Raw genomic sequence first — 57,240 nt, 5'->3', positions numbered from 1 at the left:
GCCGTCCTCGTACAGCGATTGGTTGATCTCCGCTAGCGACTGCTCGTCTGGTGATTGCTGGGACATGAGATATCTCGGGGTGGGGTTACTGCGCGACCGGGTCGGCGCGTTCCTTGTCGTTCAGGGGGCGGGTGAGCTCGTCGACGATGCCGTCGAGGACTTCGTCGGTGACCTCCTCGCGGACGCGTTCGAGGTCCGTCGTCTCGCAGCGGACCGGGGTCTTCTTGTAGCGCAGCGGGCGGCCGCGCTCGACGGCGTTCGACTGGTAGTCGAGCTCGAAGCCCTCGTCGATGAGGCCGACGCCGGGCGTCCCGGCGTCCTCGATGAACTCGATGCCCCACGTGAGGAACTTCGTGCAGGAGCCACAGTCGCCGATGGCGCCGATGGCGACGTCGACGTCCTCGGCCCACTCGGTGACCGCGGCCTGCTCCTCGTCGTTCTTGATCTGGTTGAGGTGCTCGACGTGGTACCACTCGAACGTCGCGTCCGGGTAGCGCTCGGCGAGCATCTCCTGTACCGCGGTGAGGAGGGGTTCAGCCGCCGGCTTCCCGTTGTCGTACAGCCCGATGTGCTTCCCGTCGAGGGAGTCGACACGCGGCGTGAGGGGCTTTTGTTCCGTGTCGTTGCCCGTCGAAGAGGGGGTTACGAGACCCATAGTATGGGTACTATACGCACGGATCATATAGTTTTTGGTGACAGATAATGATGATTCCGCGGCGTCACTCGGCGGCGCCGTACTCCTCGACGAGCGCCGGCCAGTCGTCGGGGTAGTCGACTCCCTCCGTGACCGGCCCGCCGATGGAGGGGCCGATAACGGCGTCGTACTGGCCAGTACGGCCGCCGCCGGCGACGACCCGGACGTACTCGGGGCCCCGGATCTGTGGGACCTGAGCGTTCTCGACGCGGCCGTGGTACCCCTCCAGTGCGCCCTCCCAGAGGACGCCCTTCTGGAACTCGTCGACCGGGATCGCGGAGTTGTCCGCGACGTACCGCTTGACGTCGCGCTTCGAGAGGCCGGCGTCCGCGAGGAGGTCGATGCTCTCGGGACAGAGGACGTACGTGATCGTCTGGTCGAAGTCCCCGCCCTGCTGTTCGCCGCCGACCATCGCCGGCGGCGTGTTGGCGAGCATCCCGCGGAGGACGGCCGCGGCCTCGCGCGCCGCGGGCTCCCACTGGACGAAGCTGTTCGGCCCGGCGAGCGAGATCGTGCTGTCCGCCTCGTCGTGACCGGCCGTGACGTGGAACGGCTCCCACGGGCTCGCTTCCTCGTGCTCCCCGAGGAGCAGGCTGAACTTGAAGGGGTTGCCCATGACGCCCATGTCCTTCTCGCCGGGGTGGATCTTCGCGGTGTTCCGGTAGGCGATCCCGAGCGCCCGGGCGATGGCCCGGTTCGCGCGGTAGTTCGGCCCGTACGCGCCCGTCCCGCCGGCGATCCCGACGTCGTCGCGGACGGGGCCGTTGACGACCCACTGGTACGCCCACCCGCCCGTGCTGACGGAGAACTGGATGGAGTTCGAGTCCGGGTCGGCGAGCGCGCGGACGCCGGCCTCCAGCACCGGCATGTGAGTGGGCAGACAGCCCGCCATCACGGCGTTCGACGCCAGCCCCGCGACCGTGATGGGGTTGTCGTCGTTCCCGAGGCGGCCGATGACCGCGTCGTCGGGCGTGTCGGTGCCGCGTAGCATCTCCGCGACGCGCGCCTCCGTCGGCGGGATCACGGGGAGGCCGTCGGTCATCCCCTGCCGGTAGAGGTCACGCGAAACCGCCGCTATGGACTCGTCGTCGGCGTCGTCTCGGGCCATGTGTCGGTGCCGGCTACTCCGCCGGCCGCCTTGGGCTTTGCGCCGGCGCGGGCGAATCGCACGAATCGGGGCGGTAGAAAGCTTTTTTGCGCTCTCTCGCGGACCTGCGCGTGGCGACAATGGTACACGACGTTCTCATCATCGGGACGGGACCCGCCGGGTTGGCCGCGGGCACGTACGCCGGCCGGGCCGCGCTCGACACGCTGTTCTTCGAGGCGGAGTCCATCGGCGGCGAACTGGTGAACCGACACGAGGTCGAGTCCTTCCCGGGGTTCCCGGACGGCGTCGCGGGCACGGAGCTCCGGTCGCGGCTCGTCGAGCAGGTCGAACAGTACGAGGTCGACGTCGAACTGGAGGCCGTCGAGGCCGTCGAACCCGGCGAGGGCGACGAGCCCCACGTCGTCCGCGCGGGCGGCGCGGCCCACGAGGCGGAGACGGTCATCGTGGCGACGGGGAGCCACTCGGAGCCGCTCGGCGTGCCCGGCGAGGAGGAGTACGAGGGGCGCGGCATCTTCCACTGCGCGACGTGCGACGGCCCGCTCTATCAGGGCGAGCGCCTCGCGGTCGTCGGCGGCGGGAACCACGCCGCCATCGACGCCGTCTTCCTCACGGAGTACGGCTCCGAGGTCCTCCTCCTCACGCCCGATGAGGAACTGTCGGCCGACGCGGCGTTCCGCGAGGAGGTCGCGGACGCGGACGGCCTCACGGTCCGAACGGGCGTCGAGGTCACGGAGGTCCTGGGGAGCGACGGCGTCGTGGACGGGCTCGCGGTCGTGAACGCCGAGGGCGAGGCGGAGACGCTCGACGTCGGCGGGTTGAACATCAACGTCGGCTCCGTTCCGAACACGGGCTTCCTCGACGGTGCGGTGGCCTTAGACGACGAGGGGGCCGTCGTCGTCGGCCCGAACATGGAGTCGAGCGTCGAGGGCATCTTCGCGGCCGGCGACGTCCGACAGGACAGCGTCTTCGAAATCGGCGCGGGCGTCGGCGACGGCATCACCGCCATCGAGTCTGCGAAGGAGTATCTGTAGGGCGCGGCGGTGAGCGGCAGCGAACCGCCGCGGGCAGAGCGAACGGGGAGCGAAGTGACCCGTGAGCCGCGCGAGCCTGAGCGGCAGCGAACCGCCGCGGGTAGCGCGACGGCACGGCGCGCACGCGAGGGGGCGTCCGCGCCGCCGAGAATAACCGGAAATTATTTGGTATCATTCGATGAATGAGTGTATCGTTAATCATGTACGATTACCTCATCGTCGGCGGTGGGAGCGCGGGCTGCGTGCTCGCCCACCGGCTGACGGAAGACGAGGACGTCGACGTGCTGTTGTTGGAGGCGGGGGAGCCGGCGGAGGACCGCGACATGGTCAAGGACCCCACGCGCATCTGGGACGTGCTCGGCTCCGACCTCGACTGGGAGTTCGAGACCGAGCCCCAACCCGGGCTCAACGGCCGGCGCATCGACTGGCCGCGCGGGAAGGCCCTCGGCGGGTCGAGCGTCATCAACGGCATGGCGTACGTCCGCGGTCACCCCTACGACTACGACAACTGGGAGGACCTCGGGAACGAGGGATGGGGGTACGACGCGATGCTCGACTACTTCAAGAGGTCCGAGACGCTGAACGCCGAGGGCGACGAGGCGTACCACGGCGACGACGGGCCGCTGAGCGTCTGGCGCGGGACGCCGGACGAGTTCAGCGAGACCCTCGTCGAGGCCGGCGAGGAGGCGGGCCTCGACGTGAACAGGGACTTCAACGGCGAACAGCAGTCGGGTATCGGCTACTACCACTCGACGATGGACAACGGGCATCGCCACAGCGCGGCGGCGGCGTTCATCAAGCCCGTCCTCGACCGCCCGAACCTCCACGTGGAGACGGGCGCGCACGTCACCGAACTTACCTTCGACGGCGACCGCGCGACGGGTGCGACCTACGAGCAGGACGGCGCGACGGAGACCGTGGAGGTCGCGGACGACGGCGAGGTCCTCCTCGCCGCGGGGGCGCTCCAGACGCCCCAGTTGCTGATGCTCTCGGGTATCGGCCCCGCGGACCACCTCGAAGCGCACGGCATCGACGTCCGCCACGACCTCCCGGGCGTCGGGCGAAACCTCCAGGACCACCTTCGGGTCCCCGTCGTCTACGAGAGCCCGAAACCCATCGAGGCCGCCCCGGAGCCCATCGAGACGGCGGACGGCGAGGAGCGGGGCACCCGCTACGACCGCTCGATGGTCGGTGCCTTCGAGCGCTCCGACCCGGACCTCCCCGCGCCCGACCTCCAGTACGGGCTCGCGCCCGGCGCGGAGAACGACCCGCAGGCCGGGTTCTCGATCATGGTGCTGCCGCTGCGCCCGAGCGCCCGCGGGCGCGTCACGCTCCGGTCCGCCGACCCCCACGACGACCCGGTGATGGACCCCCAGTACATGCTCGACGAGAAAGACGTCGACGACTTCGTCACGGGCATCCGCCGCGCGCGCCGTATCGGCGAGACGGACGCGCTCGCCGAGTACCGCGAACGCGAACTCTACCCCGGCGAGGACGCGCAGAGCGACGAGGAGATCGCGGAGTACATCCGGAACAACGCCGTCTCGGGCTACCACCCGACCTGCACGTGCAAGATGGGTGACGACGAGATGGCCGTCGTCGACGACGACCTCCGACTCCACGGCATCGACGGCCTCCGCGTCATCGACGCCTCCGTGATGCCCCGCGTCCCCAGCGGGAACACGAACGCGCCCACCATCGCCGTCGCGGAGAAGGGCGCGGACCTCGTTCGGAACGACTGAACCGACGCGACACCGCAGTCCCGACGGCGCCGCCGCGCGTGCCGTACGGACGAGCGTCGGCGCGGTACGGCACGCCACGCGCGAAACAAGGCAATCGTTCGTTATCTTTAACCCCGTCGGCCGAGAGGACGAGGTATGATAGACCTCGACGGTGAGACAGCTATCGTCACCGGCGGTGCGCAGGGGTTCGGCCGCGAGATCGCCGCGCGACTCGGCGAGGCCGGAAGCAACGTGGTACTCGCCGACGTACAGGTGGAGCTCGCGGAGGAGACGGCGGACGAGCTCCGCGCGGACGGAATCGACGTCGAGGTGGTCGAGTGCGACGTCACCGACCCGGCGTCCGCGGAGGCGCTCGTGGAGGCGACGGTCGAGCGCTTCGGGAGCCTCGAAATCCTCGTCAACAACGCCGGCGGAAGCAGTACGGACCACTTCACGGAACTCGACTACGACGAGTGGGCGAGCGGTATCTCGCTCAACCTCTCCGGGCCGTTCAACTGCTCGAAGGCGGCCTCGGCGGAGCTGCTGGAGCACGGGAACGGCCGCATCGTCAACATCTCCTCGATGGCGGGGACGAACGTCACCGTCCACGGGAACCCGAGTTACACCGCGGCGAAGTGGGGCGTCATCGGGCTGTCGAAGCACACCGCCCGCGACCTCGGCCCGGACGTCCGCGTGAACGCCATCTGTCCCGGCGGGTCGCCGAACGGCCCGCTGGACCGCGGCGTCACCTCCGAGGACGTCGCCGACACCGTCCTCTTTCTCGTCTCCGACCTCTCCGCGTACGTCAACGCAACCGCCATCGAACTCGACGGCGGCGGCAGCCTGAACGAACGACCGGACTACCTGAGCAAACCGCCGGAGGAGTGGCCGGAGTTCCTGCAGGACCAGTAATCGGCGACGCGCGGCATCGACGCGTCGCGGACGGCCGTCGCTCGGCGTCGTGGCGCGCGAAAACGTGCTGTCCGGTCCGGTTCGTTCGGTCCGGTTCGGTTCGACGGTCGAGCGGGCGGCCGAGCCGCGTTCAGCGCTCGGTGAGGTTGACGCAGATGTTCTTCGTCTGGAGGTAGGAGTCGAAGGCCTCCATCCCCATCTCGCGGCCGATACCGCTCTTCTTGAAGCCGCCGAAGGGCGCGCCGATGGGGCCGCCGAACCACTGATTGACGTAGATGCTCCCCGCCTCTATCTGCTCGGCGGTGTTGAGCGCGGCGCGGACGTCGTTCGAGAAGACGCCGCCGGTGAGGCCCATCTCGACGTCGTTGGCGATGTCGATGGCCTCGCGGCGCTCCGAGAACGGGATGACGCAGAGCACCGGTCCGAATATCTCCTCCTGGGCGATTCGCATGTCGGTCTCGACGTCCGAGAAGACCGTGGGCTCGACGAAGTAGCCCTCGCGGTCGAGGGCCTCGCCGCCGGTCTCGATGGTCGCGCCCTCCTCGACGCCGAGGTCGATGTAGTCCATCACCTTCTCGAAGTGCGCCTCGTAGTTGAGCGGGCCCATGTCGGGGTCGTCGATGCCGTCGCCGAGTTCGTACGCCTCGGCGCGTTCGACGATGAGGTCGAGGAACTCGTCGTAGACGTCCTCGTGGACGATGGCGCGGTCCGCGGCGGCGCATATCTGCCCGGTGTTCATGAAGATACCGAGCGCGATGGCGTCGGCGGCCTCCTCGAGGTCCGCGTCGGGGAGGACGACGGCGGGGTTCTTCCCGCCGAGTTCGAGCGTGACGGGCGTAATGTTGGCCGCGGCGGACTCCATGACGGCCGCGCCGGTCTGGACGCTCCCCGTGAAGGAGACGGTGTCGACGTCCTCGTGGCCGGAGAGCGCCGCGCCCGGCTCCGTCCCGCCGGTGACGACGTTGACGACGCCGTCGGGGACGCCGGCGTCCTCGAAGAGCTCCGCGAGGTGGACGGCGGAGAGCGGCGTGGTCGGTGCGGGCTTGATGACGACGGTGTTACCCGCGACGAGCGCCGGCGCGGTCCCCTGTCCCATCAGGTTGAGCGGGGCGTTCCACGGGATTATCTGTGCGCTCACGCCGTAGGGCTCGCGAACGGTGAAGTCGACCTCCTCGCCGCCCGTGGGGATGCTCTTCCCCTCAAGTTTGCCCGCCGCGCCCGCGTAGTACTCGAGGGTCTGCGCGAGGCCTTCGACGGCACCGCGGGAGTCGGAGAGTGGTTTACCCTGGTCGCGCGTCTCGACCTCCGCGAGGCTCTCGGCGTTCTCGCGGACGACGTCGGCGAGTCGCTGGACGACCTCGCCGCGCTCCGTGGGCGTCTTCGCCTGCCACTCGGGCAGGGCGTCGCGGGCGGCCGCGACCGCCCGGTCGACGTCCTCGCTCGTCCCGGCCGCGAACTCCGCGATGGGTTCCTCCGTCGCGGGGTCTATCGTCTCGCGGTACTCCCCGCTCGTCGATTCGACGAGCTCGCCGCCGATGAACATCCGGTATCGCTCGTTGGTTGCAAGTGACATGATTTGTGGACAACGGCCGACCGTCTCCGCGCTGGTGGGTCCGCTGTTGTCCTCGCGTACGGACGCGACCCAAATAGTTCTATCCATAACGGTTCTTACGGTTCGGTCGGCGATGCCGCGGACGGCACGTGTCCAGGACGGGCAGAGGGGATGACCGGCCTCGGCGGGGCCGCGGGCGACCGCCGATACGCCATCGTCGTCCCATCAGGACGCATATACGACGATTTATGTGCATAGACGCGCGTGTATCGGACCGTCATGCGAGCAGCCAGATACCACGCCAACCGCGACGTCCGCGTGGAGGACGTCGCCGCGCCCGCGCCCGAACCGGACGAAGTCGTCGTCGACGTCGCGGCCTGCGGCATCTGCGGGTCCGACCTCGCCGAGTACAGCCACGGCCCGCGCGCTGGCGAGGAGTCGCTCCCCTACGTCATGGGCCACGAGTTCGGTGGCACCGTCGCCGAGACCGGGGCCGACGCGGACGTCGCCGTCGGGACCGAGGTGGTGGTGAACCCCCTCGTCGCCTGCGAGGACTGCTGGTGTTGCGACGCCGGACAGTACAACCTCTGTCGGAACCTCGTCGTGGTCGGCGCACAGCGCCCCGGCGCGTACGCGGAGCGGGTGCGCGTCCCCGCGACGAACGTCGTCCCCCTCCCCGACGGCGTCTCGCCGGAGACGGCCGCCGTCGCCGAACCGTTCACGGTCGCCTACCACGGCCTGCTGCAGTCGCCCATCCGGTCGGGCGACGACGTCGCCGTCGTCGGGATGGGGCCCATCGGGCTCGCAACCGTCCAGTTGGCCCGCGACGTGGGTGCCGGAACGGTGTACGCCTCCGGCCACCGCGAGGCCCGGCGCGCGCTCGCCGCCGAGTGTGGGGCCGACGTCGTCGTCGACCCGCGCGAGACGGACTTCGTCGAGACCGTCCGTGAGAACACGCGGGGCGGGGCCGACGTCGCCTTCGACGTCACGGGGACCGAATCGGGCTACGCGGACGCGGTCGGGGCCACCCGGCCGGACGGGCACACGACGCTCGTCGGCGTCTTCGAGGACGCAATCGAGGCCGACATCATGGAGTACGTGAGCGCACAGCGGAGCGCGACCGGCTCCGCCGCCTACCAGACCGGGCCGCGCGCCGGCGAGGAGTTCGGCACCGTCCTCCGGAAGTTCGCGGCCGGCGACCTCGACCCCGAGCCGCTCGTGACCTCGCGTATCGCCCTCGACGACATCGAGTCCGAGGGCTTCGAGGCGCTCGCGGACAGCGACTCGGGCGAGGTGAAGGTCCTCGTGCGCCCGTAGGAGAGGCGGGAATCGCCCCGCGCCCTCGTTCCGCGTCGACTACGCGTCCGCGCCCGCCTCCGCGTCCGTGTCCGTGGGGACGAAGCGGTAGAAGACGCGTTCGAGGTCGTCCGGGCCCTCGATGTCGACGACCTTCAGTTCGACCGGGTCGCCGATGGTGAGGTCGTCGTACTCGGCGTCGTCGATGCGCGCGGAGAGGCGCACGTCGACGCCGTCGAGGTCGACGATGCCGACGACGAACGGGAGGTCGTCGACCTTCCCGATGGGCGCACCGGCGCGCATCACGGAGAACGCGTGGAGCGTCCCCGTGTGCGGGAGCGACGTGTAGGAGAGGTCGTCGCTGGTGCACTCGGGGCAGACGACGCGCGGCGGGAAGTGGAGTTCGCCGCAGTCCTCACACTCCGTGGTCGTGAGCGACCCCGCGTCGAGGTTCTCGTAGAACTCGTGGATGCGCGTCTCGTCCTCGCTCTGTATCTCGTAGAAGTCGAAGAGTCGCGGGAAGTCCACGGCGTCCGGCACGCTCGTCGACCCGCGGGGCGGCTCGTCGCTCATTGCGGGTCCCTCCCGAGCGTCATGACGCTGTGTACCGACGCGCTCCCGCTGAGGTTGTGGATGAGGCCCGTCTCGGGGCTGTCCGGCACCTGGCGGGCGGACTCGACCTGCCCCGTGAACTGCTTGTGGACTTCGAGGGCCTGCGAGACGCCGGTCGCGCCCAGCGGGTGCCCGCAGCCGAGCAGGCCACCGCGGGGGTTGACGGCGATATCGCCGTCGAGTTCGCTGCGGCCGTCCTCGATGAACTGCCCGCCCTCGCCCTTCTCGACCCACCCGAGGTCCTCGTACTCGATTATCTCGCTGATGGAGAAGCAGTCGTGTATCTCGGCGACGTCGAGGTCCCTCACGGGGTCCTCGATGCCGGCCTGCTCGTAGGCCTGCTCGGCGGCGACGGTCGCCTGCGGCCACGCGGAGAACGACGGGATGTTGTTGACGGAGTTGCCGGCCATGGTGGACTGACCGCTCCCGGTGATGTACGTCGCCTCGTCGGTGACCTCGCGGGCCTTCTCCTCGCTCATGAGTATGAGGCCCGCCGCGCCGTCCGTGACGCCGCTACAGTCGAAGAGGTGTAGGGGCGGCGCGATGGGGTAGGAGTCGAGGACGTCGTCGACGTCGATGTCCATCTGGAACTGCGCGTAGGGGTTGTTCGCGGCGTGGCTCTTGTTCTTCACCGCGACCTTCGCCAGCTGTTCTTGGGTCGTCCCGTACTCGTGCATGTGTCGCTGGCCGAGGAAGGAGAAGTACGTCGGGGCGTTGAGCCCGTTGACGCCGTCGAACTCGCGATCAACGACGTTCGACATGCTCGTCTGCATCTCCTCGCCGTGGCCGTCGGGGAGGTGCATCTTCTCGACGCCGACGACGAGCGCGGTGTCGAGTTGGCCGGCGGCGATGGCGAGCCACGCGTAGCGCAGCGCGGCCTGCCCGCTCGCGCACGCGAGTTCGGTCCGGGCGATCATCGAGTCCGCCTCGACGCCGAGGAGTTCGGCGACGAGCGGCGCAACGTGCGACTGGAACGCGAAGCGCTCCGGCTGCACGGCGCCGACGAACAGCCCCTCGATGTCCTTCGGGCCGACGTCCGGCACGTCGTCGAACGTCGCCTTCCCGGCCTCCTGCGCGAGGTCCTTCCACGTCGCGTCCCGCTCGCCCCAGTCGGTGTGGCCGCCACCGACGATTGCGGCGTTCCGCGTCACGGCGCGGCCTCCGGCGCGTCGCCGCCGCCGACCACGTCGTGGCGCTCGTTATCACTCTGCATCACGTGTGGCAAGGGAGAGTGACACAATTAATGTTGCGGTCCGTGCACGCGACGGCCGACGCGCCCGGCACGGGCCGAATCCCGCGTCCCGTCGGGGCCGACGGCGCGCAAGTAGGTATGCTTGAGTGGGCGACCAGCGGGCGCGCGTCGTCGCCGCGTCGAACGACTTCCCGAGTATCCGTTTGGTAATGAGAAACGTCTCGGCGCCAGCCGGGAGGGACCCGCTCTCACTTTACGACGATACCGCTGTAAGGAACGGGGGCGACGGGCGGACGCATTCGCGGGCGTTCGCGTGACGAGTCACGCCGTCCAGCGGCGCGGCACGCGGGGGTTCGCCCGTGACGGCGTGCCACGGTCGAGCCGGCGTCGCCGTACCTCGTCTGATATACCCAAACGAATTTGGTGGTGCGCGACGAACTGCGAGACGATGACGACGCCCACGATGCAATCGGTCGAACGGGTCTTCGAGGTGGTGGACGTGCTCTGGCGCGAGGACGGGGCGGGGCCGGCGGCGGTCGCCGAGGCCCTCGACATCCACCGGAGCACCGCGCACGGCTACCTGCGCTCGCTCGAAGCCGTCGGCTACGCGGTCAACGACGGCGGGACGTACGAGCTGAGCTACCGGTTTTTAGATATGGGGACGCGCCTACAGTACCGCAATCGGGTCTTCCAGGCCGCGCGCGAGGAGATATCGCGCTTGTCGCGCGAGACGGGGGAGCTCCCGACGCTCGCCGTCGAGGAGGCGGGGGGCGCGGTCATCCTCCACCAGCGCCCGGGGGAGAACGCCCTCGAACTCGGGACGTACTCGGGGATGCGGACCCCGCTCCACACGACCGCGTCCGGGAAGACCATCCTCGCGCACATGCCCGCGGAGCGCGTCGACGCGGTCCTCGACGGCGGCCTCGAACGCGTGACCGACCGGACCGTGACAGACCCCGAGCGCCTCCGGGAGCGCCTGGCGAGCATCCGCGAGGACGGCCACGCCGTCGACGTCGACCAGCAGGTCGTCGGGATGGGGACCGTCGCCGTCCCGCTCCACCCGGACGACGACCACGTCGCCAGCCTCGCCATCGCCTGTCCCTCGGAGCGCATCCGGAACGAGTCGTACCAGGACGAACTGGTCGGCGCGCTCAAGGAGTCGCGCAACCGCATCTCCATCAAGTATCAGTACGGGCGGTAGGCACCGTCACCTTGATTACCGATTGCGCGAATGGATGGCACGATGGGACGCGAGATCGACACCGTCGCAGTGCTCGGAGCGGGAAGCATGGGTCACGGAATCGCCGAGGTCTCGGCGATTGCGGGCTACGACGTCTTCCTCCGGGACATCGAGGAGTCGTACGTCGAGGACGGCTACGAGCAACTGAAGTGGAGCGTCGGGAAGCTGGCCGAGAAGGGCCAACTCGACGAGGACCCCGAGGACGTCCTCGAGCGCGTGCGGACGACGACGGACCTCGCCGAGGCCGTCGGGGACGCCGACCTCGTCGTCGAGGCCATCCCCGAGGACCTGGAGATGAAGCGCGGCCTCTTCGCGGACGTCGAGGCGGCGACCGACGAGGGGACGATTCTCGCCACGAACACCTCGAGCCTGCGCGTGACGGACATCGCGGCGGAGACGGACCACCCCGAGCGCCTCTGCGGGATGCACTTCTTCAACCCGCCGGTGAAGATGGACCTCGTCGAGGTCGTCTCCGGCGAGGAGACCGACGAGGAGGTCGTCGATACGGCCTACGCGTTCGTCGAGTCCCTCGACAAGACGCCGGTACTCGTCCGCAAGGACATCCCCGAGTTCGTCGTGAACAACGTCCTCGTGCCGTTCATGGAGGAGCCGGGCTGGATGCTCGACGCGGGCGACGCCGACGGCGTCCGGCAGGCCGACGCGGCGATGGTCTACCGGCGCGGCTACCCGATGGGCCCGTTCGAGCTCGCGGACTTCGGCGGCCTCGACATCTTCGTCCACACGCGCGACCAGTGGGACGAACCCGTCCCCGAGTGTTATCGCTCGCTCGTCGACGCCGACGACCTCGGGCGCAAGACCGGCGAGGGCTTCTACGACTACGAGGACGGCGCGGGCGTGAACTACGAGCCGGGTGACGGCGAGGGGTTCGACACGCTCCGCGTCGAGGCACGGATGGTCAACGAGGCGGCGCGGCTCGTCGGGCAGGGCGTCGCGGACCCCGAGGACATCGACATCGCCATGCGCCTCGGCGGCGGCCTCCCCGAGGGGACGTGTCGAACCGGCGATAAGCTCGGCCTCGACCGCGTGCTGGAGAAAGTCGAGTCGCTCTACGAGGAGACCGGCGCGGAACGCTACGAGCCCGCGGACTACCTCGTCGAACTCGTCGAGAACGGCCACACGGGCGAGGACGCCGGACGGGGCTTCTACGACTACGCGGACGGCGGCCCGTACCACTACATCGAGCACGAGATCGACGAGGACGGCGTCCTGCGCGTCGTCTTCGACCGCGAGGAGCGCCTGAACGCGCTCTCGGACGACATGCTGAACGAGATCGACCGGCTGCTCAAGCGCGTCGACACGGACGAGGTCACCTGTGTCACCTTCGAGGGGGCGGGCGACCGCGCGTTCAGCGCGGGCGCGGACATCACGGGCTTCACGACCGCGGACGCGACCGACCTGATGGCGGTTGAGGACGCCGTCGAGACCATCTACGACTTCGAGCGCCCGACGATAGCCAAGATCGACGGCCTCTGTCTCGGCGGCGGCTTCGAGATCACGATGGCCTGCGACATCCGCCTCGCCACGGAGAGCTCGCGCCTCGGGAGCCCCGAGATAAACCTCGGACTCATCCCCGGCGGCGGCGGCACGCAGCGTCTCGTGCGCCTCGTCGGCGAGGCGCGCACGAAGGAACTCGTCTTCCGGGGCGAGCAGATAAGCGCCGAGAAAGCCGTCGACTGGGGCATCCTGAACCGCGCCGTCCCCGAGGAGGAGTTCGAGGAGACCGTCGAGGCGTTCGTCTCCGACATCGCCGACGGCCCGCAGACAGCGCTGAAGGTCGCAAAGCAGGTCATCAACGAGGGGCAGGACGCGAGCCTGAAGACCGCCATCGCCATGGAGAGCCAGGCGTTCGGCCTGCTGTCGACGACGGACGACATGCTGGAGGGCGTCGAGGCGTTCACCCACGACCGGGACCCCGACTTCGAGTAGGGATTTCCGGCGGCTGGTGTTGAACACCTTAGATAACGTTTATTGTAGTGTGACCGGAACAGGTCGAACTGAATGGACGAAAGAGACCGACTGGAGAGCTACTACTTCCACGAGCAGGGGTTCGATACGCTCGCGGAGGCCCGCGAGTGGTTCGAGTGGGAGGTGCCGGAGACGTTCAACATCGCGCACTACGTCTGCGACCGGTGGGCGGAGGAGAAGAAGAACAGCGTCGCGCTCTACGTCGCCGAGGACGGCGAGGAGCGGACGTACACCTTCCGACAGCTCCGGGGGTACGCGAACCGCTTTGCGAACTACCTCGACGAGCGCGGCGTGGCGGCGGGCGACCGCGTCGCGGTGAACGGGACCCAGCGCCTCCAATCGCTCGTCGCGCACCTCGCGGCGTTCAAACTCGGCGCGGTCACGGTCCCGCTCAGCGTGCTCCTCGGGACGGACGGCCTCCGCTACCGGCTCGACGACTCGGACTCCGTGGCGTTCGTCGTCGACGAGGGGGCAATCGAGACGTTCCGGCCGATCCGCGACGACCTCGACTCGCTCTCCGTCGTCGTGACGAACGAGGGGTTCGACGAGGGCGACGAGACGTGCTTCTGGGACGCCATCGAGGGTCGAAGCACCGAGTTCGAGACGCGCGCGACCGACCCGGAGGACCCGGCCTGCATCATCTACACGAGCGGGACGACGGGCCAACCGAAGGGCGCGGTCCACGCCCACCGCCACCTGCTCGGGCTCCTCCCGCAGTTCGTCAGCCTCCAGGGCCACGAGACGGGCGACGACCAGGTCGTGCGGACCATCTCGGAGTGGTCGTGGATCATGTCGCTGAACCAGATGGTGCTCCCGCCGCTGTTCTACGGCATCCCGGTCGTCGGCCGCCCGGAGGGGAAGTTCGACGCCGAGGCGGAGTTCGAACTCGTCGAGCGCTTCGAGGTGACGCAGCTGAACCTCCCGCCGACGGCCGTCCGGATGATGATGCAGGTCGAGGACGCGGGCGAGCGCTACGACCTCACGAGCCTCCAGTCGTTCTCGACGGGCGGGGAGTCCGCCGGCGAGAGCATCATCGAGTGGGCGACGACGACCTTCGAGAACGCCGCGTTCATCGAGGGGTACGGCTCCACGGAGGTCGGCGGCCTCATCTCCGACGACCCCGGCTTCGGCATCGACCACCGCATCGACCACTTCGGCGTCCCCTCGGTCGGCCACGAGGTGGCGATTCTCGACCCCGACACGCGCGAGGAGATCACGGAGCCGGGCGAAATCGGCGAGCTCGCCGTGACGTACGATGGCGACCCGATGCTGTTCGTCGAGTACCTCGGGAAGCCGGAGGCGACCGCGGAGAAGGTCCAGGACGGCTGGCTGCTCTCGGAGGACCTCGTCTCGCGCGACGAGGACGGCTACTACCAGTTCCACGCCCGCGACAACGACCTCATCATCAGCTCCGGCTACCGCTTCGGCCCGGACGAGATCGAGGAGGCGCTCGTCACCCACGAGGCCGTCTCGGAGGCCGGCGTCATCGGCATCCCGCACGAGACGCGCGGCGAGATTCCGAAGGCCTTCATCGTCCTCGCGGACGGCTACGAGGCCTCCGAGGACCTCCGCGCCGACCTCCAGTCGCACGTCAAAGAGCGCCTGGCGAAGTACGAGTACCCGCGCGAACTGGAGTTCGTGCACACGCTCCCGCGGACGTCGACCGGAAAGATTCGGCGGACCGAGCTCCGCGAGGAGGAGGGCATCGAGGAGTCGTAGCGCGACGGCGACGGTACCGGACGACGGCGGCGAAAGAGCTTTGCTGGCGTTGTGCGTCGGTCCCGCCATGGAGCTCTTGGACGAGTCCCTCGTCCCGGCGGCGGTCCGCGAAGCCAAACGCGACGCGCGGGCGTTCGCCCGTGAGCACGTCGAACCGAACGCGGCCCGGCACTTCGCGGACGGGACGTACCCCGACAAGGTCGTCGAGGCGGCGGTCGAGGCTGACCTCGTCGGGGTCGAGATACCGGCGTCGTACGGCGGCCGGGGGGCGTCGCTCGCGGAGAGCCTCGCCATCACGGAGGAACTCTTCCGCGCGGACGCCGGCATCGGGATGGCGATCCGCGGGCGGAGTTTCGGGACGAACATCCTCGAACGCTACGGCACGGAGGCGCAAAAGGAGCGCTACCTGCCGGGAGTTCCGAGCGGCGAGTCGTTCACGGGGATGGCTATCTCCGAGCCCGAGACGGGGAGCGACCTCGCGGGAATGGAGACGCGGGCGGAGCGCGACGGCGACGAGTGGGTCATCGACGGCGAGAAGTACTGGATCGGGAACGGCATCGACGCCGACTGGGTCCTGACGTACGTGAAGACGGAGGATACCGACGACCGGCACGCGAACCACTCGCTCGTGGTCGTCCCGACGGATGCGCCGGGGTACGCGGCCGAGCACATCCCCGAAAAGATCGGGATGCGGGCCTCCCAGCAGGCCCACATCGTCTTCGACGACTGTCGCGTCCCGGCGGCGAACCTCGTCGGCGAGCGCGGCGAGGGGTTCCGGATGGTCGCGGAGTTCTTCGACCACGGCCGCATCTCGGCCGCGGGTCACGGACTCGGTATCGCCGCCGCGGCCATCGAGGAGGCGTGGGCGTTCGTCGAGGAGCGCGAGGAGTTCGGCCGGCCCGTCGGCGAGTTCCAGTCCGTCCAACACGACCTCGCGGACATGCGCACGGAGTTCGAGAGCGCGCGCGCCCTGACGTGGCGGGCGGCGGAGCGCGTCGAGACGAACGACTCGGCGAGCGACTGGAGCGCGATGGCGAAGACGAAGGCGACGGAGACAGCCGTCGAGTGCGCCGAGACCGGGATGCGCCTCCACGGCGGCCGCGGCGTCCTCGACGAGCGGCGTATCTCGCGGCTCTACCGGGACGCGCGCCTCCCGCTCATCTACGAGGGCGTCAACGAGGTCCAGCGCGACATCGTCTACAAGCGCTCGTAGCGCGCGCACGCCGCCCGGGTGGGAGGGGGGACGGTGACGGTGTCGTACCCGGGGCGTACACTTATCACGGTACCAGAAGACACGAGAACGTATGCCAGAGTTCAGCGGCCGGACGGCAATCGTGACCGGCGCGGCGAAGGGAATCGGGCGGGGGGTCGCGGAGACGATGGGGGAGTACGGCGCGGAACTCGTCCTCGCGGACGTCGACACGGAGACGCTCGACTCGACCGCGGCGGACCTCCGCGCGGCGGGGCACGCGGTCGAGGCCGTCGAGTGCGACGTGACCGCGCAGGCGGAGGCCGCGGCGATGGTCGAGACCGCGTTGGACCGGTTCGGAAGCGTGGACGTCCTCGTCAACAACGCCGGCGTCGCCACCGGGGGGTCCATCGAGGACCTCTCGCTCGACGAGTGGCGACGAATCGTCGACGTCAACCTCACGGGCGCGTTCGTCTGCACGAGCGAGGCCATCCCGCCGATGGTCGAGCAGGGCGACGGGCGTATCGTGAACATATCGTCGATGGCAGGCCGGGGAATCAGTCACAACGGCGCGGCGAACTACACGGCCTCGAAGTGGGGGTTGATCGGATTGACGAAGCACACGGCGTTCGACCTCGGACCGAAGGGTGTCCGGGCGAACGCCGTCTGCCCGTCGGCGACGCTGACGCCGTTGGCCGAGCGCACGACGACCGAGGCGGAGCGCGAGGCGTTCACCGAGGACGTCCCGCTGGGCCGGTGGGCGCGCCCGGAGGACCAGGCGGAGGCGGCGGCGTTTCTCGCCTCGGACGAGGCCGAGTACATCACGGGGACGGTCCTCGAAGTCGACGGCGGCGGCCAACTCCGCTCGAAGCGCGAGAACGAGTGAGCGCCGGTCGTTTCCGGTTCGTGTGCGCGTCGGGCTACGCTACTGTTCGATCAGCTCGACGCTGTACCCCTCGGGGTCGGTGACGAAGGCGGCGCGCGTCTCGTCGTCGATGGCGAACGGTCCCTGCTCGATTTCGGCGTTCCACTCCTCGGTCGCCGTCTCGACGGTCGCATCGAGGTCGGAGACACCCACGGAGAGGTGGTTGATGCCCGCGGGCTCGACGGGCGCGTCGACCTCACAGAACTGTATCTCGGCGGCGCTCTCGCCGCCGACGCAGTAGTTGTACGTCCCCTCGACGGTGAACTCGCGGGTGAAGTCGAGACCGAGGGCGTCCTCGTAGAAGCCGCTCGTCGTCTCGATGTCCGTGACGTCGACCGCGACGTGGAGCACGTCCATACGGCGTCTGCGGCGACCGGCCACAAGAGCGTTTCGCTGGTCGTGAACGTACCGCACGACAGTGGGGAGAGCGCGGCGTGCACCCGACGCCGGAGGGGCGGCGTCGCCGGGGTCCGACCCAACGACCCGAAAACACGATTATCGTTCGTCCGAGATAGTGAGTCGATGACCGACACCTCGATGACCGTGTTGGAGAAGCACGCCGCCGAACCCGGGATGCGTCTGGCCGAGCGACCGGTACCGACACCGGGGGCCGACGAGGTCCGAATCGCCGTCCGGTCCGTCGGCATCGACGGCGGCGTCGAGGCCCCGTTCTACCGCTGGGACGACTACTACCACCGCTACGAGCCACACCTCCCGCAGGTGTTCGGCCACGAGTTCGCGGGCGTCGTGGACGCCGTCGGGTCCGACGTCGTCGACTGGGCGGGCGGCGAGCGCGTCGCCGTCGAACCTCGCTACTCCTGCGGGCGCTGTCGGAACTGCCGCGAGGGCCGACAGAACCTCTGTACGGAGGAACCCGGCTTCTCGCCGCACGGCCGGAAGGCGGTGGGTATCGACGTCGACACGCCGGGCGCGCTCGCCGAGTACGTCGTCGTCCCCGCCCGGAACCTCTACGAGCTCCCCGCGGGCGTCACGTTCGACGAGGGGGTCTTCCTCGAACTGCTCGCCATCGGCGTCCACGCCATCGAGGCGTCGGCGTTCGAGGTGGGCGACCGCGTGGCGATCACGGGGCCGGGCTCGGCGGGACTGAGCGCGCTCCTCGCCGCCCGCGAGGCCGGCGCGAGCGAAATCGTGATCGTCGGTGCCGACGCCGACGAGGGGACGCGGCTCCCCATCGCCGCCGAGATGGGCGCGACGGCGACGCGGAACGCGAGCGAGGGGGCGCTCAACCGTCCCGTCGACGTGTTCGTGGAGGCTTCGGGCCACGAGTCCGCGCTCCGGCTCGCGGAGGCGAGCACCCGTCCGGGCGGCGAAATCGCGCAGGTCGGCGTCTTCCACGACGAGCGCGTCCCCGTCGGGCTCACGGGACTGCTCAACGAGGAGGTGTCGATCGAGACGGTGAACGGCCGCCGACAGTCGGACTGGCGGCGGACGCTCGCGCTGGCCGCGGACCTCGACCTCTCGCGCGTCGTCGGCCCCGCCTTCGACATGGCCGACTACGAGGCGGGGTTCGCGGCCGAGGCCGAGCGCGCGGGCGTCAAGGTCGTCCTCAATCCCTGAACGGGTTCTTGGGGTCCAGCCCGAAGGGACCGTAGAGGTTCGCGTCCGAGTCCGGGTCGGGCGCGTCGAGGTCGGTCCGCTCGACGACGTTCGGCGCGACATCGCGGTCGAGGGCGTCGACGTCGGGCGCGTCGACCTCGACCATGTTCCCGCTCGGGTCGCGGACGTACAACTGGAGGGTCCCGATTTCCGGCAGGGCGTAGACCGGCGGGTCGCCGTCCGCCCAGTCGCCGTCCTCCGTGACGCCGAGGTCGTCGAAGGTGGCGTCCGGGTGGGCCGCGACCGCCTCGTACACCGCCTCGACGTCGTCGACGTGGACGCCGAAGTGGTGGAACGCCGGTGCCTCCGCCTCGGTCTCCACGAGGTGTAACTGGAGACCGCCACAGGCGAGCCACTGCACGGGGAGGTCCCAGTCGGGCGTCGGGATGCGCCCCATCCCGAAGGCGTCGCCGTAGAAGGCGACGGACTCGTCGAGGTCGTCGACGGCGAGCGTGACGTGCGTGTACGTTGCGGTGGGCATGGCGGTACCACTCCCCAATACGTCATAAACGTTGGTGTGGGACTCGGCCGTCGCGGGGTCGAACGGAGCGCGTGGCGGGCCCTCAGAACCCGTAGTCGCGCTGTTCGTGCTGGACGCTCATCCACTTCGTCTGCGTGAACTCGTGGACGACCTCGTCGGCGTTGAACCGGCCGATGCCGGAGGCACCGACGCCGCCGAAGGGCATGTGGGGCTCCTCGTTGATCGGCTGGTCGTTGACGTGAATCATCCCCGTCTCGACGCGCTTTGCGATTTCGCGCCCGCGGCCGGTGTCGCCCGCGTAGACGCTCCCGGAGAGGCCGTAGTCGGTGTCGTTGGCGATTTCGACCGCCTCGTCGATGTCGCTCGCGCGGATGACGGGCGCGATGGGGCCGAAGTGTTCGTTGCACGCCGCCGCCATGTCGTTCGTGACGCCGGAGAGCACGGTCGGCTCGACGACGAGGGAGTCCTCGATGCCGTCGAGTTCGTGGACGCCGCCGCCGGCTTCGAGCGTCGCGCCCGCGTCGAGCGTGTCCTCGATGAAGCCGAGCACCGTCTCGCGCTGGCGCTCGTTGACGATGGGACCGACGATGGTCTCGGGGTCGTGGGCGCTCCCCGTGGGGACGTGCTCGGCCATCCCGGCGAGCTTCTCGACGTACTCGTCGTAGACGTCGTCGACGACCACGTGGCGGTTGATGGAGATACATATCTGCCCGGAGTGGATGAAGGAGCCGAACGCACCGGCCTCGACGGCGTCGTCGACGTCCGCGTCCGCGGCGACGATGTGCGCGTTGTTCCCGCCGAGCTCCATCGCGGGGAGCGCGAGGTTCCGCCCCGCGGTGGCCGCGACCTCGCGGCCGACTTCGGTGCTCCCCGTGAACGCGACGACGTCCGCGGCCGGGTGGCCCGCCATCCGGTCGCCGATGGCGGAGCCGCGTCCCGTGACGACGTTCAGAACGCCGTCGGGGAGGTCGGTCTCCGCGAACAGCGCCGCGACGAGCAGGCCGCCCGTGACCGGCGTCTCGGAGGCCGGCTTGAGCACGACGCTGTTCCCGGTGGCGATGGCGGGCGCGACCGCGCGCATCGTGAGCACGAGCGGGAAGTTCCACGGCGTGATGACGGAGACGACCCCCTCGGGTTTTCGCTCGACGATGTTCTCCTTCGCGGGGATGTTCGAGTCGGCGTGCTCGCCCTTCATCCGCGACGGGAACGTCGCGGCCTCACCCATCGAGGCGACCGTGTTCTGCGTCTCGATGTTCGCCTTCGCGGCCGAGGACCCGCCCTCGGCAGTGAGGAGGCCGACGACGTCGTCGAACGACTCCTCGAGGGCGTCCATCGCGTCGAGGACGATACGCTGTCGCTGGCCGGGGCTCGTCGCCTCCCACTCGGGCTGAGCGGCGACCGCCGCCTCGTACGCCGCGTCGACGTCCGCCTCCGTCGACGCCGGGACGTCGAAGCGGTGCTCCCGCGTCGATGGGTCCTCGACGGCGAGCGTCTCGCCGCTCTCGCTCGCCGTCCACTCGCCCCCGATGTACTGTCGTGACCACTCCCGCTCCGCGATGTCTCGGTCCATGCCGACGGCGATACGGCCAGCACGAGTATATAGGTTCGTGTCAACGAAGACCACGCGTACGGAGTCGGCGAGTCGGCCGACCACACCCGACACAGCGTGGCTTCCGGAGACAGTTCGGACAGACAGATATATTTTGAATACATATACGGAATCGTATTGTTCTGAGAAAATCTCTGATAGATGCCGAACGTAGTCCAAATCTCGAACGCAAAAGTCGACGGCGAGAGTGAATTTTATCCCCATTTAGAACCCGTATTGGCATAGTACACAAATATAATCCATCCGTTCGTCGAATTTATCGTGTCGACAGTCTCGGGCCGACGATATTCACACGGTCCGATAGTCAATAAGTTATTTTGATACATTCTAGATATAGTATATTACCTGTCTTTTTTCCCTGGTGGCGGCGGCGGGCGTCGAGAGGGGCGAGTCGAGGGCGACGCCGGACCCGAACCCGCGAGTGACGCGTATCGGTCAGCCCGTGCCCCGGCGACTGACGCGCGTCCGACGCCGACCGGGTGCTTAAGTCCCCGAACGTCGAAAGCGGGGTGAATGGAGACCCGCGGACACCTCGGTGTCGTGTTGACGGTGATCGCCAGCGCGGGAATCGTGCTCCTCGGGGCGGACCTGGTCGCGCCGACGCCGACGGTCGGCGCGGCGCTCGCCGGCTGTCTCGCGCTCGGGGCGTGTTGCGCGCCGCTCCCGAACGCGCTCGAATCGCTCACGGGGACGCGACGGCGGGGCTACCCCCACAGCGTCCTCGCGCCCGTCGCGTTCGCGCCGGTGTGCTACCTGCTCGTCCTCGGCGCGGGCACGCAGGTCCGGACGGTCGTCGGGTCGATGGCCGGGACGGCGACCTGGGGAGCAATCGCGCTCGGCGTCGCCGGGACCGTCGGCGGCTCGTGGCTCGTCCACATCGCCGTCGACGGCGGCGCGCGGGGCGACGGCCGATTCGTCCTCCGGCCGTTCGCGCCCGTCTCGGACCGCGCCGTCGCCGCCGGGCTCTACCGGAGCGACTCCCCCGTCGTCAACGCGAGCGCGTTGCTGGTCGGTCTCCTCACGACCGCGAACCTCGCCGTCGTCTTCTGCCTGCGCGCGCTCCTCGGCTGACGCGGCTCGCGTCGCGTGCGAGTCGGGAGAGTAATACCGTCCCCGGCGATACCTGCGGACGATGGGAACGTCACCGGACCTCCTCGCCGCGGTGAAAATCGACCTCGTGCGGCTGCTCGGCGCGTGGCTCGACCTCGCCTTCGACCGGCCGGCGGACGAGTACGCGGCCCGCGGGTGGCGACCCGACGGCGCGGCGACGCGGGTCGCCTTCTGGTGTTGGTACGCCCTCGGTGCGGTACTGGTCGCCGCGAGCTACCCCTTCGTCCTCCTCGGGTTCTGGGTCAGGTACGTCGCGCACCAACTCGACCGCATCGCCGCCGGGCTCGGCGTCCTCGTGGTCGTCGGCGTCGTCGCGCTCGTCTGGGGTGGGCTGACCGCGCTCGCGTGGGACCGCCTCCCGACCGCGGGGTTCCGCGCCGTCCTCGCCGCGAGCGTCGTCGCCACGGTCTCCGTCGGCTGCTGCTGGGCGTTCGCGCGCCACCGCTCGCGCGCCCTCACGCTCCTCCTCGCCTACCCCTTCGGCGTCGCCGCCGTCTTCCTCCCGCCCGTGACGGCCGCGCTCTTCTCGCCGACGCTCGGGAACGTCGTCCTCCCGGGGAGTACGTCGCTGGCCGCGTGGCTCCTCGACAACGTTCTCGGCGTCGCGGGACTCGCCGCGACCATCAGGGCGCGCTTCGACCTCGCCGGCTTCGCGTTCGTCGGCATGTGGTTCGGCTTCGCCATCCCGATTGGATGGGCGCTCGGCCTCCTCGTCACCGTCGCCGACGCCGTCCGGCCACAGGAACGCGGCCCGCGGCCGCGACGATAGGCGGCGCGGAGGACCGACGGTCGTTCGCTACTCGCTCCCGTCGTCCGCCACCGCCTCCGCGTCCTGAATCAGCGGGACGTCGTCGGCGGTGCCGGCGTCGGCAGCGTCGGCGTCGGCAGCGTCGGCGTCGGCAGCGTCGGCATCGGCGGCATCGGCGTCGGCTGCGTCTCCACCGTCTCCACCGTCGCCCTCGTCGCCCGCTTCCGAAGGGGCGGCGTCCGTCGCGGAGTCGTGGTCACGCGACTCGACCGCGTCGCTATCGGACGCGCGTCCACCCTCGCGGGCCGCCTGGGTGTCGAGCGCGCGCTGCTGCAGGGCGTCGATACGCGGGACGTCCGTGACGTTCGAGAAGATGACGACGGCCTCGAGGGTCGAGGAGCGCGGGCGCGGGTCGTCGCCCGCGAGGATTTCGACGGTGTCCGCCTCCGCCTCCAGCCACTGGCGCGCGCTCTCGAAGCCGCGCCGCGAGAGCTCGCTCGGGGGTCCCGAGAGGACGACGAGCGCGCGCTCCGCGCTCGATACCTCGCAGGGGACGGTGAGGCGGGTGTTCGCGGCGCGCTGGACGAGCGACTTCACCTTCGCGGCGTCCGTCGCCTCGTCGCCGTCGTCGCCGCCCCGGCTGAACCAGGCCACGAGACGCGCGAAGAGGCCGCGCTCGTCCGGCTCGACGTCCGTCGAGGCGTACCCGACGGAGGCGATTCCGCCGGGTTCGAGCGTGCGGATGAGGTCGCTCGAGTCCATCGCGTTCTCCGCGACGGCGTCCGAGTCGAGTTCGCCCGCGGCGAACAGCGTGGCGACGCGCGTCGCCAGCGCGCGGATTTCCGGGTCGTCGTCGCTCTCGGGGTCGCCCGGCCACGTCTCGCGGTCGAAGGCGAGCGTGCTGTCGGCCGTCGGGACGACGGAGCGAAGCGCGCGGGCGGCGTTCAGCGCCGCCACGCCGCCGTCGTCGTCGGCCGGGAGCGCGCCGAGGACGTAGAGCGGTTCGTCGTAGAGGCCCTGTAGCTCCTCCACGAGCACCGCCCCGGCACCGCTCCCGGTCGCGCTCCCGAGGTCCGCGACGACGAGCACGCCGTCGGACTCGTGGATGGCGAGCGAGTCGAGCGCGCGCCGGAACTCGGGGAGGTCGGTCCCCGCGACGTCCGCGGCGAGTTCGAGGTCGCCCTCGACGCCCTCCGCGGTGACGTCCTCGTGGGTGTCGCCGAGGAGGACGCGCTGGTCCTCGGGGACGGCGTCGAACCCGTCGGCGGGCGTCCGAGCGATGTCGCAGACGAGGGCGTTCCCGCGGGTGAACGCCCGCCCGGTGTCCGCCTCGACTTCGAGGATTCGGTCGACCATCCGACTCCCGACCGCGCCGACGCCGACGAGTGCGAGCTTCATCGACTAGACGACGGGGTCGAGGTCGTTGTTGTCGTCCGTGATGAGGTCGTTGATCTGCTCCTCGCGCACGGCCTCCTGTTCGGCGATCTTCTGTTGGGCGTCGACCGCCTGGTTCTGAATCTGGTCGATGCGCGGCGCTTCCGTGACGTTCGAGAGGAGGACCGCGGCGGAGAGGCGCGGCGAGTTCTCGCGGGGGTCGTCGCCCACGAGCACCTCGACGGTGTCCGCCTCCTGTTCGAGCCACTGGCGCGCGCTCTCGATGCCCTTCCGGGAGAACTCGCTCGGCGGCCCGGAGATGACGGCGAGCGCGCGGTCGGCGCTTGACACCTCGCCGGGGAGGGTCAGCCGGGAGTTGACGGCGCGCCGGACGAGCCCCTTTATCTTCGTCGCCTGGCTCCCGTCGTCGCGGTTGACGCGCTGGGAGTCCGAACTCCACCGATCGAGGAGGCCCTCGGAGGTCTCCTCGACCTGCGTCGCGGCGTAGCCGATGGAGGAGACGCCGCCCGTGTCGAGCGTGCGGATGATGTCGCTGGAGTCCATCGCGTTCTCGGCGACGTCCGAGTCGTCCGTCTCACCGGCCGCGAGGAGGGTGACGAGGCGCGCCGCGAGCTCGCGGTTCATCTGCTCGTACCCCTCCTCGATGGTCTGCTCGCGGGCCCGCCACGCGTCGTTGTCGAACCCGATGAAGTTGTCCACCTTCGAGACGAACGACTGGAGCGAGCGCGCGGCGTTCAGCGCCGGGCGGCCGCCCTCGTACTCGCCGGGGAGGACGCCGAGGGCGTACACCGGCTCGTCGTACATCTCCTGAAGGGCGTCGATGACGACGGGGCCGCCGCCGCTTCCTGAGCCGCCGCCGAGGCCGGCGACGACGAGGATGGCGTCCACCGTGTGAATCTCGACGTCGTCGAACGCGCGGCGAATCTCGTCGAGGTCCGCCTTCGCCACCTCGGCGCCGATCTCGACGTCGCCGCCGACGCCGTGGCCCTTCGCCTTCTGGTTCGTGTCGCCGATGAGGACGCGGCGCTCCTCGGGGATGTAGTCCGGCTTCGCCAGGTCCGTGCGCGCCGTGTTGATGGCGTGTACGTGTCGGCAGAGGTTCCGGTCGGTTCGGGACTCGAACTCGAGCATCCGGTCCACGATCTTGCTCCCGGCGTTCCCGACGCCGATGGTAGCGAGCTTCATAGCTGTCGTGTTACTCGGACTCGTCTCGAACGGATAAATCCGCCGTGTGTTTCGGTGACGCGACGGGTCGAGTCGGGGACGCGACGCCGGTCACCAGCGCCGGAGGACGCGCTCGCGTCGCCGGTGTTTCCCCCGCGAGATGTAGAAGACGACGGCGGCGAACGCCATCAGCGCGAAACTCGCGGTGACGATTATCGCCCCGGCGAGCGCGTTCCCGCCGCCGACGACCCGCACGCCGGTAGCGACGGCGAGCGGCGCGCCGAGGAACTCGCGGAGGAAGACGGTCGCGCCGATGCAGAGCCCGAGACAGCCGACGACGAGCAACAGCAGGGAGTACGAGCCGCTGCGCATCAGCGCACGCCTCCCACGCCCGACGGCCCCGACCGCGGGGCGGCCCATCGCCGACACATCGTGCGTTTCTGACGCGGGGGGTCGGCATAACGCTCCCGGTCGCTCAGACGTCGGCCGCGCGTTCGAGGGCGGCCGCGGTCGCCGTCGGCGCGGCGAGGAACGGCGAGTGGTCGGCGTCGACGGTCTCGACGCGCTCGGCCGGCGTCGCCTCGCGCATCGCGCGCTGGTGGGCGAGCGGAATCGTCGCGTCCGCCGTGCACTCGACGTACGCGCGGGGGACGCGGCCAAAGCCATCCGCGGTGAGCGAGACGCCGGTCGAGATGGGGGCCATGGGCTCCGGGCGGACGAGCGAGTGCGCGAGCGCGCGCTCGGCCGGGTCGCACTCCCCGTAGAACACGTCGTCAAGCGCCTCCTCGGGGACGGAGCCGAGCCCGCGCTCCTCGTCGACGACGAAGTTCCCGTCGAGCGCGGTGTCGGGCGCGCGCAGGTCGAGCATCGAGTCCCCGTCAGTCGGGAGGTAGGCCGTGAGGTAGATCGTCGCGGCGAGCGCGTTCGGGCGGCGCTCGGCCGCGCCCGCGGCGACGACCCCGGACATGCTGTGCCCGACGAGCACCGGGTCGCCCGCGGCGGCGTCGACGGCCTCGCAGGCCGCCTCGACGTAGTCGGCGAGCGAGATGTCGCCCGGCGGCGTCGTGTCGACCCCGTGTGCCGGGAGGTCGAACGTCTCGACGGTGTGGCCGCGTGCTTCGAGTTCGGCCCGGACCCGATACCAACACCACGCGCCGTGGTACGCCCCGTGGAGGAGAACGAACGTCGTCACGCCGTGACCGTCGCGGCCGGCCACCTTCAAACGCGGGGCCCGAAGGAGGTGAACACGGCCGGCTGACCACCCTTGAAGGCCGCGGGCCGAGAAGGCCACGTATGGCCATCGAGATGCCCCGCATCGGGCTCGGGACGTACACGGACGACGACCAGGAGGGACGCTACGACGCCGTCAAGACCGCCCTCGACGTCGGCTATCGCCACGTCGACACCGCGCAGGTCTACGAGAACGAGGAGTACGTCGGGCGCGGCATCGCGGACTCGCCGGTCGAGCGCGACGACGTCTTCCTCGCGACAAAGACCGTCCACAACACCGTCCCCGAATCCACCGACCTCGTCCGGGACGCCATCGAGGGCTGTCTGGAGCGCCTCGGCGTCGACAGCGTCGACCTCTGCTACGTCCACTGGCCGGTCGGCGTCTACGAGGCCGAACCCGTCCTCACGACCTATCAGGAGGCCTACGACGACGGCCTGATCGACAACATCGGCGTCTCGAACTTCACCCCCGAGCATCTGGAAGAGGCCCGCGAAATCCTCGACGCCCCCATCGCCGCCCACCAGTTCGAGATGCACCCCCTCCTCCCGCAGGAGGAACTCCGCGCGGACGCCCGCGAACACGACTACTGGGCGGTCGCGTACTCCCCGCTCGCGCAGGGGGCGGTCGCGGACGTCGACCCCGTCGTCGACGCCGCCGAGGCCCACGACGCGAGCCCGTATCAGGTGGCGCTCGCGTGGCTCCTCTCGAAGGAGAACGTCGCGGCCGTCCCGCGCGCGACCGGCCGCGACCACATCGCGGACAACTTCGCCGCCCGTGACCTCGAACTGAGCGACGACGAACTCGCCGCCATCGACGCCGTCGAGGAGCGCGAGCGCTGCATCGACTTCGACTGGGCGCCCTGGAACTAGGGACGAGCGCGGCGTCGCGGTGAGCGCGGTACAGCGACGAGCGCCCACGAGAGCGCGGCGTCGCGTCGGCCGCGCCGCGACCGGACGCGCGGCCGCGGCGAAGCGAAGCTTTATCGACCGCGTCGGCGGAACACGCCGACGTGCGGTCCCGCCAACGCCCGTCCGTCCTCACCCGTCTCCGAACCGGGTTCGCCGCGCGCTTCGGCGTCGACCGACGCGGACTCGCAGCCTTCCGAATCGCGCTCGGCGCGCTCCTCTGTCTCGACCTGCTCCTGCGCGCACGGAACCTCCGGGCGTTCTACACGGACGCCGGCGTCCTCCCCCGCGGGACCCTCCACGCCCTCTACCCGGCGCTGTCGCGCCTCTCGCTCCACGCGCTCTCCGGGGCGCTGTGGGTCGAAGTCGTCCTGTTCGCGCTCGCCGCCGCGTTCGCCCTCGCGGTGCTCCTCGGCTACCACACCCGCCTCGCGCTCCTCTGCTCGGTCGTCCTCCTCGTCTCCCTGCACGCGCGCAACCCCCTCGTATTGAACGGCGGCGACTCGCTCCTCCGCCGCCTGGCGTTCTGGGGGCTCCTCCTGCCGCTCGGCTCGCGCTGGTCGCTCGACGCCCTCGCTCGCGCCCGCGAACGGGCCCGCGACGCCCCGCTCGGCCCGACGCGCGTCGCCACGGCGGCGTCCGCGGCGCTCCTCCTCCAGGTCGTCCTCGTCTACGTCGTCACGGCGCTGTTCAAACACCAGGGGACGCTCTGGGGGCGCGGGCTCGCCGTCCGCTACGTCTTCGACCTCCGGGAGTTCACGGTGTTCTTCGGCCCCGTCCTCGCCGGCCACGCCCTCCCGCTCACCGCCGCGAACTACGCGTGGCTCGCGCTCCTCACCTGCGCGCCGCTCCTCGTCCTCACGACGGGGCGCGTTCGTGCCGCGCTCGTCGGCGCGTTCGCCCTCGCGCACCTCGGTCTGCTCTGCACCGTCGGCGTCGGAATCTTCCCGCTCGTCGACCTCGTCGCGCTCCTCCCCTTCCTCCCGTCGGTCGTCTGGGACGCGGGGGAGCGCCGCCTCGACGGGTCGCGGCTCGCAGAGGGTGTGAACGGAGTCGCGGCGCGCCTCCCGACGCCCCGGGACGTCACGCCGTCACTCCCCGCGGGGGCGGCGCGCGTCGCGGGCCGGGGGCTCGCCGTGGTCGTCTGCGTCCTCCTCGTCGCCATGTGCGCGTGGAACGCCGCGTCGCTCGGCTACGCCGACCTCGGAGGCGGAGAAGGCGTCGACCCGGCGCAGTACGGCTGGAACATGTTCGCGCCCGACCCCGTCACGACCGAGGTGTGGTACGTCGCGCCCGCCGAGACGGCGAGCGGCGAGCGCGTCGACGCGGTCACGGGCGGGGCGGTGTCGTGGGCCCCGCCGCCGTCGTTCGAGCGCCAGTACCCGACGGCGCGCTGGCGAAAGCTCCTCAGAAACGCGCACAAACGCGACCTCGTCGGCGTCCAGCGGGCGTACGCCGGCCACCTCTGTGCGCGCTGGAACGCGACACACGCGGACGACCTGGAACGTGTGTCGGTCGCCGTCGCCGTCCAGGAGGCGCGCCTTGAGGAGCCCGAGCCCGTGGCGCACGACGTCCGGTGGGCGGGGAGGTGTGCGGCCGCGCGCGGCGCGTCGGAGAGTGGCCGGTGAGGAAGCGGTGACGACGCGTTACTGCCCGTAGTCGAGACCCGCGTCGTTCGCGGCGTCGCGGAGGATGTCCGCACAGCGGTTCCAGTACTCGGGCGTGTGGCCGGCGTTGTGGGGCGTGACGAGGCAGTTCGAGAGCCCCCAGAGCGGGTGGTCGGCGGGGAGGGGTTCGGGGTCGGTGACGTCGAGGGCGGCGCTCCCGATGTCGTTGCCGCGCAGCGCCGCGACGAGCGCGTCCGTGTCGACGACGGGGCCGCGCGCGACGTTGACGACCATCGCGTCCGTCGGGAGCGTGAGGAAGACCTCCTCGTCGACGAGACCCTCGGTGGTGTCGGTCAGCGGGCAGGCGAGCACGAGGTAGTCGCTGCGCGCGACGGCGTCGAGCAGCGCCGTCTCCTCGAAGCCGATGACGTCGTCGGCGTTCCCACCCTTCTCGGGGGTGTAGCGGACGCCGATGGTCTCGACGTCGAACGCGCCGAAGCGGTCGATGATCGTCTCGCCGATGGGGCCCATCCCGACGACGGTCGCCGTCGACCCCGCGAGCTCGCCGCCCTGGTAGTGGTTCCACTCCCCGCGCTCGTTCTGCGTCCACCCCTGCCGGAGGTTCCGCACGTCCGCGAGGACGTACCCCAGCACCTGTTCGGCGATGTTCGGGCCGTGCACGCCGGAGGCGTTGGCGACCGTGACGCCCGCGTCCTCCAGGGCGTCGAGCGGGAGGTGGTCCGTGCCGGCGAACGTGCAGACGAAGAGGTCGAGGCTGTCGGAGGCCGCGACCGTCTCGGGGTCTATCCGGAAGCCCGTGGCGACCGTCGCCTCCATCAGCAGTTCGCGCTCCTCGCTCGGCGTGCGCGCGAGCGCGACCTCCGCTTCGGGGAGGCGCTCGCGGATCGCGTCGGCGTAATCCACCGGGTCGAGGCCGTGTATCTTCTGCCGGAGGACGACGACGTCCGTCATCGTCCCGCCCCCGTGGCCGTCGGTCGTCGCGCGCTCCGCCGCCGCGCCGTCGTGTCAGCCGTCGCTACCATGCGTATCGGCGCTGTTCTGTCGCGCACCCCTAAAACACGCCGATGCGCGGGCGCGACCTCAGCCCTCGAGGACGTGGACGTTCCCCATCATGCCCGCGGGGAGGTGGGGGATGCAGTAGTAGTGGTACCAGCCGGGGGTCTCGAAGCGGTGCTCGTAGCGCTCGCCGGGCGGGACGACGCCGCCGCCGTTGACCTCGTCGATGAACGACCGCGTCGCGGCGACCTCGCCGTCGAACGACCCCGAGGCGAAGAAGTCGGCCCCGGCCGGGAGGCGCGGGTCGTGTGAGTGCGCGGCGTCGCCGCTGACGCCGAGGAGTTCCTCGACGCGGTCGTGGTCGTACGTCGCGGCCGTCACGGTGTGGTTGCGCGCGCCCGTGTTCTCCCAGACGACGGTGTCGCCCGCGACGACCTCGACGGTCGGGAGGTCGCGGGGGACCCAACTCGGTGCGTCGTCGGGGACGCTCGCCGTCGAGCGCGGGACGTACGCGTCCGAGGTCATCGCCACGTCGTAGTCGCCCCCGGTGCCGCCGAGACAGCCGGCCGTCGCCGCGCCGAGCGCGACCGCCGCGCCGCGTGCGAGGAACGCGCGCCGATCCATGCCAGAGCGTTGGGGCGACGACGGACTAATACTCCCCGGTCCGGGCCGGCGGGGCGGTCAAGGGACGGGGGCCGGACGCACGCCGACCGGCCCGACGGCGGAGGCGAGCGACCCGTGCCGCCCCCGGCGCGCTCGCGGCGGCGAACCTGACAGGCATATATACGCGCGTGTCCCTACGGCCGACCATGGAAACGTCGACGTCGGGACGCTCGCTCGCCGCGCTCCCGCGGCGCGTCGGGGGCTTCTTCGTCCGCCACGCCCGCGGGTTCGCCGCGCTCACGCTCGTCGTCACCTCCCTCCTCGTCCTCCTCGGCGAGTACACCGCCGCCGCGGGTGCCGGCGCGACCTGCAACAACACCTACCCGGGGTGCGCCGGGCAGTTCTCGCCCGTCGGCCTCTCGATTCCGCAGTTCATCGAGTGGTTCCACCGCCTCGTCGCCATGAGCGTCGGCTACGTCATCGTCGGGAACGCCGTCCTCCTCTGGTGGGCGCATCGCGGCACGCGCGTCTCCCGCAGCGCGTGGCTCGCCGCGCTCCTCCTCCCCGTGCAGGTCGCCTTCGGCGCGCTCACCGTCACCGTCGCCGGCCTCGTCCCCGGCGGCTACGCGCCCCCGACCCAGCTCGTCCACCTGACGACCGCGCTCGCCATCTTCGTCGCGCTCGTCGCCGCGCTCGTCTGGGTCGACGCCGAGCGCGGCCGCGGCGCGACCGCATCCCGCTTCCGCTACGCCGCCGTCGGCGGCCTCGCCCTCCCCGTCCTCCAGGCCGTCTTCGCCCGCGACCTCCTCTTCACCTTCTGGCCGAGCGTCCAGACCGCCTACCACCTCTTCGGTCTCGTCGGCCTCGCCGTCCTGCTCGCCCTCGTCCTCTGGGCGCTCGACGCCGGCGAAGCCGGAATCGCCGCCTACGGCGCGCTCGGCGCGTGCGCGACGCTCGCCAACACCTACCTCGTCGCCGGCCTCTTCCTCGTCACCGCGCGCGTCGAGGCCGTGACGTACGTCCTGCTCGTCGTGCAGTTCTGCGCGTTCGTGCTGCTCGCGCGCGCCGCGAAAAACGTGAGCGCGAGCGCCGGCGGCGGCCGCGCGACGCGTCGGCGCGCGTAGGACCGAAGCGAAACGACCCGGCAGCCTCAGAGCGACTCGTCGGACTCGACCGGCTCCGCGAACGCCACCGTCTCCTTCACGTCCGTGATCTCGACGTTGAGCTGGTCGCCCGGCTTCGTCCCCGGGACGATGACGATGAAGCCGCGCTCGACCTTGGCGATGCCGTCACCCTGGTCGCCGAGCGTGTCGATGGTCACCGTCCGGATGTCGCCCTCGCTGACCGGGGGCTCCTGCGTCCGCCGCCCGGCTCCGTTCGAACCGCCCGCGGCCGTCGAGCGCGACGAGCGCGAGGGACTCGACGACTGGGACGTCGCGTTCGCGCTCGTCGCGTTCGCGCTCGTCGCGTCCGACTCCGTCGTGTCCGCCTCGACCGCTCCGTCGGCGGCCGCGAGCAGCGCGACGCGATACGGCTCCTCGAGCGACAGCGACCCGTTCTCGACGAGTGCCTTCGGTATCGACACCACGTAGCGGTCGTCCTCGGCCTCGATTTCGCCTTCGAACAGCAGTCGAATCGAATCAGATATCTCTGCCATTACGTCGCGTACGACGCCGGCGTGTAAAATCCCCGGGATTGGCGGCCGCCGGGCGGACGCGACGTCGGCCGGTCACGCGGGCACGACGCGGTGCTCGTCGGGCGGACGCGACGCACCGCGCAGCGTCGTGACGCCCCGTCTCGCGACGGGGCGCGTCGGGAGACGGCCGGGGTATTCAAGCGTCCGGCCTCTCAAGAGTCGGCATGAACGAATCGGGAGGACCGTCCTCCAGCGGATTGGCGTGGGTGCCGATTTCCCTGCTCGGCCTCCTGCTCCTCGCCGTTCCGCTCTACGACATGTGGGAGGACGCCACGGCGCTCTCGTGGGCCGTCACGACGACGGCGGTCGAGAACGCCCCGCTCATCGTCCTCTCGCTCACGCTCGTCTACGGCGGCGTCCGGCTCGGGCGCTCGGGGTGGGAACCGGAGTACGTCTGGACGGTCACGAAGTGGAACGTCGGCGTCGCGGCCGGCATCGCGCTCCTCTACGCGCTCGTCATCGCCCTCCAGCTGTGGGCGATGCACGACCTCAAGCCGTGGATACTCGCCCTCGACGGCGTCCTCTTCGGCTCCATCGCCGCGTTCGGTGCGGGGGTCTACAACGCCCGCCGCCGCCGGACGGAGGCGGACCTCGAACGGAGCCGCGAGGAGTACCGGACGCTCACGAACGACGTCCTCGACACCTCGGAGGTCGCCACGTTCGTCCTCGACGACGACTGCCGCGTCGTCTGGATCAACGAGGCGACGGCGGAGTACTTCGGTCTCGAGCGCTCGGCCGTCGTCGGCCGCGACAAGCGCGAACTCATCACGGAACGAATCGCGGAGCGCGTCGCGGACTCCGAGTGCTTCCGCGAGCGCCTCTTCGAGGCGTACGAACACAACGAAGGGACCGTCGAGTTCGAGTGTCACATCACGGCCGGCCCCGACCGCGAGGAGCGCTGGCTGAAACACTGGAGCAAGCCGGTCGAGAGCGGGCGCTACGAGGGGGGGCGCATCGAGCACTACACGGACATCACGGCGACGAAGCGCCGCGAGCAGGAACTCGACGCCCGCGAGCGCACGCTCCGCGAGATGTACGAGGTCATCTCCGACCCGGAGCGCGACCTCGACGCGAAGGTCGAGGCGCTCGTCGACGTCGGGCGCGACCTCTTCGACGCCGAATACGGCTCGTTCGCGCGCATCGACACCGACACGGGCGAGTACCGAATCGAGGCCGTTCGATGCGAGACGGCCGACCGGGAGGCGGGCGACGTCATCCCGCTCGCCCAGACGCACTGCCAGCGCCTCGTCGAGGAGGACCGGACGGTCCAGTTCGAGGCCCGACCGTTCGACGTCCCGGAGCGGAGCTACGGCACCGACACCGGCTTCGAGATGTACGTCGGAACCCCCGTCTACGTCGACGACACCCTCTACGGGTCGCTGTGCTTCCTCGACCGCGAGGAGGCCGACCCCTTCGACGACTGGGAGCTGACGATGGTCGAACTGATGGGGAACTGGATCGGCTACGAACTCGACCGCAAGCGTCTACTGGAGGAGCGCCGCCGTCGCCTCCGCGAAGAGGAGTCGAAGTTCGAGGAGGTCGTCGAGGGCGTCGACAACTACGCGATATTCGCCCTCGACGACGAGGGCCGCGTCGTCTCGTGGAACGAGGGGGCCGCGCGTATCAAGGGGTACGACGAGGACGAGATCGTCGGCGAACACTTCTCGGTCTTCTACACCGTTGAGGACGTCGAGGACGACCTCCCCGAGGAGCTCCTCGCCGAGGCGCGCGAGACCGGTCGGGCCCACCACGAGGGGTGGCGCGTCCGCGAGGACGGCACGCGCTTCTGGGCGGACGTGACCATCGCCGCCCGCCGCGACGCCGACGGCGACCTTCAGGGGTACACGAAGGTCGTCGAGGACATGACCGAGCAGCGCGAGCGCCAGCGCGCCCTCGAACACGAACGCGAACGCCTGGAGTTCATGAACCGCATCATCCGGCACAACATCCTGAACGGGCTGAACCTCGTCGACGCCCGCGCCGGCCTGCTCGCGGACGAGTACGTCACGGACGAGGCGGCGAGCGACCACCTGCGGACGATCCGCGAGCGCGTCGACGACCTCGCCGACGTCATCGACACGATGCGGACGTTCATGGACGCGGTCGTCCACGAGAGCGAGCACGAGACCCACCCGGTGTCGCTGCGCGACGCCCTCGACGAGAAGGTCGAACTCGCGCGCGACGCCCACCCGGACGCGGCGTTCACGACGCACGACCTCCCCGACCCCGACACCACGGTCGTCGGCGACGACCTCGTCGGCGAGGTCTTCGAGAACGTCCTCTCGAACGCCGTCGTCCACAACGACAAGGAGACACCGGAAGTCGACGTGTGGACGACGCGGACGACCTGCGAGGTGCAACTCGACGCCGAGACGGACGCGGTCATCCCGGACGTCGACGCCGACCGGCCGGCCGTCGAGACGACCGAGGCCGAACGGCCCGCGCTCGCCGTCCACGTCGCCGACAACGGCCCCGGCATCCCCGACGACGAGAAGGAGACCGTCGTCCGAAAGGGCGTCTCGGAGCTCAACGAACCCGGGAACGGCTTCGGGCTCTACCTCGTGAAGGAGATGATGCACGCCTACGGCGGGTCGATAGAGGTCCGCGACAACGACGCGCGCGACGACGCCCGCGGCACCGTCTTCGATCTCGTCTTCCCGCTGGCCGAGGAGGAGGCGAACGGGAACGGGTAGCGGGCGGACGGTTCACGGCACCACGCCGTTCACTCGTTCCGCGGCGACTCGCCCTCGCTCATCGCCGCGCGGACCCCCTCAGCGCGCTCCCGAATCCCGGCGAGGTCGTCGGCGTCGCGCTTGTCGTCGAGGTGCGAGTAGACGAGCCCCATCCGGTGGTTCGAGCGGAGGTCGTCCTCGTTCTCCGCGAGGAAGTCCCAGTAGAGCGCGTTGAACGGGCAGGCGTCCGCGCCCGTCGTCGCGTCCGGGTCGTAGGCGCACCCGGCGCAGTAGTCGCCCATCCGGTCCAGGTAGTTCGCCGACGCCGCGTACGGCTTCGTGGCGAACAGGTCACCCGCGTATTGGCCCATCTCGACCGTGTTCGGCGTCGACACCCAGTGGTAGCCGTCGACGAAGGCGACGTGGAACCACCGGTTGAGCTCGTGGGGGTCGACGCCGTAGAGGAGCGCGAAGTTCGAGAGCACCATCAGGCGCTGGATGTGGTGGGCGTAGCCGCGCTCGCGGACGCCCCCGACGGCGGCGTCGAGACACGCCATGTCGGTGTCGCCGTCCCAGTAGACCGGCGGAAGGTCGCGCGTCGCGTCGAGGCGGTTCGCGTCCGCGAGGGCGGGCATCCCGACGCGATAGGCGTGGCGGACGAACTCGCGCCACCCCAGTATCTGCCGGACAAACCCCTCGACGCTCTCGATGGGAACGTCGTCGCGCGACTCGGAGGCCTCGACGGCGCGCTCGACGACCTCGCGGGGGCCGAGGAGCCCGAGGTTCAGCGGCGCGGAGAGGAGCGCGTGGTCGAGCGTCGGTTCGCCCGCGACCATCGCGTCCTCGTACGGCCCGAAGTCGGGGAGGCGGTGCTCGCAGAAGTCCTCCAGGGCGGCGAGCGCGTCCGCGCGCGTCACCGGCCAGCCGAACGGCTCGGGGGCCGCCCACGACTCGGCGTTCAGGTCGGCGTAGTCGTCCTGCACGGCGCGCGTCGTCGCGTCCGGCTCGAACGTCGGGACCGCCGGCGGCTCGTAGTCCGCGGGCGGCGTCTCACGGTTCGCCTCGTCGTAGTTCCACTCGCCGCCGACCGGGTCGTCCCCGTCCATCAGCACCCCGGTCTCCCGGCGCAGATACCGATAGAAGTCCTCGTGGCGCAGCGTCCCGCCGTCGTACCACTCGTCGAACTCGGCGGGCGAACAGCAGAACGTCTCGTTCTCGACGACCGTGAGCGCACCGTCGCGCGCCGCGACGAGGTCCCGGAGGCGGTCGGCCGCGCCGTAACTCGACGGGCGCATGACGACGAGGTCGTCGCCGGGGTGGGCGTCGAAGTGCGCGTCGAGGCCGTCGCCGAACGTCTCGACGACGTGGTACTCGACGTCGCGGCCGTCGTCGCGGAGCGCGTCGCGGAAGTGGCGCATCGCGCTGGCGACGAGCGTGCGCTTGTGCGGGTGGTAGGGGTGGCGAGCGGCGAACGCGCGCGCCTCGACCATGAGGACGCGCTCGTCGGGGCGGGCGGCGAGCGGGCCGACGCGGCGGGTGAGTTGGTCGCCGAGAACGAGGACGGTCACGGGTACGTCGTCGCGGGGGACGTGGATGGTCGTTGCGGCCGCGTCCGCGTACGGTCGGTTACGCGTCGGCGACGAGCGGCGCTTCGAGCTTCGTGACGTCGATCTGGACCGTCTGGCCGCCGTCCTCGACGGCCGTGACCTGCCCGGCGACGACGAGGGCCGTGTTCGGCGTCGGGCCGATGACGATTGGGTCGCCGACCTCGACGTCGACGGCCTCGGTGAACTCGAGTTCGGCCGTACACTCGTCCGGGTGGTTCACTTCGAGGAAGTCGATTCGCTCGACGGTAGCGGTGATGCGGTCGTAGTCGCTCGCGACCGTGAGCGCTTCGGCGTCGGACTCGTCGAGGTCCTGTTGGTCGAGCGCCTCGTACGCGTTCGTCGTGGGCTTGTATCCCCCGCGTGGGCCGGGGATACCCTCGACGAGGTCGAGAGCCTTCAGCGTCTGCATCTGATTGCGTATCGTCCCGGGGTGGCGATCAACCGCCTCCGCGATTTCCTCCCCCGTCATCGGGGATTCCGTGGACTGATAGCCGTCGATGAGCGCGGTGAGAATCGCCTGCTGCGAATCAGTCAGATCCATCGATTCTTACGCACCGTAGGGCGTATGCGGGCATATACGTTTGGATACATCCCCTATCTATCGCTAGCGTCTCTGATGGGACGTCGAGTGAAAAGCGCTAACACCGTTTCGCCCCGTCTCTCGACCGTGTCTTCGACCCGCCACGCGCCCGCCGTCACGCCCGTCCGGCGCGGCATCCGAACGCATCGCTCCGCCGCGGAGGTGGCGTAGATGGCCGACGACCCGACGACGCGCGTCGGCGTCGACGTCGGCGGCACCTTCACCGACGTCGTCCTCCACACCGCCGACGGCGGCCTCGTGACCGCGAAAGTGCCGAGCACCGCCGACCAGAGCGTCGGCGTCGTCCGCGGCATCGAGACGGCCTGCGAGCGCGCTGGCATCGCCCCCGCGGACGTCGACGCGTTCGCGCACGCGATGACCGTCTCGACGAACGCGCTCCTCGAAGGCGACGGCGCGCGGACCGCGCTCGTCACCACCGCAGGCTTCCGCGACGTCCTCGAACTCCGCCGGCAGGACCGCCCGAGCCTCTACGACCTCGACGCGGAGAAGCCCGACCCACTCGTCCCGCGCCGCCGGCGCTTCGAGGTGGACGAACGCGTCACCGTCGACGGGGTCGAGACGGCCGTCGACGAGGCGGACGTGCGCGCGCTCGCGGACGAGATACGGGCGTGCGAGGCTGAGAGCGTCGCCGTCTCGTTCCTCCACGCCTACCGACACCCCGAGAACGAGCGGACGGCCGCGGCGGTCCTCCGCGAGGAACTCGACGTGCCGGTCTCGGCCTCGCACGAGGTGCTCGCGGAGTTCCGCGAGTACGAACGCACCTCGACGACGGCCGTCGACGCGTACGTCACGCCCGCCATCGACGACTACCTCGGCCGCCTCGACGACGAGGTGACGGAGCGGGGCGTGCCGACGCCGCGCGTGATGCAGTCGAACGGCGGCATCTCGTCCAGCGAGACGGTCCGCGAACACGCCGTCACGACGGCGCTCTCCGGGCCGGCCGCGGGCGTCGTCGGCGCGAGCGACACCGCGACGGGCGCGACCGAGAAGGACGGCCTCGTCACGTTCGACATGGGAGGGACGTCGAGCGACGTCTCGCTCGTCCGCGACGGCGCGGCCGAACGCACCACGGACGCCGAAATCGCCGGTCACCCCATCGGGACGCCGATGGTCGACGTCACGACCGTCGGCGCGGGCGGGGGCTCCGTCGCGTGGGTGGACTCCGGCGGCGCGCTCCGCGTCGGCCCGCGCTCCGCCGGAGCCGACCCCGGGCCCGCCTGCTACGGGAAGGGTGGCACCGACCCCACGGTCACGGACGCGAACGTCGTCCTGGGGTACATCGGGCCGGACGCGTCGCTCGGCGGCGACCTCGAACTCGACGTCGCGGCCGCCCACGACGCGCTCGCCGCCCTCGCGGACGACGCCGGCCTCGACGACGCCCGCGCGGCCGCCCGCGGCGTCTACCGCGTCGCCAACGCGAACATGACGCGCGCGATCCGCCGCGTCACCGTCGAGCGCGGCCACGACCCGCGGAACTTCGCGCTCGTCGCCTTCGGCGGGGCCGGCCCGATGCACGCCGGCGCGCTCGCCGCCGACCTCGACGTCGACACCGTCGTCGTACCCCGCGCCTGCGGCGTCCTCTCCGCCTACGGCCTGCTCGCCGCCGACGAGAGACACGACGCCGCGCGCACCCACCAGGTCGCGCTCGCCGACGCCGACCCCGGGAGCGTCGACTCCGTCTACGACGACCTCGTCGAGGAGGTGCTCGCGGACGTCGCCGACCCCGACGCCGCGAGCGTGACGCGCGCCGTCGACTGCCGCTACGCCGGTCAGAGCTTCGAGCAAACCATCTCGATACCCGCGTTCGACCCCGAGACCGTCGCCGAGCGCTTCCACGCCGCCCACGAGGACGCCTTCGGCTACCGACTCGACGACCCCGTCGAGGTCGTCACGCTCCGCGCGAGCGCGACCGTCGAACGCGACCCGCTCGACGTCGCGTACGAGGGCGGGGGCGACCCCGTCAGCGGCACCCGCGCGGCGTTCTTCGACGGCGACTACCGGGAGACGACCGTCTACGACTGCCGGGGGCTCGCACCCGGCACCGAGTTCGGCGGGCCGGCGGTCCTCGACGGCCGCGAGAGCACCGTCGTCGTCCCGCCCGCGTGGACGGGCCGCGTGACGCCGGACGGCACCGTCGTCCTCGAAGGGGGTGAGCGCGCGTGAGCGAACCGGGAGTCGACCCCGTCACGCTCGAAGTCGTCCGCAACCAGTTCGAGAGCCTCGCCGAGGAGATGGGCCAGGTGCTCATCCGCGGGGCGTACTCCCCGAACATCAAGGAGCGCGAGGACTGCTCGACGGCGCTCTTCGACCCGGCGGGGCGACTCGTCGCCCAGGCCGAACACATCCCGGTCCACCTCGGCGCGATGCCGCGGGCCGTCGAGGCCGTCCGCGACTACGACCCCGAACCCGGCGACGTCTACGTCCTCAACGACCCCTTCGAGGGCGGCACCCACCTCCCGGACGTCACGATGGTCTCCCCGGTCGCCGTCGACGACGAGATCATGGGGTACGCGGTCTCGCGCGCCCACCACGCCGACGTCGGCGGGATGACGCCCGGGAGCATGCCGGCCGGCGCGCGCGAGATATTCCAGGAGGGGCTGCGTCTCCCGCCCACGCGTCTCGTCGCCGGCGGCGAGGTCGTCGAGGACGTGTTGGCCCTCCTCCTCGCCAACGTTCGGAACCCAGGCGAGCGCCGTGCCGACATCCGCGCGCAGATCGCGGCGAACGACCGCGCCGAGGAGCGCGTGGCCGACCTCGTCGCCGACCACGGCCGCGAGGAGATTCACGCGGCGTTCGACGCCGTCCTCGACTACTCGCGCGAGCGCGTGCGGGCCGAGCTCCGCGACCTCCCCGACGGCACGTATCGCGCCCGGGACGCCCTCGAAGGCGACGGCCTCACCGACGACGACATCCCCATCGAGGTGGCGGTCACGGTCGACGGCGACACCGCCACCGTGGACTTCGCGGGCACCGCCGCGCAGGTCGACGGGAACGTGAACGCGCCGCGCGCGGTCGCCACCTCCGCCGTCTACTACGTCTTCCGATGTCTCACCGACCCCGAGATACCGCCGAACCAGGGGTGTTACGACCCGATAACGCTCGCCATCCCCTCGGGGAGCGTCCTCGACCCCGACCCGCCGGCCGCCGTCGTCGGCGGGAACGTCGAGACGAGCCAGCGCGTCACGGACGTCGTCTTCGCCGCGCTCGCCGACGCCGTCCCCGAGCGCGTCCCCGCGGGCGGGCAGGGGACGATGAACAACCTCACCATCGGCGACCGGACGGGCGACGGCTTCGCGTACTACGAGACCATCGGCGGCGGGGCCGGCGCGCGCCCGAACGGCGACGGCCTCGACGGCGTGCAGGTCGGGATGACGAACACGCTCAACACGCCCGCCGAGGCCCTCGAAACGGAGTACCCGCTCCGCGTTGAAGAGTACGCGCTCCGCCCCGACAGCGGCGGCGACGGCGAGCATCGCGGCGGCCTCGGCGTCGTCCGTACCGTCACCGTCGAGACGGACGCCACCGTCTCGCTCCTCACCGAGCGGCGACGGCGCGCCCCGCGCGGCCTCGCCGGCGGCGCGGACGGCGCGACGGGCGAGAACCTGATCGACGGCGAGGCCGTGCCCGCGAAGGCCGTCCGCGACGTCGGGGCGGGGACGACCGTCTCGCTCCGAACGCCGGGCGGCGGCGGTCACGGCGACCCCGAAGCACGCGACTCGGACGCTCGCGCCGCCGACGTGGCCGACGGGAAGGTCACCGACGCGGATACCGGCGTGGACGCGAACGGCGACGCCGAGGTGGGTGCTGACGCCGAGACGGACGGTGACGCCGGTACCGACGGCGACGCGAATCGACACGCGTAGTCCCGGCCAACCTTTTTGCCCGCCCTCCGCGACCCACCGGACGAGAGCCCTCCACGGCTCGGATACCGACATGTCCATGGAACTCGACGAGTTCGTCACGGCGAACGAACCCGCGGAGAACGACGAACAGTTCGAACTGGAGAACGGGAAGCTCCTCGACATCACGGTCGACGGCACCGTGCTCACGAAGGCCGGCGCGATGGTCGCCTTCGACGGCGACCTCTCCTTCGCGGGGAAATCCTCCGCCGAAGGCGGTCTCACCGGCTTCCTGAAGGAGAAGGCGACGAGCGAGGGGACGCCCGTCATGGAGGTCACGGGGCAGGGCCACTGCTACGTCGCCGACCAGGGTAAGGAGATACAACTGCTCGAACTCGACGCCGACGAGGCCCTCTCCGTGAACGGCGCGGACGTGCTCGCCTTCGAGGACCGCATCTCCTACGAGATCGGCGTCACCGGGAGCCTCGGCGGGGCCTCCGCCGCCGGGCTGACGAACGTCTTCCTCTCCGGGCCGGGGACGGTCGCCATCACCACCCACGGCGACCCGCTCGTCCTCACACCGCCCGTCCGCACCGACCCCGACGCTACCGTCGCGTGGAGCCGCGAGCTCTCCCCGAGCGTCGAATCGAACCGGAGCCTCAGCGACCTCGTCGGCAGCTCCTCCGACGAGCGCTACCAGCTCGTCTTCGAGGGCGAGCGCGGCTTCGTCGTCGTCCAGCCCTACGAGGAGCTCGGCCCGCAGGCCTGAACCGGAGCCACTACTCGGTCTCGACCTCCTCCTCGCAGACGACGTCCGCGACGACGCGACGCTCGCCGTCCGCGTCGTAGCAGTACGTCTCGTCGGCCACTTCGTCCTCGGTCGCCCGATGCGAGCCGTCGCAGAAGGGGTGGTCGTCCGAGAGCCCGCATCGACAGACCGCGACATCGCCCTTCTCCGGGTCGATGTCGTCGGCGTCGAGTTTCACGGGGCCGTGCGCGTCGCGTTCGACGAGGCGGGACATACGGAAACAAAGACGACGGGCGCACAAGACGCCGGCGACACTCGGGGCACGCTTCGTCGACCTTTTTCAAAGCCGTGTACGGTGGGGGTCCACGAATCGACGCCGCGCTATCGCGGGTGGAGCAAGCTTTATGCAGCCTATCGGTGAATATTCATCCCCTGTCGCAGCGCGGTAGAAACCCAGAACGGGATTGAAACAGCGGAGAGCCGACGAGGCCGCGCTTAACGACGGTGGGTCGCAGCGCGGTAGAAACCCAGAACGGGATTGAAACAGAATCAAGTGACGACGCCGCTCTCGTGGAACGACGCGGTCGCAGCGCGGTAGAAACCCAGAACGGGATTGAAACTATCCGATGATCGACTTTGTCGAACTCAACTCCGTGTCGCAGCGCGGTAGAAACCCAGAACGGGATTGAAACGGTGATGAGCGCGTGCTGTGTCGGTGTGATGCGGAGTCGCAGCGCGGTAGAAACCCAGAACGGGATTGAAACTGATCGTGTCGATCCTCTCCGTCCTCGGGATCGCGCGCTGTCGCAGCGCGGTAGAAACCCAGAACGGGATTGAAACGGAGACGCGAGAGACCGAGTTAACGACAACTGCATCGTCGCAGCGCGGTAGAAACCCAGAACGGGATTGAAACCTCTGGGGGATCATCCCGGTCATCGTCGTGCTGGCCGTGTCGCAGCGCGGTAGAAACCCAGAACGGGATTGAAACACAGCGTGTCGCACTCGGGGACGCTCGCGGACGGCGCGTCGCAGCGCGGTAGAAACCCAGAACGGGATTGAAACATGGTGTGGGATTTCCCGAGGCTCGTGGGGGCGTGTCGCAGCGCGGTAGAAACCCAGAACGGGATTGAAACATGTTGATCGAGTTCCAGAACGACGACGGGGAGTTGTCGCAGCGCGGTAGAAACCCAGAACGGGATTGAAACTCACAGTGTCGTCTGACGTTGACAGCGCAACCTCAAGCCAGAGCAGTCGCAGCGCGGTAGAAACCCAGAACGGGATTGAAACTGGTACGCCGTCGGCACCGTCTTCCCGTGCCGGGTCGCAGCGCGGTAGAAACCCAGAACGGGATTGAAACGACGCTCACGGCCCCCGTGCTGACGAGGACGGCGGCGTCGCAGCGCGGTAGAAACCCAGAACGGGATTGAAACGAGTTGCAGCCCGGCCTCAACGCGACTGTGACGGCCGTGTCGCAGCGCGGTAGAAACCCAGAACGGGATTGAAACAGTGGCGCGGCGACGAGTCGAGAACTGCCGGACAGTCGCAGCGCGGTAGAAACCCAGAACGGGATTGAAACGACTGTCACGTCAGTCCCGACAATATCCAGTGCAAAGTCGCAGCGCGGTAGAAACCCAGAACGGGATTGAAACATCCGCACCGTCGTCCGGGAGTCCGTCTGGAGCGGGGTCGCAGCGCGGTAGAAACCCAGAACGGGATTGAAACAATCAGCAGGTTAACGAATCGATTAACGAGCGCGTGTCGCAGCGCGGTAGAAACCCAGAACGGGATTGAAACGAGACGGGCCAGGAGTCGATGAGCGGGATGCACGAGGTCGCAGCGCGGTAGAAACCCAGAACGGGATTGAAACTGTTCTTGCTCGGCGCGGGCGTCGGCTACGTCTTGAATCTCCGGAGAGTGTGTATTCGGGTGGCGAATCGAAGTGCCAGTTGACGCCGACGCGTTCGCCGCGACGCAACCCCGTCCGTCGCGGACGGCAAAGCCGCGGCCCGCCGGACCCGACCGGGTGAAGCGTTGGCGTCGAGACCGGATGCACTTTAGCCCGCATGCCCGGACTGGTCGGTCGCGAGCGACGCGAACGGTGAACACCGTGAACCGACGAGGCCACCTCGGTTGTCCCTCGACTGCGGAAGCAACACAGAGGCGTGCAGCAGCGGTCCTCGTCAGTAACGCGAACGAGGGGCAGCGAGACAACGTGTTTCGGACGGGTGCCGAACGAATATGCATCTCCGAGCGGAAGGGTCGGCCAGTGCGTTCCGAGTATCAGGACCTCCTTCTCTTCGGCGCGTACAGCGTGTGTGGTGCGCTCGTCTTCGTCGGCGCGAAACTGGGGATGCCGGACGTGCCGCCACTGCTGTTCGCGGCGCTCCGTCTCGACGTCGCGGGCGTCGCGCTGCTCGCCGTCGCCGGCTGGAGGGTGAGCGACTGGCGTCCCCGCACGCGTCGTGACGTCCTCGACGTGGCGGTCGTCGGTGTGTTCACGCTCGGCGTAATGAACGCGATGCTACTCACCGGACAACAGTACGTGACGAGCGCCGTCGGCGCGATTACCTACAGTTTCATGCCGATACTGACGACGGGGTTCGCCGTGCTCCTGTTGCCGAGCGCGTCGCTCGACCGCCTCAGCGCGCTCGGCATCCTCCTCGGGTTCGTCGGGGTCGGCATCGTCGCACAGCCATCGCCGACGGCCGTTCGGGCGGGCCGCCTCGTCGGCTTCGGGCTGATGGTCGGGAGCGTCGCCATATTCGCGTTCGGGACCGTCGTGACACAGCGCATGCAGCCGTCGCTCCCCCGGGTCGCGCTCACCGCGTGGGGGGTCGCGCTCGCCGCGGTCGTGAACCACGGTATCGCGGTTGCCGTCCACCAGCCCCTGGCCGCGATTACGTGGTCGGCCGACGCCATCGCGGGCGTCCTCGTCGAGGGCGTGCTCGCCACGGCCGTCCTGTACGCGGTCCACTTCGACCTCATCGACAGGATCGGGCCGGCGCGGACGAGCCTCAGCTTCTACGTGCAACCAATCGTCGCGGCACCGCTCGGCTTGCTCCTGTTCGACAACGGATTATCGAGGGCGAGTCTGGTCGGGTTCGGCGTCATCTTCGTGGGGTTCGTACTCGTCGAGCGACGGGTGTTCGTCGATACCTGTCACGCCTGGCTCTCGCGACGGCCGTGACCAAATGAGGGCGTGCGACGGGTCGCGGTGGCGTGGTCGCACGCCGGGACGGTATCGAAACCTTTGCCTCGTCTACCCGCGTCCGTGGAGCTGTGAACCGTAGCCGCCAGAAACGGCTTCTGTGTGGCGGCGCGGTCCTGCTGTTGGGCTCGGTCTTTCTCGCGCTGACGGTCTACGACGTCCCGGCGGACGTGCTGAATCAGGGCGTCCCGCTCCACTTGACGCTCCTCGAGAACTCGCTTCCGATCTTCTTGAACCTCGTCCTCGTCGGCGCGGGCGTCCTCCTCGTCACGTCGTCCTCGGTCTCCGCCGAGACCGCGTACCTGATCGCGCGCTGGAGCATCCTCAGTGCGGTCACGGTCTGTCTCCTCCTCGGCTGGGTGTACGCGCTCCAGCTCCTCGAGAGCGTGTTCAAGCCCTATCTGCTCTTCACGCACACGATTACGGTCGCCACGCTCGCGGGCCTCGGCGTCGGCGTCTACGACAGCCGGCGTCGCCGCCACCAGCGACAGGTGCAGGTCGAGAACACGAAGATATCCGCCCTGTTCGCGAACAGCTCCGGCTGCATCGCGGAGATAGAGTTCGTCGAGGGGAAGCCCATCATCAGGGCGGTCAACCCGGCGTTCGAGCGGACCTTCGGGTACGACGAGGCGGCGGCGACGGGCGAGTGCATCGACGAGCTGCTCGCGCCGCCCACCGCTCGCTCGCGTGCGACCGAGATAAGCCAGCGGGCGCGCGACGCCGAGCAGTTCGAGGCGTCGGAGGTGTTCCGTCGGACGGCCACCGGTGAGCTGCGGGTGTTCCGCGTCCAGGCGATTCCGCTGTCCACGGACGCGACGTCGACCGACGGCTACGCCGTCTACACCGACACCTCCGAGGAGTACCGGTACAGTACGCAACTCACCTCGCTCCACGAGACGACGCGCGACCTCATGAGCGCCGACTCGACGACGGACGTCGCGGAGACGGCAGTCGACGCGGCGGCCGACATCTTCCGTTCCGACGTCGTCGGGGGCTACCGATACGACGAAGCGAACGAGCGCCTCGTCCCCGAGTCGTACGTGACGGACGACGCCACACTGGCCGACCCGCCGACCGTCCCTCGCGGGGAGGGAATCGCGTGGACCGTCTTCGAGACCGGGGACCCCGAACTCGTGCGGGACCTCGAAACGCGCTCGGACGCCCTCGACCCGTCGTCGCCGCTCGGGAGCGAGTTGCTCGTCCCCATCGACGGGTGGGGTGTGTTGCTGATCGGGGCGACCGACACCGGGGCGTTCGACGACGCGGACTACTCGCTGGCGCGCATCCTCGCGGCGAACGTCGAAGCCGCCCTGGAGCGTGCGGAGCGCGAAGCGAAACTCGAAGAGAAGAACGAGCGACTCGAACGCTTCGCGAGCGTCATCTCCCACGACCTCCGGAACCCGCTCACGGTCGCACAGGGCTATCTCGACCTCGGCCGCGGCGGCGACGAGGGGGCGTTCGAGCGCGTCGAGGGCGCACTCGACCGGATGGAGCAACTCCTGGACGAGCTGTCGACGCTCGCACGGCAGGGCGAGGGAATCGGCTCGCTCGCGACGGTCGACCTCGACGCGACCGCGCGGGCGGCCTGGGAGCAGGTCGCCACCGGCGACGCCGACCTCCGTATTGCCGACTCGCGTGAGCTTCGGGCGGACCGAAACCGCCTCCAGCAACTCCTCGAGAACCTCTTCACGAACGCGGTCACGCACGGTGGCTCGGACCTCACCGTCGTCGTTGAGGCGACGGCGGACGGGTTCGCCGTGGAGGACACGGGCGGCGGCATCCCCGAGGCGGAACGCGAGCGAATCTTCGAGTCCGGCTACACGACGGACGCCTCGGGTTCCGGTCTCGGGCTCACCATCGTGCAGGAGATCGCGGACGCCCACGGCTGGTCGGTCAGCGTCACGGAGGGGTCGAGGGGCGGCGCGCGCTTCGAGTTCGAAATCGACGACGGCGGTGAGTGACGAGGGAACGACGTTACAGGCCGACGACGTCACGGAGGCGGTCGGCGAGCGAGTCGTCGTCCGGGGACGCCGCGCCGGTGTCGGTGTCGTCGTCGAGGCCGAGTTCGGCGGCGATGGCGTCGAGTTCGTCGTCGCCGAAGCGCTCGTCGTCGCGGGCGTCCGCGAGCCACGCGCGCCACTCCTCGGTAGTGAGGACGCCACGCGAGTCCTCCCACTGTTCCGCGAGCGCCGCCTCGTCCGGGAACGGCACGTCCATGTCGCTCTGCCCCCAGTAGAGCGGGGAGAGCGCGAACGCGTACTCGTCGCCCGGGAGCGGCCGGAACCGATAGGGGTACCCGCCGTAGCAGAAGACGTCCTCGGGCGTTACCGTCTCGCCCGTCGGGAGCGCGAGTCGTTCGGTCACGAGGCGTACTTTGGCCTCTACACATTTGAGTCGCACGCGCCTGCGCCCGCGTTCCAACATGAAAGGGGAAGGGTGCGGGGACGCACGTCGAGCACGGACAAACACCGACTTGTGTCTGGGAAACGCCTGTTACCCTACCGAAGCGAGAGCCCGTATGCGACGTCAGCTGCTCGTCCTCGTGGCTCTCCTACCGCTGGTGTTCCTCGCCGGATGCTCGGCGGCGGGGAGCATCTCGATGGATCCCGTCTCGAACGCCGAGCTCGCCGAGCACGCCAGCCGGAACGTCTCCGCGACCGACGCCGACCCCGACACGGAGAGTCGCATGATCCGCGGCGCTATCGAGAACGGATCGGCGACGATCGAGGCTCGCCACCCGCCGGTCGAATCCGGCCTCCCGTTCGCCCACCGAGGCGCGTACTACGACCTCTCGTGGTCGATAACGGGACAGCGACACGCGACGGGCGTCGACGTCGCCATCGACTACAACGCCTCGGACGTCCCGCCGAACCGGATCGCGTACGGTGATCTGCCGGCACCGGACCGGCGCGCGCTCGATCGACTCCTCCCGCCGCACGACGGTCGGCGGGTCGACGGTCCCGACCTCGGTACGGGGGCGACGTACACGGACGCGAAGGCGGAGCGCTCCGTCCTCGTGCCGACCCAACGGTACGACGCCGTCGTCTACGACGGCGAGGCCTACCCGATCCGCGTCGACGACACCCGTGACGTCACGCTCAACACGTACCGATACACGTCGACGCCCGTCGCCGACGACGCCGAGAGCTACGCGCGGGATCTGAAAGCCGAGCACCTGTTCACGCTCACCGGCCTCGACGACACCGAGCGCGACGTCGTTTCGGAGGCGACCAACGGGAGCTACTACGCCGAGGACACCGACGACGACGCCTACCGCGCCGTCCTCGAACGCTTCCGTGCTCACGACGCCGTCCAGCGCGGCGAGACGCACGGCTCGTGGCTCGTCCGCTACGACGGAGCGGTTTACTGGGCCGACCTCCACTACGGCGGGTTCGCGGCCGCCTCCTGATCGCCGGGAGACCATCGGGGCGTCGCGGACGCACCCGTCGGTCGTCACCCCCGAGCGCCGCAGTTCTGCGGGGCGACGATTTTGACGTCGCCGGCGACCCCGGCGCGGTCGAGCGCGCGCTCGCCGGCCGCGCGGGCCGCGGCCCGCTCGTCGGTGGTCGTGACGCCGTAGGCGACCGGCCCCCAGGAGGACTGGCCGGCCCCCGTGATCCCGTCGGCCGCGAGGAGGGTGTCGACGAGCGTGTCGACCGGCGCCCGGTAGACGCCGTCCTGTTCGTCGGCGTACCACGTCCCGTTGAGCCGGCCGATCTCGGTCACGGCGTCGCCGAACGCGGCGGCGTCGCCCGCGGCGACCGCCGGGAGGACGCGCCGAATGACGAGCCCCGCGATCCGGTCCGCCGTCGCCGGGTCGGCGTCGTCGACGACCGCGCGCATGCTCCGCCGCTCCGCGTCGTCGCAGCGCCCGGGATCCGCCGCGGGGACGACGAGGACGAAGCGCCACGCGGGCGGGACGGCGTGGCGGGCGACCACCCGCGGGACCGTCCACGATCCGTCCGCCGTGTCCGAGGGGGCCGTCGCCGTCGGCGTGCCGCAGGCCGCGGTGGGTCGGCCGCCGTCGAGGACGAAGCCGCCGCGCTCGAAGGCCGCGACGCCGACGCCGCTCCGACGGCCGCGGCCGAGGGCGGGCGCGAGCGCGCGGACGCGGGGTCGCCGGTCGTACGCGCGGGCAACGGCCGCCGCGGTCGCGAGGGCGGTCGCGGTGCCGCTCCCGAGCCCGACGTGTCGCGGGAGCGTCTCGTCGAGGGTGACGCGGGCGCCGGGGACGTCCAGGTGCGCGACGGCTCGCCGGACGTAGTCGTCGACGACGCTCGGGCAGTCGACGGTCTCCGCGGGCGTCGCCGTCACCGTCACGCGGGGTTCGGCGAGCGCGACGCCGAGGCTCCCGTAGAGGCGTTCGCGCTCGGCGGAGAGGTTCGTGAACCCGAGGTGGAGGCGCGCGCCGGCGGAGACGGACGCGGACGCGGGTGTGGACGCGGATTCGCCCTCGGCGGCCGTCACGGCGATCCCTCCCCGGCGAGTTCGTGGACGCGGTCGATGGCGTCGCGCTCCGCCGGCCCGCCGCATCGGCGCGCGACGTCGGTCGCGCGGTCCAGGCGGCGACGGAGGGCGTCGTCGTCGTAGGCGTCGACCCCGAGGCGCGAGACAGCGACCGTCGCCTCGATCACAGCCGCGAACCCGCGGTTCGTGACCGGGACGCGCTCCTCGCGGACCGCGACCGCAGTGGGTTCGAGCGTCCACGCGGCCCACGGGACGCCGTCGCGCTCCGCGGCCTCGCGGCGCGTCACGTCGACGCGGACGCGGGCGTCGGCGCTCGGGAGCGTCGGTTCGTCGGTCTCGTGGACGCCGAGGGCGGCCTCGACGAAGCGCCGCGGGTCCCGCGTGAAGCCGACGTAGGCGACGCCCGTCCGCTCGAAGTTCCGGCGCGTCCGCGTTCGTCCCCACGTCTCCGCGGTGACGACGTCGCCCGCGTGGAGGCCGAGCGCGGCGACGTTCCACCTCCCGTTCGGCCCCGGCGTGGCGACGAGGCTCTCGGTCACGCCGCGGAGCGCGACCGGCCACTCGGTCATTCGCGGACCCCCCGCGAGAGCGCGACGAACAGCGCCGCCGCGACGACGTCGGCGGTCGTCCCGGGGTTGATCCCGGCATCGACGAGGTCGTCGGCCCACGCGTCGATCACCGACCGGTCGGCGTCAGCGAGCGCCGCGGCGCGGTCGCTGACGCGCTCGGCGACGGCGTCGCCGTGTCGGGCGGCGACGAGCCCGTCGGGGTCGGCCGCGAGCAGGCGGAGGAAGGTCCGCGAGACGCGTTCGGGGAGCGGCGCCGTCCCCGTCCGGAGCGCCTCGGCGGCGTCGAACGTCCGCTCGAAGCCGTCCGCCCACTCGCGGGCGACGCCGTCCGTCGGGGCGCCCGCCGTCACGGCCTCGGCGAGGGTGAGTTCGCGGGACCGGAGGGCCGGGATCGCGTCGCGCCCCCGCCGGACGTCGAGGGCGTCGCAGTCGTCGGGGGGCGCGCCGACGCGGACGTCGACGTGCTCGAAGGCCCGGTAGAACCCGGCGGCGTCCTCGACGGTCGTCGCGTCGATGACGTCCGCGACGGCCGCGGGCGTCACCTCGCCGTCGTCCCCGGTCGCGGCCGCGGCGACGAGCGGCACGAGGAGGAGAAGCGCGCCGAACTGCGTGTTGTCCCGGGCGCGCGCGGCCATGCCGGCGACGGCGGTCTCGAACGCGTCGCCGACCGGGGCGCCCGCGGCGGCGGCGTCGAACCCCCGGCGGGCGCCGACGGCGCCGGCGAGGAACTGCTCGAAGCGGAGGTCGGGGTGGTCGCGCTCGCGGTCGACGTTCCCCGGTTTCGGCGTCGCGGCGAGTTCGAGGAGGAGCGCGAGCTGGGCGTCGCCCGCGGCGTCGTGCGTCACGGCGCACGCACCCGTTCGAACACGTCGCCGAGGACGTCGATGGCGCTCGCGCGGTCGGGCCCGAGGGGCGAGCCGGCGACGACGCCGTCGACGTGCGCGAGGGTCTCGCGGAGGCGGGCCTCGACGGTCTCGGGGTCGCCGGCGACGCAGAACGCGTCGATCATCGCGGGCGAGACGGCCGCGAAGGCCTCGTCGTACGCACCGGCGCGGAGGGCGTCGCCGACGGTCGCCGCCCGCTCGGGGTCGAGGTCGTGGCGGTCGAGGACCGCGCGGGGCGCGCCCGCGGTCACGAAGGCGACGGGCGCTCGGGCGGCGCGGCGCGCGGCGTCGGCGTCGCGGGCGACGCTGACGCTCGTGAAGGCCACGGTGTCGAGGTCGCCGCGCTCCGGCGGCCGGTCGGCGAGGCCGTCGTCGATCCGATCCGTCGCGGCGGCGATGTCGTCCGGGTGGGCGGCGTTCACCAGCACGCCGTCGGCGTGCGCGGCGCTCATCCGGAGCATGTCCGGGCCCTGCGCGCCGACGTAGATCGGCGGCGGGGAGACGTCGTAGCCGAGGGCGGCGTCCGCGGCGCGGAACGTGCCGTCGTGGTCGACGCGCTCGCCGTTCCAGAGCGCCCGCGCGACCCGCGCGGTTTCGAGGACGCGCCGGAGGGGCCGCTCGCGCTCGATACCGAGGGCGGCGAGCGTCGAGGCGTCGCCGGCGCCGAGCCCGAAGAGCGCGCGGCCGTCGCTCCGCTCGGCGAGCGTCGCCATCCGGGACGCCAACGTCACGGGATGGGTCTCGTAGGGGTTGACGACCCCGGGACCGAGGCGGATCGTCTCGGTCGCGGCCGCGACCCGCGAGAGCGCGAGGAAAGGGTCGCGGTTGTCGTAGTGCGCGGAGACGAAGACGCGGTCGAAGCCGGCGCGCTCGGCGTCGGCCGCGAGCGAGGCGACGGTCTCGGTCGGGGCGTTTGGCGTCAACTCCACGCCGGTCGTCGGGGGCGCGTCGCTCACCGGCGCCACCTCCGTTCCGCTCGCGGGTCGCTCGCGGTCGGGGACGGCGTCGCGTCGCCGCGTGGTCTGCGTCGGTCCATGCTCACCGGTTGTCGGCCGGAGACGTAAATAACTATGAGGCATAGGAAACGGAGAAATTATTATCAGACGGTATCGCGTCGGTGGGAGTGCATGGATCGACTTGCGACGACTATCGGACTCTTCCCGCTCCCGGACGGGCGGCGCGAGCGGCTCGCCAAGCTGAAAGGCCACCAGAAATCGGACCTCATCGACGGCGACGAGGCCGCGGCGACCCGCGACGTCTACGCGGCGACCCGACGGCAGTACGTCGAGCAACAGCGCGAGGCCGGCCTCGATCTGCTCGTCGAGGGCCAGGCGCGCTGGGACGACCTCCTCGCGCACCCGCTCTGCGTCCACGACAACGTCCGAACGGAGGGCATCGTGCGCTACTACGACAACAACAACAACTTCTACCGCGAGCCCGTCGTGACCGGCGAACTGACCGCGAGCGGCGACGTGCCAGGAGAGCTCGCGACCGCGGCGAAGCGCTGTGACGACCTCCAGGCCGTCGTCCCCGGGCCCTACTCGCTCGCCGGCCTCGCGCGCGACGAGCACTACGGCTCGTTCGCGGCGTTCCTTGACGCCGTCGCGGACTTCCTCGCGGGCGAAGTCGCCGCCTTCCCCGACGCCGTCGGGACGCTCACCCTGCTCGAACCGGGGTTCGTGGCGGACCCGCCGGGGGCGGACGAGCGCGAGCGGATCGGCGACGCCATCGACGCCGTCGCGGCCGCGACCGACGCCGAGGTCCTCGTGCACGCGTACTGGGGGGCGCCCGACGACGACCTGTACCGCCGCCTCCTCGATACCGGCGTCGACGGGCTCGGCTACGACCTCGTGACGGCCCCGGACGACGCGGTGGCCCTCGCCGCGGAGTACGGCGCGCCGTCGCGGGCGCTCCTCGGGGTCGTCGACGGCCAGAACACGCTCGTCGAAGCCCCCGAGACTATCGACGGGCGGGCGGACCGCTTCGCGGCGCGCGCGGCCGGCGACGTCGACGCCGCGTACCTCGCGCCGAACACGGGGCTGTTCCACCTGCCGGTCGGCGCGTTCGAAGCGAAACTCGACGCGCTCGCCGCGGCCACGGGGGGTGCGCGATGACGACCGACCGCGAGCGCTTCCGGCCGGCCGACCACCCGCACGATCACTTCCTCCTCACGACGGTCGTCGGCTCCTACCCGAAGCCGACGTGGCTGAACCGCGCGCGCGACCTGCGCGAGGACGACGCGTCCGGCTTCGACGCGGACGACTGGGAGGAGGCGGTCGCCGACGCGAGCCGCCTCGTCACGCGGGAGCACGAACGCGCGGGCCTCGACGCCGTCTGCGACGGCGAGATGCGCCGCGAGGAGATGGTCGAGTTCTTCGCCGAGCGAATCGAGGGCTACGAGTTCAACGGCCCCGTGAAGGTGTGGGGACACAACTACTTCGATAAGCCGAGCGTCGTCTCCGAGGTCAGTTACGACGAGCCGTGGCTCCGCGAGGAGTACGAGTTCACGGCCGACGTCGCCGAGCGCCCGGTCAAGGTTCCGATCACCGGTCCCTACACCCTCGCGTCGTGGAGTTTCGACGAGACGTACGGGAGCGAGGAGACGCTCGCGTACGAGCTCGCGGACCTCGTCAACGAGGAGGTCCGGGGGCTCGTCGACGCCGGCGCGAGATACGTCCAGATCGACGAACCCGCCCTCGCCACGACGCCCGACGATCACGCCGTCGTCGGCGAGTGCCTCGAACGGATCGTCGATGGCCTCCCCGACGACGTCCGTCTCGGCCTCCACGTCTGCTACGGCGACTACTCGCGGATCCACCCGGAGCTCAACGACTATCCAATCGACGAGTTCGACGTCGAGCTCGCCAACGGCGACTACGAGCAGATCGACGTCTTCGCCGACGGCGCCTTCGAGCCCGACCTCGGGCTCGGCGTCGTCGACGTCCACACGACCGACGTCGAGCCCGTCGCGGAGATCGAGGCAAACATCCGCGAGGGCCTCAGGGTCGTCCCCCCCGAGAAGCTCACCGTCAGCCCAGACTGCGGCGTCAAGCTCCTCCCGCGCGACGTCGCCCGGCGCAAGGTCGAGAACATGGTCCGCGCCGCGCGCAACGTCGAGGCCGACCTCGACAGCGGCGCCATCGACGCCGACGGGCGGACGAGGTAACGCGCGGACCGGAGCAGTAGGGGGAAGTAGTGTGGGATCCAAGCACTACTATGCCCGACGATTCCCGTCGCCGATTCCTCGAAGGGGCCGGCGGTCTCTCGCTCGCCGCCCTCGCCGGCTGTGTCGCGCCGTTCGGCCGCCGCGGGTCGAGCCCGCGGATGGGCGCAGGCGACGGGCGACGCGACGACGGCGACGCGCCGACGTACGCACCGCCCGAGCCGGAGCCGCTCCCCGAACCGGACGTCACGCGGACGCTCCGCGCGCGTGACGTGACAGCCGCACCCGGTTCCGCGACGACGACGAACGTCTGGGGGTACACCGACGACTACGTCGGCCCCGAGCTCCGAGTCCGGGAGGGCGACGTCGTCGAGGTGACGCTCGAAAACGCCCTCCCCAAGGTGACGACGACGCATTGGCACGGTGTCCCGTTGCAGAACGCCTACGACGGCGTCCCCGGCGTCACGCAGGAGCCCGTCGATGCGGGATCCGCGTTCACCTACCGCTTTTGCGCCGAGCCCGCCGGGACGTACTTCTACCACAGCCACGTCGGCCTGCAACTCGACCGCGCGCTCCTCGGCCCGCTCGTCGTCGAGGAGGCGGACCCACACGTCGACTACGACCGCGAGTTCGTCGTCGTCCTCGACGACTATCTCGGCCGGCCGCCCGAACCGCTCTCGGAGGACGGGGACGGAAGCGGCACGGGCGGGGGAAGCGGTATGGGCGGAGGCGGCATGAGTGGACGCGGGATGGGCGGCGGTGGCGGCATGGGCGGGATGCGGGGCGGCGACGACCGCCCACCCTACCGGGGGGTGCTGGCGAACGGCCGGCTGCCGACCGACTCGCCCGCGCTCGCCGTCAACGAGGGCGAGCGCGTCCGCTTTCGCTTCGTGAACGCCGCGAGCGCGACGGAGTTCCGCACGCGCCTCGCCGGCCACCGGCTCTCCGTCTCGCACAAAGACGGCCGCCCGGTCGAGCCCGTCGCGGCCGACGAGTTCGTCTTCGGGCCGGGCGAGCGCTACGACGCCGTCGTGGAGATGGCGAATCCGGGCGCGTGGCAGCTCCTCGCGTCGCCGGTCGACGGCACGGAGGCGCCCGCGCGCGTCGACGTCCGCTACGGCGACGCCGACGGCGCACCGCGAGCGCCCGACTGGGGACGCGGGCGTCGCCTCGGCTACGGCGACCTCCGGGCGACGGAGTCGCTCGGCGTTTCGGGCTCCCCGGATCGGACGTTCGACCTCACGCTCTCGCGGGCGGGCGGCTCGTACACGTGGCTGATCGACGGCCAGGCCTATCCCGAGGCCGACCCGCTCGACGTCCGCGCGGGCGAACACGTTCGCGTTCGCATGACCAACCACAGCCCCGTTCCGCATCCGATGCACCTCCACGGTCACTTCTTCCGCGTCGGCGACGCGCGCATGGACACGGTTCGCGTCCCCGGTCACATGGGGCAGGTGACGTTCGACTTCCACGCCGACAACCCCGGGAACTGGCTCTTTCACTGTCACAACCTCTACCACCTCGAATCCGGGATGGCGCGCGTCGTCCGCTACGTGTAGCGGGGGTCGCGGCGGCGCGGGATTCGCCGCCGGGGGACGACGGGAGAGAAATCTTCACTAGCCTCGGGGCGAGAGGGGCAGTATGAGCGACTCCGACCCCGAGAGCGCTTTCCGCGCCGGCCCCGCGGATGGCGACCGGAACGCCGCCGATGCGCCGTCCGCGGTCCGCGCCGAGTCGTTGGTCCCGGCGGAGGTGTTCTCGGTGCTCGGCAACGACACCAGAGTCGACATCCTGCGGGCGCTGCGCGACCTCGGCGCGGACGACCACCCGGTCAGCTTCACGGAGCTCTTCGAGCGAGTGGACATCGAGGACTCGGCAAACTTCAACTACCACCTCCAGCAGCTCACCGGCCACTTCGTGCGCCACGGGAGCGACGGCTACGAGTTCCGGCATCCGGGCCGGAAGGTCGTGAGCGCCATCTTCGCCGGCTCGCTCACCGAGCGCGCGCAACTCGGGTTCTTCCCGGCGGGCGGGAGCTGTTACGACTGTGGGGGCGACCTCCACGGCTGGTACGTCGACGACACGCTCACCATCGGGTGCGCGGACTGCGGGACCATCCAAGTGAGCTACCCGTTCCCCTCGGGGGGCCTCGACGGCCGCACGACTGACGACCTCCTGCAGGCCTTCCACCACTACGTTCGTCACCACTACTGTCTGGCCGCGGACGGCGTCTGCCCGGAGTGCACCGGGAGCGTCGACACCACCCTCGTCCGCGACCCCGACGACGAGGCCCTCGACGTCGCCGTCGAACACGTCTGCGGGCGCTGTGGGTATCAGCTCCGCTCGACGGTCGGTCTCACGCTCCTCGACGCGCCGACGGTGCTCGTCTTCCACTCCGAGCGTGGCGTCGACCTCGACACCGAACCCTTCTGGCACCTCGACTGGTGCGTGAGCGACGAACGGACCGCCGTCGTCTCCGAGGACCCCCTCCGCGTCGAGCTCACGCTCCCCTGCGACGGCGACCAGCTCCGCGTCCTCGTCGACGACGAGGCGACCGTCGTCGACACCGCCGTCACCGAGCAACTCGCCGAGTGACGCGCGCCGACGGTGCGACGAGAAGAACGGCGCGGCGGTGCGACGTGAGAAAGAGCGCGGCGGCGCGAGCCACCGCGACGTGAGGAAACGCGCGTCGGAGTGAACCCGGCGTGCCAACCGTCGGAGGACGGGCCGGGCCCGCGACCGTCGACTTACCCGTGGCCCCGACACGTTCCGGGGACCGCGTTCGGTCGCGGTTCGACGGCGACGAGCGGCGAACCCGCTCGTCGTGTCGGGACGCCCGCGGAGCCTCGTTACTCGAAGCGCGCGACGGCCTCTTCGTAGCGGTCGGCGGGGGTCTCCCAGTCGACGACGTCGAAGAACGCGTCGACGAAGTCGCCGCGGGCCGGCCCGTAGTCGTAGTAGTAGGAGTGCTCCCAGACGTCCAGCGCGAGGATCGGCTGTGCGCCCCAGAGCGCGCCCTGGTCGTGCTTGTCCACGACGAGGTTGCGCAGCTGGTTGCTGTGCGTGTCGTAGACCAGCAGCGCCCAGCCGCCCGCGGCGGACGCGGCGGCCTCGAACTCGCC

51 protein-coding genes and 1 CRISPR repeat array (1 of these 52 only partly in view) are annotated in these 57,240 nt (G+C 70.5%); of the genes, 26 read left to right on the top strand and 25 right to left on the bottom strand.

Translation table 11 applies throughout. From position 1 onward, the window contains the following. The 3 genes from IEX84_RS03830 to IEX84_RS03820 all read right to left on the bottom strand — a co-directional run. Positions 1-66 carry the start of a hypothetical protein gene (locus IEX84_RS03830; protein WP_188870010.1) on the bottom strand. The gene continues 1,017 nt to the left of window position 1, outside the view, so the window shows 66 of its 1,083 coding nt (coding positions 1-66); the start codon lies at positions 64-66; the stop codon falls past the left edge of the window. Positions 67-85: 19 nt separating this feature from the next. Then, positions 86-655, bottom strand: a complete 570-nt coding sequence (locus tag IEX84_RS03825; protein WP_188870008.1) for a UGSC family (seleno)protein — start codon at positions 653-655, stop codon at positions 86-88. A 64-nt stretch (positions 656-719) separates the two neighbouring features. After that, positions 720-1,802, bottom strand: coding sequence for a hypothetical protein (locus tag IEX84_RS03820; protein WP_188870006.1), 1,083 nt, complete (start codon positions 1,800-1,802; stop codon positions 720-722). Positions 1,803-1,921: 119 nt separating this feature from the next. Between IEX84_RS03820 and IEX84_RS03815 the strand changes: the two genes are divergently transcribed. The 3 genes from IEX84_RS03815 to IEX84_RS03805 all read left to right on the top strand — a co-directional run bounded on the left by IEX84_RS03815 (position 1,922) and on the right by IEX84_RS03805 (position 5,466). Continuing rightward, positions 1,922-2,833, top strand: a complete 912-nt coding sequence (locus IEX84_RS03815) for an NAD(P)/FAD-dependent oxidoreductase (RefSeq protein ID WP_188870004.1) — start codon at positions 1,922-1,924, stop codon at positions 2,831-2,833. A gap of 200 nt (positions 2,834-3,033) precedes the next feature. After that, entirely contained in the window at positions 3,034-4,575 is a 1,542-nt protein-coding gene (locus IEX84_RS03810; protein ID WP_229732300.1) for a GMC family oxidoreductase, read from the top strand. A gap of 135 nt (positions 4,576-4,710) precedes the next feature. Continuing rightward, complete coding sequence (locus IEX84_RS03805; protein ID WP_188870000.1) at positions 4,711-5,466, top strand: SDR family NAD(P)-dependent oxidoreductase; 756 nt, start codon at positions 4,711-4,713, stop codon at positions 5,464-5,466. A 130-nt stretch (positions 5,467-5,596) separates the two neighbouring features. On the opposite strand, the gene IEX84_RS03800 is transcribed toward IEX84_RS03805, so the two are convergent. Then, the gene (locus IEX84_RS03800; protein ID WP_188869998.1) at positions 5,597-7,039 is read right to left on the bottom strand and encodes an aldehyde dehydrogenase family protein; all 1,443 of its coding nucleotides are present in this window, start codon (positions 7,037-7,039) and stop codon (positions 5,597-5,599) included. A gap of 258 nt (positions 7,040-7,297) precedes the next feature. On the opposite strand from IEX84_RS03800, the gene IEX84_RS03795 reads away from it, so the two are divergent. Beyond that, a complete protein-coding gene (locus IEX84_RS03795) occupies positions 7,298-8,335 on the top strand; it encodes a zinc-binding dehydrogenase (RefSeq protein WP_188869996.1) in 1,038 nt (345 codons plus the stop codon). Between the two features lie 39 nt (positions 8,336-8,374). On the opposite strand, the gene IEX84_RS03790 is transcribed toward IEX84_RS03795, so the two are convergent. Together IEX84_RS03790 and IEX84_RS03785 are read right to left on the bottom strand one after the other, a co-directional pair. Next, complete coding sequence (locus IEX84_RS03790) at positions 8,375-8,887, bottom strand: Zn-ribbon domain-containing OB-fold protein (RefSeq protein ID WP_188869994.1); 513 nt, start codon at positions 8,885-8,887, stop codon at positions 8,375-8,377. Next, positions 8,884-10,077: a thiolase C-terminal domain-containing protein gene (locus IEX84_RS03785; protein WP_188869992.1), complete on the bottom strand. Its 1,194-nt coding sequence runs from the start codon at positions 10,075-10,077 to the stop codon at positions 8,884-8,886. The genes IEX84_RS03790 and IEX84_RS03785 overlap by 4 nt, the downstream gene beginning before the upstream one ends. A gap of 489 nt (positions 10,078-10,566) precedes the next feature. On the opposite strand from IEX84_RS03785, the gene IEX84_RS03780 reads away from it, so the two are divergent. The 5 genes from IEX84_RS03780 to IEX84_RS03760 all read left to right on the top strand — a co-directional run bounded on the left by IEX84_RS03780 (position 10,567) and on the right by IEX84_RS03760 (position 17,138). Then, positions 10,567-11,319 (top strand): IclR family transcriptional regulator, encoded by a 753-nt coding sequence (locus IEX84_RS03780; RefSeq protein ID WP_209590351.1) that lies wholly within the window; start codon positions 10,567-10,569, stop codon positions 11,317-11,319. A gap of 42 nt (positions 11,320-11,361) precedes the next feature. Then, positions 11,362-13,305: a 3-hydroxyacyl-CoA dehydrogenase/enoyl-CoA hydratase family protein gene (locus IEX84_RS03775; RefSeq protein WP_188869990.1), complete on the top strand. Its 1,944-nt coding sequence runs from the start codon at positions 11,362-11,364 to the stop codon at positions 13,303-13,305. Between the two features lie 72 nt (positions 13,306-13,377). Beyond that, positions 13,378-15,063, top strand: coding sequence for an acyl-CoA synthetase (locus IEX84_RS03770; protein ID WP_188869988.1), 1,686 nt, complete (start codon positions 13,378-13,380; stop codon positions 15,061-15,063). A 67-nt stretch (positions 15,064-15,130) separates the two neighbouring features. Further along, positions 15,131-16,276 (top strand): acyl-CoA dehydrogenase family protein, encoded by a 1,146-nt coding sequence (locus IEX84_RS03765; protein ID WP_188869986.1) that lies wholly within the window; start codon positions 15,131-15,133, stop codon positions 16,274-16,276. Positions 16,277-16,367: 91 nt separating this feature from the next. Beyond that, complete coding sequence (locus IEX84_RS03760; RefSeq protein ID WP_188869984.1) at positions 16,368-17,138, top strand: SDR family NAD(P)-dependent oxidoreductase; 771 nt, start codon at positions 16,368-16,370, stop codon at positions 17,136-17,138. A gap of 39 nt (positions 17,139-17,177) precedes the next feature. Here IEX84_RS03760 and IEX84_RS03755 read toward each other — a convergent pair whose 3' ends face one another. Then, complete coding sequence (locus IEX84_RS03755; protein ID WP_188869982.1) at positions 17,178-17,534, bottom strand: VOC family protein; 357 nt, start codon at positions 17,532-17,534, stop codon at positions 17,178-17,180. A gap of 165 nt (positions 17,535-17,699) precedes the next feature. Between IEX84_RS03755 and IEX84_RS03750 the strand changes: the two genes are divergently transcribed. After that, on the top strand, positions 17,700-18,755 hold the full coding sequence (locus tag IEX84_RS03750; RefSeq protein WP_209590349.1) for a zinc-dependent alcohol dehydrogenase: 1,056 nt from the start codon (positions 17,700-17,702) through the stop codon (positions 18,753-18,755). Here IEX84_RS03750 and IEX84_RS03745 read toward each other — a convergent pair. Both IEX84_RS03745 and IEX84_RS03740 read right to left on the bottom strand, forming a co-directional pair. Continuing rightward, entirely contained in the window at positions 18,745-19,275 is a 531-nt protein-coding gene (locus IEX84_RS03745) for a VOC family protein (protein ID WP_188869979.1), read from the bottom strand. The two genes, IEX84_RS03750 and IEX84_RS03745, sit on opposite strands and share 11 nt — an antisense overlap. A gap of 82 nt (positions 19,276-19,357) precedes the next feature. Then, positions 19,358-20,845 (bottom strand): aldehyde dehydrogenase family protein, encoded by a 1,488-nt coding sequence (locus IEX84_RS03740; protein WP_188869977.1) that lies wholly within the window; start codon positions 20,843-20,845, stop codon positions 19,358-19,360. A 552-nt stretch (positions 20,846-21,397) separates the two neighbouring features. Here IEX84_RS03740 and IEX84_RS03735 point away from each other — a divergent pair. After that, complete coding sequence (locus tag IEX84_RS03735) at positions 21,398-21,955, top strand: hypothetical protein (RefSeq protein WP_188869975.1); 558 nt, start codon at positions 21,398-21,400, stop codon at positions 21,953-21,955. A gap of 61 nt (positions 21,956-22,016) precedes the next feature. Further along, positions 22,017-22,763, top strand: a complete 747-nt coding sequence (locus IEX84_RS03730) for a hypothetical protein (RefSeq protein ID WP_188869973.1) — start codon at positions 22,017-22,019, stop codon at positions 22,761-22,763. A 27-nt stretch (positions 22,764-22,790) separates the two neighbouring features. On the opposite strand, the gene IEX84_RS03725 is transcribed toward IEX84_RS03730, so the two are convergent. The 4 genes from IEX84_RS03725 to IEX84_RS03710 all read right to left on the bottom strand — a co-directional run bounded on the left by IEX84_RS03725 (position 22,791) and on the right by IEX84_RS03710 (position 26,493). Beyond that, positions 22,791-24,140, bottom strand: coding sequence for a tubulin/FtsZ family protein (locus IEX84_RS03725; protein WP_188869971.1), 1,350 nt, complete (start codon positions 24,138-24,140; stop codon positions 22,791-22,793). Positions 24,141-24,143: 3 nt separating this feature from the next. Further along, positions 24,144-25,322 carry a tubulin/FtsZ family protein gene (locus tag IEX84_RS03720; protein ID WP_188869968.1) on the bottom strand — a complete coding sequence of 393 codons (1,179 nt, stop codon included), beginning with the start codon at positions 25,320-25,322 and terminating at the stop codon, positions 24,144-24,146. Positions 25,323-25,412: 90 nt separating this feature from the next. Then, positions 25,413-25,673: a hypothetical protein gene (locus IEX84_RS03715; RefSeq protein WP_188869967.1), complete on the bottom strand. Its 261-nt coding sequence runs from the start codon at positions 25,671-25,673 to the stop codon at positions 25,413-25,415. Positions 25,674-25,776: 103 nt separating this feature from the next. Continuing rightward, positions 25,777-26,493: an alpha/beta fold hydrolase gene (locus IEX84_RS03710; RefSeq protein WP_188869964.1), complete on the bottom strand. Its 717-nt coding sequence runs from the start codon at positions 26,491-26,493 to the stop codon at positions 25,777-25,779. 101 nt (positions 26,494-26,594) lie between these two features. Between IEX84_RS03710 and IEX84_RS03705 the strand changes: the two genes are divergently transcribed. Beyond that, positions 26,595-27,401 (top strand): aldo/keto reductase, encoded by an 807-nt coding sequence (locus IEX84_RS03705; protein WP_188869962.1) that lies wholly within the window; start codon positions 26,595-26,597, stop codon positions 27,399-27,401. Between the two features lie 140 nt (positions 27,402-27,541). Further along, positions 27,542-29,065 (top strand): HTTM domain-containing protein, encoded by a 1,524-nt coding sequence (locus IEX84_RS03700; RefSeq protein ID WP_188869960.1) that lies wholly within the window; start codon positions 27,542-27,544, stop codon positions 29,063-29,065. A gap of 18 nt (positions 29,066-29,083) precedes the next feature. Here the strand turns inward: IEX84_RS03700 and IEX84_RS03695 are convergent, their stop codons facing one another. Next, a complete protein-coding gene (locus tag IEX84_RS03695) occupies positions 29,084-30,016 on the bottom strand; it encodes a D-2-hydroxyacid dehydrogenase (RefSeq protein WP_188869958.1) in 933 nt (310 codons plus the stop codon). A 129-nt stretch (positions 30,017-30,145) separates the two neighbouring features. Next, complete coding sequence (locus IEX84_RS03690; protein WP_188869956.1) at positions 30,146-30,685, bottom strand: cupredoxin domain-containing protein; 540 nt, start codon at positions 30,683-30,685, stop codon at positions 30,146-30,148. Between the two features lie 185 nt (positions 30,686-30,870). On the opposite strand from IEX84_RS03690, the gene IEX84_RS03685 reads away from it, so the two are divergent. Next, positions 30,871-31,788: a COX15/CtaA family protein gene (locus IEX84_RS03685; RefSeq protein ID WP_188869954.1), complete on the top strand. Its 918-nt coding sequence runs from the start codon at positions 30,871-30,873 to the stop codon at positions 31,786-31,788. A 26-nt stretch (positions 31,789-31,814) separates the two neighbouring features. On the opposite strand, the gene IEX84_RS03680 is transcribed toward IEX84_RS03685, so the two are convergent. Continuing rightward, the gene (locus tag IEX84_RS03680) at positions 31,815-32,321 is read right to left on the bottom strand and encodes a TRAM domain-containing protein (protein ID WP_188869952.1); all 507 of its coding nucleotides are present in this window, start codon (positions 32,319-32,321) and stop codon (positions 31,815-31,817) included. A gap of 203 nt (positions 32,322-32,524) precedes the next feature. Between IEX84_RS03680 and IEX84_RS03675 the strand changes: the two genes are divergently transcribed. Further along, complete coding sequence (locus IEX84_RS03675) at positions 32,525-35,053, top strand: PAS domain S-box protein (RefSeq protein ID WP_188869950.1); 2,529 nt, start codon at positions 32,525-32,527, stop codon at positions 35,051-35,053. A 29-nt stretch (positions 35,054-35,082) separates the two neighbouring features. On the opposite strand, the gene IEX84_RS03670 is transcribed toward IEX84_RS03675, so the two are convergent. Next, positions 35,083-36,600: a cryptochrome/photolyase family protein gene (locus IEX84_RS03670; protein ID WP_188869948.1), complete on the bottom strand. Its 1,518-nt coding sequence runs from the start codon at positions 36,598-36,600 to the stop codon at positions 35,083-35,085. Positions 36,601-36,658: 58 nt separating this feature from the next. Next, the gene (locus tag IEX84_RS03665; protein WP_188869946.1) at positions 36,659-37,180 is read right to left on the bottom strand and encodes an HTH domain-containing protein; all 522 of its coding nucleotides are present in this window, start codon (positions 37,178-37,180) and stop codon (positions 36,659-36,661) included. A 210-nt stretch (positions 37,181-37,390) separates the two neighbouring features. Between IEX84_RS03665 and IEX84_RS03660 the strand changes: the two genes are divergently transcribed. The 3 genes from IEX84_RS03660 to IEX84_RS03650 all read left to right on the top strand — a co-directional run bounded on the left by IEX84_RS03660 (position 37,391) and on the right by IEX84_RS03650 (position 41,848). Continuing rightward, complete coding sequence (locus IEX84_RS03660) at positions 37,391-39,403, top strand: hydantoinase/oxoprolinase family protein (RefSeq protein ID WP_188869944.1); 2,013 nt, start codon at positions 37,391-37,393, stop codon at positions 39,401-39,403. After that, positions 39,400-41,103, top strand: a complete 1,704-nt coding sequence (locus tag IEX84_RS03655; RefSeq protein ID WP_188869942.1) for a hydantoinase B/oxoprolinase family protein — start codon at positions 39,400-39,402, stop codon at positions 41,101-41,103. Before IEX84_RS03660 ends, IEX84_RS03655 begins: the two co-directional genes overlap by 4 nt. Positions 41,104-41,179: 76 nt before the next feature. Beyond that, entirely contained in the window at positions 41,180-41,848 is a 669-nt protein-coding gene (locus tag IEX84_RS03650) for an AIM24 family protein (RefSeq protein ID WP_188869940.1), read from the top strand. A gap of 10 nt (positions 41,849-41,858) precedes the next feature. On the opposite strand, the gene IEX84_RS03645 is transcribed toward IEX84_RS03650, so the two are convergent. Further along, on the bottom strand, positions 41,859-42,101 hold the full coding sequence (locus IEX84_RS03645) for a CDGSH iron-sulfur domain-containing protein (protein ID WP_188869938.1): 243 nt from the start codon (positions 42,099-42,101) through the stop codon (positions 41,859-41,861). 160 nt (positions 42,102-42,261) lie between these two features. After that, positions 42,262-43,694: direct repeats of the CRISPR family, unit length 37 nt; unit sequence GTCGCAGCGCGGTAGAAACCCAGAACGGGATTGAAAC. Positions 43,695-44,093: 399 nt separating this feature from the next. Here IEX84_RS03645 and IEX84_RS03640 point away from each other — a divergent pair. Together IEX84_RS03640 and IEX84_RS03635 are read left to right on the top strand one after the other, a co-directional pair. After that, positions 44,094-45,014, top strand: coding sequence for a DMT family transporter (locus IEX84_RS03640; RefSeq protein WP_229732299.1), 921 nt, complete (start codon positions 44,094-44,096; stop codon positions 45,012-45,014). 143 nt (positions 45,015-45,157) lie between these two features. Beyond that, positions 45,158-46,996: an ATP-binding protein gene (locus IEX84_RS03635; protein ID WP_188869936.1), complete on the top strand. Its 1,839-nt coding sequence runs from the start codon at positions 45,158-45,160 to the stop codon at positions 46,994-46,996. Between the two features lie 13 nt (positions 46,997-47,009). Here IEX84_RS03635 and IEX84_RS03630 read toward each other — a convergent pair whose 3' ends face one another. Further along, positions 47,010-47,399 (bottom strand): hypothetical protein, encoded by a 390-nt coding sequence (locus tag IEX84_RS03630; RefSeq protein WP_188869934.1) that lies wholly within the window; start codon positions 47,397-47,399, stop codon positions 47,010-47,012. A gap of 154 nt (positions 47,400-47,553) precedes the next feature. On the opposite strand from IEX84_RS03630, the gene IEX84_RS03625 reads away from it, so the two are divergent. Beyond that, complete coding sequence (locus IEX84_RS03625; protein WP_188869932.1) at positions 47,554-48,444, top strand: hypothetical protein; 891 nt, start codon at positions 47,554-47,556, stop codon at positions 48,442-48,444. A gap of 44 nt (positions 48,445-48,488) precedes the next feature. Here IEX84_RS03625 and IEX84_RS03620 read toward each other — a convergent pair whose 3' ends face one another. From IEX84_RS03620 to IEX84_RS03605, 4 genes are read right to left on the bottom strand one after another with little or no spacing between them, the layout of a single operon-like run. Further along, positions 48,489-49,502, bottom strand: a complete 1,014-nt coding sequence (locus IEX84_RS03620) for a beta-ribofuranosylaminobenzene 5'-phosphate synthase family protein (protein ID WP_229732298.1) — start codon at positions 49,500-49,502, stop codon at positions 48,489-48,491. Continuing rightward, positions 49,499-50,071, bottom strand: a complete 573-nt coding sequence (locus IEX84_RS03615) for a DUF447 domain-containing protein (protein WP_188869928.1) — start codon at positions 50,069-50,071, stop codon at positions 49,499-49,501. The genes IEX84_RS03620 and IEX84_RS03615 overlap by 4 nt, the downstream gene beginning before the upstream one ends. Continuing rightward, positions 50,068-50,916 (bottom strand): triphosphoribosyl-dephospho-CoA synthase, encoded by an 849-nt coding sequence (locus IEX84_RS03610; RefSeq protein ID WP_188869926.1) that lies wholly within the window; start codon positions 50,914-50,916, stop codon positions 50,068-50,070. Before IEX84_RS03610 ends, IEX84_RS03615 begins: the two co-directional genes overlap by 4 nt. Continuing rightward, positions 50,913-51,920 carry a 5,10-methylenetetrahydromethanopterin reductase gene (locus IEX84_RS03605; protein WP_407647582.1) on the bottom strand — a complete coding sequence of 336 codons (1,008 nt, stop codon included), beginning with the start codon at positions 51,918-51,920 and terminating at the stop codon, positions 50,913-50,915. The genes IEX84_RS03610 and IEX84_RS03605 overlap by 4 nt, the downstream gene beginning before the upstream one ends. A gap of 162 nt (positions 51,921-52,082) precedes the next feature. Here IEX84_RS03605 and IEX84_RS03600 point away from each other — a divergent pair, with 162 nt between their 5' ends. The 4 genes from IEX84_RS03600 (at position 52,083) to IEX84_RS03585 (ending at position 56,713) form a co-directional block, all read left to right on the top strand. Further along, positions 52,083-53,069, top strand: coding sequence for a 5-methyltetrahydropteroyltriglutamate--homocysteine methyltransferase (locus IEX84_RS03600; protein ID WP_188869922.1), 987 nt, complete (start codon positions 52,083-52,085; stop codon positions 53,067-53,069). Next, entirely contained in the window at positions 53,066-54,121 is a 1,056-nt protein-coding gene (locus tag IEX84_RS03595; protein WP_188869920.1) for a methionine synthase, read from the top strand. The genes IEX84_RS03600 and IEX84_RS03595 overlap by 4 nt, the downstream gene beginning before the upstream one ends. A 50-nt stretch (positions 54,122-54,171) precedes the next feature. Further along, positions 54,172-55,677: a multicopper oxidase family protein gene (locus tag IEX84_RS03590; protein WP_188869918.1), complete on the top strand. Its 1,506-nt coding sequence runs from the start codon at positions 54,172-54,174 to the stop codon at positions 55,675-55,677. A gap of 82 nt (positions 55,678-55,759) precedes the next feature. Then, positions 55,760-56,713 carry a winged helix-turn-helix domain-containing protein gene (locus IEX84_RS03585; RefSeq protein ID WP_188869916.1) on the top strand — a complete coding sequence of 318 codons (954 nt, stop codon included), beginning with the start codon at positions 55,760-55,762 and terminating at the stop codon, positions 56,711-56,713. Between the two features lie 254 nt (positions 56,714-56,967). Here the strand turns inward: IEX84_RS03585 and IEX84_RS03580 are convergent. Further along, on the bottom strand, positions 56,968-57,240 hold a 273-nt coding region (locus IEX84_RS03580; protein WP_229732296.1), incomplete at its 5' end, for a Fe-Mn family superoxide dismutase.

The sequence above is a fragment of the Halarchaeum rubridurum genome, from assembly GCF_014647115.1.
Taxonomy (GTDB): domain Archaea; phylum Halobacteriota; class Halobacteria; order Halobacteriales; family Halobacteriaceae; genus Halarchaeum; species Halarchaeum rubridurum.
This window is presented reverse-complemented; position numbering and strand designations above follow the sequence as displayed.

Coding starts and splice junctions, on each gene's coding strand:
- IEX84_RS03825 (WP_188870008.1), bottom strand. CDS start 655: ATGGGTCTCGTAACCCCCTCTTCGACGGGCAACGACACGGAACAAAAG.
- IEX84_RS03820 (WP_188870006.1), bottom strand. CDS start 1,802: ATGGCCCGAGACGACGCCGACGACGAGTCCATAGCGGCGGTTTCGCGT.
- IEX84_RS03815 (WP_188870004.1), top strand. CDS start 1,922: ATGGTACACGACGTTCTCATCATCGGGACGGGACCCGCCGGGTTGGCC.
- IEX84_RS03810 (WP_229732300.1), top strand. CDS start 3,034: ATGTACGATTACCTCATCGTCGGCGGTGGGAGCGCGGGCTGCGTGCTC.
- IEX84_RS03805 (WP_188870000.1), top strand. CDS start 4,711: ATGATAGACCTCGACGGTGAGACAGCTATCGTCACCGGCGGTGCGCAG.
- IEX84_RS03800 (WP_188869998.1), bottom strand. CDS start 7,039: ATGTCACTTGCAACCAACGAGCGATACCGGATGTTCATCGGCGGCGAG.
- IEX84_RS03795 (WP_188869996.1), top strand. CDS start 7,298: ATGCGAGCAGCCAGATACCACGCCAACCGCGACGTCCGCGTGGAGGAC.
- IEX84_RS03790 (WP_188869994.1), bottom strand. CDS start 8,887: ATGAGCGACGAGCCGCCCCGCGGGTCGACGAGCGTGCCGGACGCCGTG.
- IEX84_RS03780 (WP_209590351.1), top strand. CDS start 10,567: ATGACGACGCCCACGATGCAATCGGTCGAACGGGTCTTCGAGGTGGTG.
- IEX84_RS03775 (WP_188869990.1), top strand. CDS start 11,362: ATGGGACGCGAGATCGACACCGTCGCAGTGCTCGGAGCGGGAAGCATG.
- IEX84_RS03770 (WP_188869988.1), top strand. CDS start 13,378: ATGGACGAAAGAGACCGACTGGAGAGCTACTACTTCCACGAGCAGGGG.
- IEX84_RS03765 (WP_188869986.1), top strand. CDS start 15,131: ATGGAGCTCTTGGACGAGTCCCTCGTCCCGGCGGCGGTCCGCGAAGCC.
- IEX84_RS03760 (WP_188869984.1), top strand. CDS start 16,368: ATGCCAGAGTTCAGCGGCCGGACGGCAATCGTGACCGGCGCGGCGAAG.
- IEX84_RS03755 (WP_188869982.1), bottom strand. CDS start 17,534: ATGGACGTGCTCCACGTCGCGGTCGACGTCACGGACATCGAGACGACG.
- IEX84_RS03750 (WP_209590349.1), top strand. CDS start 17,700: ATGACCGACACCTCGATGACCGTGTTGGAGAAGCACGCCGCCGAACCC.
- IEX84_RS03745 (WP_188869979.1), bottom strand. CDS start 19,275: ATGCCCACCGCAACGTACACGCACGTCACGCTCGCCGTCGACGACCTC.
- IEX84_RS03740 (WP_188869977.1), bottom strand. CDS start 20,845: ATGGACCGAGACATCGCGGAGCGGGAGTGGTCACGACAGTACATCGGG.
- IEX84_RS03735 (WP_188869975.1), top strand. CDS start 21,398: ATGGAGACCCGCGGACACCTCGGTGTCGTGTTGACGGTGATCGCCAGC.
- IEX84_RS03730 (WP_188869973.1), top strand. CDS start 22,017: ATGGGAACGTCACCGGACCTCCTCGCCGCGGTGAAAATCGACCTCGTG.
- IEX84_RS03725 (WP_188869971.1), bottom strand. CDS start 24,140: ATGAAGCTCGCACTCGTCGGCGTCGGCGCGGTCGGGAGTCGGATGGTC.
- IEX84_RS03720 (WP_188869968.1), bottom strand. CDS start 25,322: ATGAAGCTCGCTACCATCGGCGTCGGGAACGCCGGGAGCAAGATCGTG.
- IEX84_RS03715 (WP_188869967.1), bottom strand. CDS start 25,673: ATGCGCAGCGGCTCGTACTCCCTGCTGTTGCTCGTCGTCGGCTGTCTC.
- IEX84_RS03705 (WP_188869962.1), top strand. CDS start 26,595: ATGGCCATCGAGATGCCCCGCATCGGGCTCGGGACGTACACGGACGAC.
- IEX84_RS03695 (WP_188869958.1), bottom strand. CDS start 30,016: ATGACGGACGTCGTCGTCCTCCGGCAGAAGATACACGGCCTCGACCCG.
- IEX84_RS03690 (WP_188869956.1), bottom strand. CDS start 30,685: ATGGATCGGCGCGCGTTCCTCGCACGCGGCGCGGCGGTCGCGCTCGGC.
- IEX84_RS03685 (WP_188869954.1), top strand. CDS start 30,871: ATGGAAACGTCGACGTCGGGACGCTCGCTCGCCGCGCTCCCGCGGCGC.
- IEX84_RS03680 (WP_188869952.1), bottom strand. CDS start 32,321: ATGGCAGAGATATCTGATTCGATTCGACTGCTGTTCGAAGGCGAAATC.
- IEX84_RS03675 (WP_188869950.1), top strand. CDS start 32,525: ATGAACGAATCGGGAGGACCGTCCTCCAGCGGATTGGCGTGGGTGCCG.
- IEX84_RS03665 (WP_188869946.1), bottom strand. CDS start 37,180: ATGGATCTGACTGATTCGCAGCAGGCGATTCTCACCGCGCTCATCGAC.
- IEX84_RS03660 (WP_188869944.1), top strand. CDS start 37,391: ATGGCCGACGACCCGACGACGCGCGTCGGCGTCGACGTCGGCGGCACC.
- IEX84_RS03650 (WP_188869940.1), top strand. CDS start 41,180: ATGGAACTCGACGAGTTCGTCACGGCGAACGAACCCGCGGAGAACGAC.
- IEX84_RS03645 (WP_188869938.1), bottom strand. CDS start 42,101: ATGTCCCGCCTCGTCGAACGCGACGCGCACGGCCCCGTGAAACTCGAC.
- IEX84_RS03625 (WP_188869932.1), top strand. CDS start 47,554: ATGCGACGTCAGCTGCTCGTCCTCGTGGCTCTCCTACCGCTGGTGTTC.
- IEX84_RS03615 (WP_188869928.1), bottom strand. CDS start 50,071: ATGACCGAGTGGCCGGTCGCGCTCCGCGGCGTGACCGAGAGCCTCGTC.
- IEX84_RS03600 (WP_188869922.1), top strand. CDS start 52,083: ATGGATCGACTTGCGACGACTATCGGACTCTTCCCGCTCCCGGACGGG.
- IEX84_RS03595 (WP_188869920.1), top strand. CDS start 53,066: ATGACGACCGACCGCGAGCGCTTCCGGCCGGCCGACCACCCGCACGAT.
- IEX84_RS03590 (WP_188869918.1), top strand. CDS start 54,172: ATGCCCGACGATTCCCGTCGCCGATTCCTCGAAGGGGCCGGCGGTCTC.
- IEX84_RS03585 (WP_188869916.1), top strand. CDS start 55,760: ATGAGCGACTCCGACCCCGAGAGCGCTTTCCGCGCCGGCCCCGCGGAT.